Source organism: Gellertiella hungarica (assembly GCF_014197145.1).
Classification (GTDB): domain Bacteria; phylum Pseudomonadota; class Alphaproteobacteria; order Rhizobiales; family Rhizobiaceae; genus Gellertiella; species Gellertiella hungarica.
Window position 1 is genome coordinate 1 of record NZ_JACIEZ010000016.1, and the last position, 56,251, is coordinate 56,251.

Annotated in this window: 52 protein-coding genes and 2 pseudogenes (1 of these 54 cut by a window edge); 25 read left to right on the forward strand and 29 right to left on the reverse strand. The window is 62.7% G+C overall.

The features are described from left to right. Both GGR23_RS23090 and GGR23_RS21645 read right to left on the reverse strand, forming a co-directional pair. A partial coding sequence (locus tag GGR23_RS23090; protein WP_210297054.1) for a hypothetical protein occupies positions 1-353 on the reverse strand: 353 nt, incomplete at its 3' end. Then, entirely contained in the window at positions 350-658 is a 309-nt protein-coding gene (locus GGR23_RS21645) for a hypothetical protein (protein WP_183368418.1), read from the reverse strand. The genes GGR23_RS21645 and GGR23_RS23090, both read right to left, overlap by 4 nt. Before the next feature lie 154 nt (positions 659-812). On the opposite strand from GGR23_RS21645, the gene GGR23_RS21650 reads away from it, so the two are divergent. From GGR23_RS21650 to GGR23_RS21660, 3 genes are all read left to right on the forward strand, one after another. Continuing rightward, positions 813-1,304 (forward strand): helix-turn-helix domain-containing protein, encoded by a 492-nt coding sequence (locus tag GGR23_RS21650; RefSeq protein WP_183368419.1) that lies wholly within the window; start codon positions 813-815, stop codon positions 1,302-1,304. 474 nt (positions 1,305-1,778) lie between these two features. Next, positions 1,779-1,988: a hypothetical protein gene (locus tag GGR23_RS21655; protein ID WP_183368420.1), complete on the forward strand. Its 210-nt coding sequence runs from the start codon at positions 1,779-1,781 to the stop codon at positions 1,986-1,988. A 380-nt stretch (positions 1,989-2,368) separates the two neighbouring features. Further along, positions 2,369-3,388: a GlxA family transcriptional regulator gene (locus GGR23_RS21660; protein ID WP_183368421.1), complete on the forward strand. Its 1,020-nt coding sequence runs from the start codon at positions 2,369-2,371 to the stop codon at positions 3,386-3,388. A 64-nt stretch (positions 3,389-3,452) separates the two neighbouring features. Here GGR23_RS21660 and GGR23_RS21665 read toward each other — a convergent pair whose 3' ends face one another. The 7 genes from GGR23_RS21665 to GGR23_RS21695 form a co-directional block, all read right to left on the reverse strand. After that, positions 3,453-4,778, reverse strand: coding sequence for a diguanylate cyclase (locus GGR23_RS21665; RefSeq protein WP_183368422.1), 1,326 nt, complete (start codon positions 4,776-4,778; stop codon positions 3,453-3,455). A gap of 250 nt (positions 4,779-5,028) precedes the next feature. Continuing rightward, entirely contained in the window at positions 5,029-5,847 is an 819-nt protein-coding gene (locus GGR23_RS21670) for a response regulator (protein WP_183368423.1), read from the reverse strand. Between the two features lie 140 nt (positions 5,848-5,987). Further along, on the reverse strand, positions 5,988-6,251 hold the full coding sequence (locus tag GGR23_RS21675; RefSeq protein ID WP_183368424.1) for a hypothetical protein: 264 nt from the start codon (positions 6,249-6,251) through the stop codon (positions 5,988-5,990). A gap of 113 nt (positions 6,252-6,364) precedes the next feature. Further along, on the reverse strand, positions 6,365-8,959 hold the full coding sequence (locus GGR23_RS21680; RefSeq protein ID WP_183368425.1) for a mechanosensitive ion channel family protein: 2,595 nt from the start codon (positions 8,957-8,959) through the stop codon (positions 6,365-6,367). A gap of 103 nt (positions 8,960-9,062) precedes the next feature. Then, entirely contained in the window at positions 9,063-9,602 is a 540-nt protein-coding gene (locus GGR23_RS21685) for a DUF924 family protein (protein ID WP_246365996.1), read from the reverse strand. Between the two features lie 81 nt (positions 9,603-9,683). After that, complete coding sequence (locus GGR23_RS21690; protein ID WP_183368427.1) at positions 9,684-12,470, reverse strand: EAL domain-containing protein; 2,787 nt, start codon at positions 12,468-12,470, stop codon at positions 9,684-9,686. Positions 12,471-12,488: 18 nt separating this feature from the next. Next, positions 12,489-13,634 (reverse strand): FecR domain-containing protein, encoded by a 1,146-nt coding sequence (locus GGR23_RS21695; protein ID WP_183368428.1) that lies wholly within the window; start codon positions 13,632-13,634, stop codon positions 12,489-12,491. A 215-nt stretch (positions 13,635-13,849) separates the two neighbouring features. On the opposite strand from GGR23_RS21695, the gene ku (GGR23_RS21700) reads away from it, so the two are divergent. Further along, positions 13,850-14,707: a non-homologous end joining protein Ku gene (gene ku / locus GGR23_RS21700; protein WP_183368429.1), complete on the forward strand. Its 858-nt coding sequence runs from the start codon at positions 13,850-13,852 to the stop codon at positions 14,705-14,707. Positions 14,708-14,710: 3 nt separating this feature from the next. Further along, positions 14,711-17,260 carry a DNA ligase D gene (ligD, locus tag GGR23_RS21705; RefSeq protein WP_183368430.1) on the forward strand — a complete coding sequence of 850 codons (2,550 nt, stop codon included), beginning with the start codon at positions 14,711-14,713 and terminating at the stop codon, positions 17,258-17,260. A gap of 13 nt (positions 17,261-17,273) precedes the next feature. Here the strand turns inward: ligD and ku (GGR23_RS21710) are convergent, their stop codons facing one another. Further along, positions 17,274-18,089, reverse strand: coding sequence for a non-homologous end joining protein Ku (ku, locus tag GGR23_RS21710; protein ID WP_183368431.1), 816 nt, complete (start codon positions 18,087-18,089; stop codon positions 17,274-17,276). Positions 18,090-18,381: 292 nt separating this feature from the next. On the opposite strand from ku (GGR23_RS21710), the gene GGR23_RS21715 reads away from it, so the two are divergent. Further along, positions 18,382-18,765, forward strand: a complete 384-nt coding sequence (locus GGR23_RS21715; RefSeq protein ID WP_183368432.1) for a CD34/podocalyxin family protein — start codon at positions 18,382-18,384, stop codon at positions 18,763-18,765. An 87-nt stretch (positions 18,766-18,852) separates the two neighbouring features. Here the strand turns inward: GGR23_RS21715 and GGR23_RS21720 are convergent, their stop codons facing one another. Next, positions 18,853-19,113: a hypothetical protein gene (locus GGR23_RS21720; RefSeq protein ID WP_183368433.1), complete on the reverse strand. Its 261-nt coding sequence runs from the start codon at positions 19,111-19,113 to the stop codon at positions 18,853-18,855. Positions 19,114-19,278: 165 nt separating this feature from the next. Here GGR23_RS21720 and GGR23_RS21725 point away from each other — a divergent pair, with 165 nt between their 5' ends. Beyond that, complete coding sequence (locus GGR23_RS21725) at positions 19,279-20,094, forward strand: SDR family oxidoreductase (RefSeq protein ID WP_183368434.1); 816 nt, start codon at positions 19,279-19,281, stop codon at positions 20,092-20,094. A gap of 43 nt (positions 20,095-20,137) precedes the next feature. Beyond that, positions 20,138-20,635, forward strand: coding sequence for a DUF2934 domain-containing protein (locus tag GGR23_RS21730; RefSeq protein WP_246365997.1), 498 nt, complete (start codon positions 20,138-20,140; stop codon positions 20,633-20,635). A 63-nt stretch (positions 20,636-20,698) separates the two neighbouring features. Here the strand turns inward: GGR23_RS21730 and glgX are convergent, their stop codons facing one another. Together glgX and GGR23_RS21740 are read right to left on the reverse strand one after the other, a co-directional pair. After that, a complete protein-coding gene (gene glgX / locus GGR23_RS21735) occupies positions 20,699-22,798 on the reverse strand; it encodes a glycogen debranching protein GlgX (protein ID WP_183368435.1) in 2,100 nt (699 codons plus the stop codon). Positions 22,799-22,809: 11 nt separating this feature from the next. Continuing rightward, a complete protein-coding gene (locus tag GGR23_RS21740; RefSeq protein WP_210297055.1) occupies positions 22,810-24,129 on the reverse strand; it encodes a sugar phosphate nucleotidyltransferase in 1,320 nt (439 codons plus the stop codon). Positions 24,130-24,333: 204 nt separating this feature from the next. Here GGR23_RS21740 and treZ point away from each other — a divergent pair, with 204 nt between their 5' ends. Together treZ and GGR23_RS21750 are read left to right on the forward strand one after the other, a co-directional pair. Further along, positions 24,334-26,154: a malto-oligosyltrehalose trehalohydrolase gene (treZ, locus tag GGR23_RS21745; RefSeq protein WP_246366002.1), complete on the forward strand. Its 1,821-nt coding sequence runs from the start codon at positions 24,334-24,336 to the stop codon at positions 26,152-26,154. An 82-nt stretch (positions 26,155-26,236) separates the two neighbouring features. Continuing rightward, positions 26,237-26,908 carry a UdgX family uracil-DNA binding protein gene (locus GGR23_RS21750; protein WP_183368437.1) on the forward strand — a complete coding sequence of 224 codons (672 nt, stop codon included), beginning with the start codon at positions 26,237-26,239 and terminating at the stop codon, positions 26,906-26,908. Positions 26,909-26,918: 10 nt separating this feature from the next. Here GGR23_RS21750 and GGR23_RS21755 read toward each other — a convergent pair. The 3 genes and pseudogenes from GGR23_RS21755 to GGR23_RS23565 all read right to left on the reverse strand — a co-directional run. Beyond that, positions 26,919-28,961: pseudogene (locus tag GGR23_RS21755) on the reverse strand (response regulator); the annotation flags it as partial. A 24-nt stretch (positions 28,962-28,985) separates the two neighbouring features. After that, positions 28,986-30,704 (reverse strand): annotated as a pseudogene (locus GGR23_RS23325) (PAS domain-containing protein); the annotation flags it as partial. Between the two features lie 155 nt (positions 30,705-30,859). Further along, on the reverse strand, positions 30,860-32,407 hold the full coding sequence (locus GGR23_RS23565; RefSeq protein WP_183368438.1) for a histidine kinase dimerization/phosphoacceptor domain -containing protein: 1,548 nt from the start codon (positions 32,405-32,407) through the stop codon (positions 30,860-30,862). A gap of 393 nt (positions 32,408-32,800) precedes the next feature. Between GGR23_RS23565 and GGR23_RS21775 the strand changes: the two genes are divergently transcribed. Further along, positions 32,801-33,301, forward strand: coding sequence for a YciE/YciF ferroxidase family protein (locus GGR23_RS21775; RefSeq protein ID WP_183368439.1), 501 nt, complete (start codon positions 32,801-32,803; stop codon positions 33,299-33,301). Positions 33,302-33,373: 72 nt separating this feature from the next. Here the strand turns inward: GGR23_RS21775 and GGR23_RS21780 are convergent, their stop codons facing one another. Further along, positions 33,374-33,601, reverse strand: coding sequence for a hypothetical protein (locus GGR23_RS21780; protein ID WP_183368440.1), 228 nt, complete (start codon positions 33,599-33,601; stop codon positions 33,374-33,376). Between the two features lie 271 nt (positions 33,602-33,872). Here GGR23_RS21780 and GGR23_RS21785 point away from each other — a divergent pair, with 271 nt between their 5' ends. From GGR23_RS21785 to GGR23_RS21795, 3 genes are read left to right on the forward strand one after another with little or no spacing between them, the layout of a single operon-like run. Next, positions 33,873-34,049 (forward strand): hypothetical protein, encoded by a 177-nt coding sequence (locus tag GGR23_RS21785; RefSeq protein ID WP_183368441.1) that lies wholly within the window; start codon positions 33,873-33,875, stop codon positions 34,047-34,049. Next, on the forward strand, positions 34,049-34,327 hold the full coding sequence (locus GGR23_RS21790) for a hypothetical protein (protein ID WP_183368442.1): 279 nt from the start codon (positions 34,049-34,051) through the stop codon (positions 34,325-34,327). The genes GGR23_RS21785 and GGR23_RS21790 overlap by 1 nt, the downstream gene beginning before the upstream one ends. A gap of 59 nt (positions 34,328-34,386) precedes the next feature. Next, positions 34,387-34,557, forward strand: coding sequence for a hypothetical protein (locus GGR23_RS21795; protein ID WP_183368443.1), 171 nt, complete (start codon positions 34,387-34,389; stop codon positions 34,555-34,557). Between the two features lie 184 nt (positions 34,558-34,741). Here GGR23_RS21795 and GGR23_RS21800 read toward each other — a convergent pair whose 3' ends face one another. Further along, on the reverse strand, positions 34,742-35,014 hold the full coding sequence (locus GGR23_RS21800) for a hypothetical protein (RefSeq protein ID WP_183368444.1): 273 nt from the start codon (positions 35,012-35,014) through the stop codon (positions 34,742-34,744). 224 nt (positions 35,015-35,238) lie between these two features. On the opposite strand from GGR23_RS21800, the gene GGR23_RS21805 reads away from it, so the two are divergent. After that, a complete protein-coding gene (locus GGR23_RS21805; RefSeq protein ID WP_183368445.1) occupies positions 35,239-36,858 on the forward strand; it encodes an ATP-binding protein in 1,620 nt (539 codons plus the stop codon). A gap of 60 nt (positions 36,859-36,918) precedes the next feature. On the opposite strand, the gene GGR23_RS21810 is transcribed toward GGR23_RS21805, so the two are convergent. After that, positions 36,919-37,176, reverse strand: coding sequence for a DUF2171 domain-containing protein (locus GGR23_RS21810; RefSeq protein ID WP_183368446.1), 258 nt, complete (start codon positions 37,174-37,176; stop codon positions 36,919-36,921). A 306-nt stretch (positions 37,177-37,482) separates the two neighbouring features. Here GGR23_RS21810 and GGR23_RS21815 point away from each other — a divergent pair, with 306 nt between their 5' ends. Together GGR23_RS21815 and GGR23_RS21820 are read left to right on the forward strand one after the other, a co-directional pair. After that, positions 37,483-38,382 (forward strand): hypothetical protein, encoded by a 900-nt coding sequence (locus GGR23_RS21815; RefSeq protein WP_183368447.1) that lies wholly within the window; start codon positions 37,483-37,485, stop codon positions 38,380-38,382. 87 nt (positions 38,383-38,469) lie between these two features. Beyond that, complete coding sequence (locus GGR23_RS21820; protein ID WP_183368448.1) at positions 38,470-38,745, forward strand: hypothetical protein; 276 nt, start codon at positions 38,470-38,472, stop codon at positions 38,743-38,745. 139 nt (positions 38,746-38,884) lie between these two features. On the opposite strand, the gene GGR23_RS21825 is transcribed toward GGR23_RS21820, so the two are convergent. The 3 genes from GGR23_RS21825 to GGR23_RS21835 form a co-directional block, all read right to left on the reverse strand. Next, on the reverse strand, positions 38,885-39,268 hold the full coding sequence (locus GGR23_RS21825; RefSeq protein WP_183368449.1) for a hypothetical protein: 384 nt from the start codon (positions 39,266-39,268) through the stop codon (positions 38,885-38,887). Positions 39,269-39,403: 135 nt separating this feature from the next. Next, positions 39,404-39,886, reverse strand: a complete 483-nt coding sequence (locus GGR23_RS21830; protein ID WP_183368450.1) for a pyridoxamine 5'-phosphate oxidase family protein — start codon at positions 39,884-39,886, stop codon at positions 39,404-39,406. Between the two features lie 69 nt (positions 39,887-39,955). Next, on the reverse strand, positions 39,956-40,501 hold the full coding sequence (locus GGR23_RS21835) for a DUF4142 domain-containing protein (RefSeq protein ID WP_183368451.1): 546 nt from the start codon (positions 40,499-40,501) through the stop codon (positions 39,956-39,958). A gap of 143 nt (positions 40,502-40,644) precedes the next feature. Here GGR23_RS21835 and GGR23_RS21840 point away from each other — a divergent pair, with 143 nt between their 5' ends. Then, on the forward strand, positions 40,645-41,259 hold the full coding sequence (locus GGR23_RS21840) for a cysteine hydrolase family protein (protein ID WP_183368452.1): 615 nt from the start codon (positions 40,645-40,647) through the stop codon (positions 41,257-41,259). Here GGR23_RS21840 and GGR23_RS21845 read toward each other — a convergent pair. Further along, entirely contained in the window at positions 41,237-41,617 is a 381-nt protein-coding gene (locus tag GGR23_RS21845) for a DUF2147 domain-containing protein (RefSeq protein ID WP_382341259.1), read from the reverse strand. The genes GGR23_RS21840 and GGR23_RS21845 overlap by 23 nt on opposite strands. 212 nt (positions 41,618-41,829) lie before the next feature. On the opposite strand from GGR23_RS21845, the gene GGR23_RS21850 reads away from it, so the two are divergent. Genes GGR23_RS21850 through GGR23_RS21860 form a run of 3 tightly spaced genes read left to right on the forward strand, consistent with a single transcriptional unit; the run spans position 41,830 to position 44,222 of the window. After that, positions 41,830-42,642: a DUF1295 domain-containing protein gene (locus tag GGR23_RS21850; RefSeq protein ID WP_183368453.1), complete on the forward strand. Its 813-nt coding sequence runs from the start codon at positions 41,830-41,832 to the stop codon at positions 42,640-42,642. 4 nt (positions 42,643-42,646) lie between these two features. Beyond that, positions 42,647-43,696, forward strand: a complete 1,050-nt coding sequence (locus GGR23_RS21855) for an SAM-dependent methyltransferase (RefSeq protein WP_183368454.1) — start codon at positions 42,647-42,649, stop codon at positions 43,694-43,696. Continuing rightward, entirely contained in the window at positions 43,689-44,222 is a 534-nt protein-coding gene (locus tag GGR23_RS21860) for a hypothetical protein (RefSeq protein WP_343066716.1), read from the forward strand. The genes GGR23_RS21855 and GGR23_RS21860 overlap by 8 nt, the downstream gene beginning before the upstream one ends. 122 nt (positions 44,223-44,344) lie before the next feature. Here GGR23_RS21860 and araD read toward each other — a convergent pair whose 3' ends face one another. The 5 genes from araD to chvE form a co-directional block, all read right to left on the reverse strand. Continuing rightward, on the reverse strand, positions 44,345-46,087 hold the full coding sequence (gene araD, locus GGR23_RS21865; RefSeq protein WP_183368455.1) for an L-arabinonate dehydratase: 1,743 nt from the start codon (positions 46,085-46,087) through the stop codon (positions 44,345-44,347). Between the two features lie 105 nt (positions 46,088-46,192). Beyond that, positions 46,193-47,188, reverse strand: a complete 996-nt coding sequence (araD1, locus tag GGR23_RS21870; protein WP_183368456.1) for an AraD1 family protein — start codon at positions 47,186-47,188, stop codon at positions 46,193-46,195. Between the two features lie 13 nt (positions 47,189-47,201). Beyond that, positions 47,202-48,404, reverse strand: a complete 1,203-nt coding sequence (mmsB, locus tag GGR23_RS21875; RefSeq protein WP_183368457.1) for a multiple monosaccharide ABC transporter permease — start codon at positions 48,402-48,404, stop codon at positions 47,202-47,204. Between the two features lie 10 nt (positions 48,405-48,414). After that, entirely contained in the window at positions 48,415-49,929 is a 1,515-nt protein-coding gene (mmsA, locus tag GGR23_RS21880) for a multiple monosaccharide ABC transporter ATP-binding protein (protein WP_183368458.1), read from the reverse strand. Positions 49,930-49,998: 69 nt separating this feature from the next. Beyond that, a complete protein-coding gene (gene chvE / locus GGR23_RS21885; protein ID WP_183368459.1) occupies positions 49,999-51,066 on the reverse strand; it encodes a multiple monosaccharide ABC transporter substrate-binding protein in 1,068 nt (355 codons plus the stop codon). 148 nt (positions 51,067-51,214) lie between these two features. On the opposite strand from chvE, the gene GGR23_RS21890 reads away from it, so the two are divergent. From GGR23_RS21890 to GGR23_RS21905, 4 genes are all read left to right on the forward strand, one after another. Beyond that, positions 51,215-51,427, forward strand: coding sequence for a helix-turn-helix domain-containing protein (locus GGR23_RS21890; RefSeq protein ID WP_183368460.1), 213 nt, complete (start codon positions 51,215-51,217; stop codon positions 51,425-51,427). Further along, complete coding sequence (locus GGR23_RS21895; protein ID WP_183368461.1) at positions 51,418-52,155, forward strand: LysR substrate-binding domain-containing protein; 738 nt, start codon at positions 51,418-51,420, stop codon at positions 52,153-52,155. Before GGR23_RS21890 ends, GGR23_RS21895 begins: the two co-directional genes overlap by 10 nt. Positions 52,156-52,352: 197 nt before the next feature. Further along, complete coding sequence (locus tag GGR23_RS23495; protein ID WP_183368462.1) at positions 52,353-54,536, forward strand: beta strand repeat-containing protein; 2,184 nt, start codon at positions 52,353-52,355, stop codon at positions 54,534-54,536. Positions 54,537-54,826: 290 nt separating this feature from the next. Continuing rightward, the gene (locus GGR23_RS21905; RefSeq protein WP_183368463.1) at positions 54,827-55,129 is read left to right on the forward strand and encodes a hypothetical protein; all 303 of its coding nucleotides are present in this window, start codon (positions 54,827-54,829) and stop codon (positions 55,127-55,129) included. Positions 55,130-55,185: 56 nt separating this feature from the next. On the opposite strand, the gene GGR23_RS21910 is transcribed toward GGR23_RS21905, so the two are convergent. Beyond that, positions 55,186-56,251, reverse strand: the 3' portion of a protein-coding gene (locus GGR23_RS21910; RefSeq protein WP_183368464.1) for a CRTAC1 family protein. 563 nt of this gene lie beyond the right edge of the window; the window shows 1,066 of its 1,629 coding nt (coding positions 564-1,629); its start codon lies off the right edge, out of view — the gene reads right to left on this strand; its stop codon occupies positions 55,186-55,188.

The window sequence follows — 56,251 nt, forward strand, 5'->3', positions numbered from 1 at the left end:
TACAATGCCACGATAAAAGGCCGGACACATGACTGAACCTGACCGATCCCATCGATACAGAGTCTTGCATTCCACGGGCCGTCCACACATGGGGGAACTGTCGCGAGAACAATAAAGCTGCGCTGTGACAACACGCGCAAATTCTGCCGCAGAAATCTCACCACGGAGCAATACGCTATAAAGTGGCGGGGGCCGCCAACATCAAGCATTCTGAGGGCCTGGCTGCTGTTCAGAGATTGTGTGGAATGCGACCACACCGTCCATGACGAATTATTGGCCGCAATTTTCAGTTTTCTTTGTGGTGTTGGCGCTGGAGGCGAGAAATCATAATTTTCAGCGGCCGCATCAGTCATTTCTTGAATTCCTTTGCGCCACCGAGCCGATACCAGCGGCTGAGCGTTCTCGCGACACGCCGCTCATGATCGAGATAGAAAAGCTCACTGGTGAAGCCCGGGCTGCCGTTATCGATTTCAGGATGTCCGAACATATGCCCCGCCAAACACGGCACAGCCCTCTGGCATAGGAAAAAATCTTCAAGCAACACGGCACTACCGGTCATGCGATGGTTCTTACGCGCAATGTCTTCAAGGTCGCGCGTCAGTCGCTCAAGGCGAGGAATAAGGATTTCAGGTTCAGTACCAAGCCAGGGATTAGGCATGAGACACCCTCCGATTCGTGTTGGCAACAGGAATTACAAACGACCGAGTCGCATCAAAATGTCAATTTACGAAATCAAATAACGCAATTAATAGATCATAATTACCCAATGTTGACATTGCTAAGCCTACCGCTCAACTCGGTGTATGGATTTAATGGCTGACAGTCTCAGGGCAGCCCGCTCCGTCTTGAGCAAAAGCCAAGAGCAGGTCGCGGGAGAATCCGGCATAAATTTCCGCACTCTCAGACGACTTGAGGAGGGCAGCTATATCCGTTTGCCGTACGATATCGTGGTGTTGAAGAAATACTACGAGCGGGAGGGAATTGAATTTCTTGCAGCAGACGATAGCCAGGGTCCAGGCCTAAGTTGGCCGTCGCCAAAGGAGTTTGACCCTTCGCACCGAGACAAGATCAGGGTGGGCCGGAACTTGGCGAATCTTTCGCAACGCGAATTCGCCGCGCTTTCAGGGATCGGGCAGAGCGTCATTTCGCGCATAGAAAGCGGGCAGAACATCCTCGTACCTGTAAAGTCCGTGTCTACCATGCTGTCGACCCTGGAAAAGCTCGGGGTTCTCCTCTCGGACGCTCCAAACGGTACGCGGTCAATTGCAAGACTCGCGACAAAAATCCGTCACGACATCGGCTGAGAACATACTTTTGCATCTCCGCCAGCCCTAGCAGCTAGCAGAGTTAGCGGTGCAGGCGAAATCCTGCTTGCTTGCCGCAACATTTGACCAGACACTGTTCTCAGCCTTTTTGCAGCCGTTTAGCTAAAGTCTCAAAAATTTGAGAGGGGGCTGCACGACCGCACCTTTCAGGCCTCGATAGAGGGAGTGAACATGCGATGCGTAACTACCTGAAATCGCTGGGGCTTCCTCCGTTTTCGCGATTCTTAAAGTCGCGCTTTTTGGTGCCAAGTCGACTTTGGCTTGGCTTGAAGTCGCAAATTTTTAGTTTTGACAAAGGAGACTTGTCCCTGAGACAAGTTTCCGTGATCGGAAGCGACAACATTTTTTGATGGATACCATAAGAAACATTCGTTGGATTGATGCATAAAGCGCACGCATAGTGATGATGTCGAACGCCCCTTCCGAGACGTTCCGCCCAGAAAGGACATCGCCATGACCTATGTATCGCCCGCCCCGAGGCGGCGTGCGGCTGCACCCGCATACCTTCTCGATACCTCTTTCGCCCTGCTGACGCTGGTTCTGAAGCCCGCATCCGCTGCCGCAAAGGCCTGGCGTCAGCAGCGCTCGCTTCACCAGCTCGAGAACCTTCCGGAAGGTCTTCTGAAGGATATCGGCTGGCCTGGCGCCGACACGCGCCGGTGAACCGATGCGCCCATTTGCGACAGGAATACCCGAGAGCGGGCCGTTTCAAGCAGAAACGGCCCGCTTCGTAACCGGAAAGGTAATTTCCGGTATAAATCACTGCTATTACGGGGGTTTCACCTCCTACCCAAAAGTGTAGTCTTACCCCACTTGCAAAGAATTTCACGTCTCATGTCGCAAATATTTTGCGAATGTCGCGTTTGATCCCCCCTTCCGCCTCGAACTCATTCAGTGTAGATGTCGTTTTTAAGCAATGCCGCATTCTCGCGACACGGTCGCGATGCGTCAGCGCTCGAAAGCCACCGTCACGCGGCAGCCGCTGGCCCCAGCACGGCCGTCAGGAACGGATAGCGCCACATCTCTCCGCGGGAGTTTCGGTCATGAACAAGGGCCAGACCAAGAAGCGTTCGATAGTCTTCTTCCTCGTGCCGCATTTCTCCATGCTGCCCTTCTCGGCTGCCATCGAGACCCTGCGCATTGCAAACCGCATGCTGGGCTATCCTGCCTATGTGTGGCGTCTGGCATCCGTGGATGGCCAGAAGGTTGCCTCCTCCTCGGGCATCAGCATCGAGGTGAACACCTCGCTGGCCGACGAGCGGCGCCACCTTTCGGGCGAAGGCCGCCCCAACATGGCGATCGTCTGTTCGGGCATCTATGTGGAGGAATTCCACAACAAGTCCGTCTCGGCCTGGCTGCGCGAGGTCTACAATCGCGGCGTGGCCGTGGGCAGCCTCTGCACGGGCGCCCATGTGCTCGCGCAGGCCGGCCTGCTCAATGGCAAGCGCTGCGCCATCCACTGGGAGAACCTGCCGGGCTTTGCCGAGACCTTCCCCCAGGCGGAAGTCTATGCCGACCTCTACGAGATCGACAGCAACATCTACACCTGCGCCGGCGGCACCGCATCGCTGGACATGATGCTGAACCTCATCAGCCAGGATTTCGGCGAAAACCTCGTCAACCGGGTCTGCGAGCAGGCCCTGACCGACCGGGTTCGCAGCGCCCACGACCGGCAGCGGCTGCCGCTGCGCGCACGCCTCGGCGTGCAGAACTCCAAGGTGCTCTCGATCATCGAACTCATGGAAAGCAATCTGGCCGAGCCGCTCTCGCTGCTGGAGATCGCCGACCATGCCGGACTTTCGCGTCGCCAGATCGAGCGCCTCTTCCGCCAGGAAATGGGCCGCTCCCCTGCCCGCTACTATCTGGAGATCCGCCTGGACCGCGCACGGCACCTGCTCGTCCAGTCGTCGATGCCCGTCGTGGAAGTGGCAGTCGCCTGCGGCTTCGTGTCGGCATCCCACTTCTCCAAGTGCTACCGCGAGCTTTACAACCGCTCGCCCCAGCAGGAGCGCGCCGAGCGGAAGATCAACATGAACACCAACCGGACCGGGGTCGTCGTCTGATCCCTTCACCGGAACAAATGAAAAAAGCCGCCCGAGGGCGGCTTTTTGTTGAGCGGCTTGCGGATCAGCCGGCGGCGCGCCGGGCACGGGCGCTTTCCTCGGCCATGAGATAGTCGGAATAGACCTGGTTGCGGCCGCGATGCTTGGCCATGTAGAGGAACTGGTCGGCCGCGTTGATGTAGTTGTCGAAGGTCTCGAAACCGGACACTTCGGCGACTCCGATGGACACCGAAATCGACAGCTCCTCCTCATCCGCAACCACCTTGACCGTCGCCAGGCGGCGGCGAAGCTCGTCGAAATAGGCCGTCGCCTCTGCCGCATCCAGATCGACCACCAGAAGGCCGAACTCTTCGCCACCCAGGCGGCAGAGCAGATGGCCCTTGCCTTCCACCTCGTTCTTCAGCCGGTTGGCGACGGCAACCAGCACGAGATCGCCGATCTCATGGCCGTAGGTATCGTTGAGCCGCTTGAAATGGTCGATGTCGAGCACGCCGATCGAAAGATGCCGCCCCATCTTCAGCCCGCGGCTGATGAGCTTCGGCCCCTCGGCATAGAAATAGCGACGGTTGTAGAGCCCTGTCAGGTAGTCGGATGCGGCCGTGGCGCGAAGCGCCTGCACCTGCCCCAGCATATCCACGTGATAGGCAACGCGGCACTGGAATTCCTCCGGCACGATGGGCGTGCGCACCGCATCGCTGGCACCCGCCCTCAGGAACAGAAGCCCGTTGAAGGCATCCTCCGGGGGGTAGAGGCCGATGAAGCCGAGCTGGTTGTTGCTGTGCTGCTTGCGGACGCGACGACAGAACTCCGCTCCGCTCATGTCGCTCAGATGCTCGCCCGCAACGACGAGGTGATAGGCGGCCTTTTCGAGCATCGCCACGGCATCCCAGCCGCTTCGCGCCTCGTCGACCTCGAAGAGCATCCGCCGCAATGCCTGACCGACCTCTGCCAGGTTCGCTTCGCTGCGGTCTGCCACAAGGACCCGCCGCCTGCGGTTCTCCATGGCCTGCCTGACCGCGCAGAAGGCCTTCTCCAGCGCAAGATCGTTATCTTTCATCACATAGTCGACGACGTGACGCTGCATGATCTCGGCACGGGTTTCCGGGCTGAAGGTCGCAGTGAAGACGATCGTCGGAATTTCGTTCTCGAGCGTGAGGTTGAGCACCTCCCCCCGCGGCGAGCCCGGCAGATTGAGATCCACCATCGCCAGCGTGTACCGCGTATCCGCCTGCTGCAAGGCCTGCTGGACCGCCGCGAGCGATCCGCAATGCTGAACGCAAAGGCCGAGCTCGTTCTGGAAGCGGAACGTCAGCACCGAGGTGAACAGCCGGGAATCTTCCACCAGGAGCAGGGTCGGCTTTGCAGCGGTTATCGGATTGCCGTCGGTCATTGTCTGATCCGTTATCCCCTCACATCTTCAACCGGCATCACACGGGCCTCTTATCCCTATGCGCCGGTGTCACGTGAAGGACGGCTGCCTGTCCGTCTCCATGCCGTGATGATCCCAATCTAGCGCAGACTGATTAATCAAGGATCGAAAAGCCGTGATAAAAGTAAATTGTAATCCATTAAAAATGACATAATTTACCTTACTCGGATGCAATATCTGAACCGCGCGTATCGGTTGCAGAAAGGCCCTTTCAGGCCTTTCTGGCGTTCCGGATCTGGACCAGGGTGTCGAGATTCTGGTTAACGCGGCAATAGAACTCTTCATCGATGAAAGGCCGCAGCATGAAATCGTTGCCGCCTGCCTTCAGGAACCGTGCCGAGAGGAGACGGTTGGATGACGAGGAAACACCGATGATCCGGAGCTGATGCGAGCCGGTGTTGGCGCGGATGCGCCGGGTCAGCTCGAAGCCGTCGATATCGGGCATGTTGTAATCGGTCACCATGAGGCCGATGTCAGGGTTCGCCTTGAGGATCTCCAGCGCCTTTGTGCCATTTTCGGCCAGACTGACACGGAAGTTGTATCGTTTCAGGCGGCTGGACAGCAGAGCCCTGGCCGTGGCGCTGTCGTCAACGATCAGCACGTGATGGCGATGGTTCGTCAGGAAGCGGCAGACCGACTCCGCAAGCATCTCCACCGCGAAGATATTGTCCTTCAGCACGTAGTCCACGATGTCCTTGGCGAGGATCTGCTCGCGCGTGCTTTCCTGGAAGGTACCGGTGAAGACGATGGTCGGCACGCTGAGATCGATGAGATAGTCCAGCGCCTCGCCATTTTCTGCCCCAGGCAGGTTGATGTTCGAGATGGCGAGCGAAATCGGTTCTTCCGACTTGTCGTAGACCAGCTGCAACTCCTCGAAATTGCGGCACACGAGCACGTCGATATCGAAAAGTTCCTTGAGGCGCTTGCTGATCATCGAGGTGAAGACGTTCGAATCCTCCGCAAGCAGGATCCGGGCATTGCTCAACGTCTCGCCGGAATATTGCATTCCCGATATGCCCAGAAATCCCATTGTTTTTCCTTGTCAGCGCGCATTTGTTCTCTTCGACGAACGTTACTGAGAACAATTTTCTTAAATGTTAATGCTTATGCGCCACTAGGAAAAATGGGAATGCGCCCCGCAACCCAGAAGGAAGCAGGGCGAGAAACGGGCTACTTGACGTGGGCAGAACCGTTTTCGATCTCCACGGTTTCGCTGCCCGCCAGCCCCACGCGATCACCATTGGGAAGCGTCAGGAAACAACCGTCGGGGCACACCGTCTCGCTTGCACCGGGATCGAGGGAGAGATCCATCCGCCCCGCTGCCTCGGAAACCTGAACGACGACGGTATCGGATCCAATATTGACGAGCGTTGCCGCTTCGGCGGCACCAGCCGTCAGGACGATTGCCGAAAGGATGCTTGCAGTCCTCATCATCAGCGCTACCGGCGCCAGACCGGCGCCGCCCCCTCTTGCAGGTGGCTTCGACAGGAAGCCCTACCCTGTGCAAGATGTAGCATAGCGCGGTGAATGCCCCATGAATACCGCGTTCATGCCTTATTGCGGTCACGGTCTGCGCCCTCAGGCGAGGGGTTTTCATGCCCTGCATCGCCATCGGCATCGGCCTTTGCAGCCGCAGCCCGTCCACGTCCGGCGATCCTGTCGCGCCCGTGGACTTCTTCGCCGCCCTTGGCCTCGGCGGCGAGAACCTTCTCGATCAGACCGCCCTCACCCTCGAGCGTGACGTTGAGATTGCGCTGCGGCATGGGGATGACGATACCCTTCTCCTTGAACTTCTCGAGAATCCCGATGCGGATGTCATTGCGCACCTGCGTGCCATTGAAGAGATCGGCGAGATAGAGACGCAGCTCGAAATCGAGCGAGAAAGGCCCGAACGCCATGAAGGCCACCGAAGGCTCCGGATTGTGCAGCACCAAGGGGTGGCTGTTGGCGAGATCGAGCAGGATCTGCATCACTTCGTGCGGCTCGCTGTCGTAGGATACCGAAACCGGGATTTCCACGCGGCCCAGCCGGTTGCGGTGGGTCCAGTTGCCCACGGAGGCGTTGATCAGCTCCGAGTTCGGCACGATGATCGACTGGTGCTGGAACGTCTCGATCTCGGTCGCGCGCACCGAGATGCGCCGCACGAAGCCTTCGGTGGTGCCCGTAACCACCCAGTCGCCCACCTTGAAGGGCCGCTCCACCAGAAGGATCAGACCGGAGACGAAATTGGACACGATGTTCTGCAGGCCGAAACCGATGCCGAGGGACAGAGCACCTGCGACGAGCGCCAGGCTGGAGAGATCGATGCCCGCGGCCGAGATGCCGATAAGGCCCGCCAGGGCCACCCCCAGATAGCCGACCCCCGTCTTGACCGAATTGCGCACGCCGGCATCCACATGGCTGCGCGCCATGATGCTGCCGTCGAGCCAGCGCTGGAACCAGCGGGTACCGAAAAGGCCTGCCACGAACAGCAGGACGCCGCTGAGGATGCCGACCAGGGAAATGGAGATATTGCCGATGGTGATTTCGGTGAAGAGACGATAGGCCCAGAGCTGCAGGTCGCGCACCTGAAAGCCCCAGGACAGCAGAATGAGCGGAATGCCCGTCAGGAGCGCCAGAAGATAGATGCCGAAGCCGGCGGCAAGGCCAAGCTGGTCGAGACCGATGGGATCGAGCTTGAAGCGGCGGCGGAAATACTGGCCGACGAGCGTGCCGCCGAAGCTGTTCTGGCGCGAGACGGCCTTGCCCGAGAGAATGCCGATATACATCGTCACCAGCACCGCCCCGGTGAGAGTGATCTGGGTGGAGACGAACCGCGCCAGCCCCACATAGCCGACAAGGGCCGCGAGAATCAGCCCGCAGCCGGCAAAGCGGAGCAGACCCGCCGCAAGCCGCGGCCACGGCTTGCCGGGCGCGTCGGGATCGCCGTCGTCGGCCAGCAGCGGGCGGGAGAAGGTCATCGCAACAAGAATAAAACCGATGACGACCGAGGCGATCAGGCTTTTGGCCACCGTGAGCACCACCGGCGAACCCAGCGCGACGCTGATGGCGCTCAGGAGGTAATCGAACCCGTTGACGACGGTCATGGCGACGATGGCGGCAACCAGCCCGCGCGCACCGCTGTTCGATACCCGCACCAGCCGCCAGTTGGGCGCAAAGGGCGAGAAGACGGCATGGCTGAGCCGCCAGACGAAATAGACGAGGCCGATGACGCTGAGTGCCGCCGAAAGGATGGGCGCTATGTCCGGCCGCAGCACGTTGAAGGTGTCGAGGAAGAAATAGCAGGCGCCCAGGAAAGAGCCGAGCACCAGGGCCGAAAGCAGGGTTGACCAGAAGGCAACCGAGAGGCGGCTGATATAGGGCGGATCCGGCTCCGTCGGTTGCCGCCGGATCATGAAGCCGACCATGCGATATCCGCCCGAGAGCAGAACCAGCGCCGCAACCAGCGACAGCGCCACCGCGAAGAAGAGCTGGAGCTGCTTCACCCGCCAGACGAAATTGATCCAGCTGGTTGTCGCGCGGCTGAGATTGTCGATCTCGTCGAAGAGGGCGGCACTGGCTTCATCGAGCATGTCGGGGGTGAAGACGGATCGGCGCGTGAGCGTGTCGGTGAACAGCTTGCGGCGCATTTCCGTGATTCGGTTGGCGAGCGCCGAGGCATCGACGGAGAGGTTTTCCGCATCGCCCGTGATGGCGTTGATCCGGCCGCGCTCATCCGTCAGGCGGTTGCGCTCTTCGGTCACCTCCCTGGCTTCCGGAGGCTGCCCCTCCTTCGGCGGATCGCCGAGTTCGGTGAGCCGCTGCGAGATCTCCTCGAGCCGCGGCCGCAGGCTGACCGTGCTCTTCAGGACGGTCCGTCCGAGATCGTCGACCTTGGCCTTGAGATCGACGAGCCGGCCGTCATCGGTTGCAGCCTTGCCCGCGAGATCGGCAAAGGAGTTCAGCTGCCGCCTTGCCTTGTCGATGGTCTGGTTCAGGGTTGCGAGCGGATCGGCGGCATCGGGTGCCGGCGCGGCGGCGGTCGCGGGGGCGGGCTGCGCCTCCTGCGCCAGCGTTGCCTTTGACGGCAGCAGGCCGGCCGCCAGCCAGGACACGAGGAGCAGGCGGAAAAGTACCGCCGGAACGAAGCGAGGAATGCGCATGTCTCAGAACCCTTGTGCCGGCGCGCGCCGGCGCCGGTTCCCATCAGGGTTCCTGCTCTAACATAAAGAACGGCATTAGGAAGGCAGGGCGTCTCGCCGGCGGCTAAAAACCTGCACCGGGCGTCGCAAGATAGGCCTTTTCCTCCTCGGTGGAGGTCCGCATCAGGATGGGGTTGCGATGGGGAAACCGCCCGAAACGGCGGATGACGTCCCGATGCCGCTCGGCATAATCGAGATAGACAGGATCGCCGAGCGCTTCGAAGAGAGACACCGAACGATCCTGGTTGCGGAGATCCTCGCTGTGCTCGAAAGGCAGATAGAAAAATGCCCGATGCTCCCGCGGGACCGCATGGTCCAGCTGCCGTTCGACCGCTTCCTCCGCCAGCGCCAGGGCGAGGCAATCCGTGGCAAAGGCCAGCGGCGTGCCGCGGTAGATGTTGCGGGGAAACTGGTCAAAAACGATGACCGCCGCGAGCATCGCCGCGGCCTCCTCCCTCCACCGTCCGTCACAGCGTCGGGCCAGCGAAAGGTGAAGGTCGCGAAACCGGGCGGCGATCTCCATGTCCATGTCCGGCGTGGAGCGGAACCATTGCTCGAAGCTCAGCCTTCCGAACCAGTAATCCAGCACATCTTCCGGTCTCATGATCGTTTCGCCTCCGATGGTGATGCTCCCCCTATCTAGGGCGTCTCGCTGCGGATTGCACGCCCGCATTCCGCTCCGGGATCAGAGCCGGCCGGAACCGATCATGTCACGGATCGCGTCATTGTCCTGCGGCCGACCGAAGAGATAGCCCTGCCCCTGCTCGCAGCCGATCTCGGCCAGGAAGGCGCGCTGCGCCTCCGTCTCCACCCCCTCGCAGATCATGGTGATCGACAAGCCCTCGCAAAGGGAACGCACGGAGCGGATGATGGCCTGGCTGGAGGCGCTGTCCGTGAGGTTCCTGACGAACATCTGGTCGAGCTTCAGCTTGTCGAGGGGGAACTTGGCGAGGTAGCCGAACGAAGAGTAACCGGTGCCGAAATCGTCCAGCGCCAGGGTGACCCCCAGCGCCTTGAGGTCGTTGAGCTTGCGCACCAGATCTCCGGACTGATCGAGGAACGTGGACTCCGTGATCTCGAGCTGAAGCCTGTCCGGCGGCAGGTTGGATTGGGCAAGCGCCTGCGCGACATCGCTGACGACGTCGCCGCGGGTGAACTGCAGCGGCGAGACGTTTACCGCCACGGTAATCGGTTCCGCCCAGGACATCGCGTCGTCGCAAGCCCGCCACAGCACCCACTGGCCGAGCTTCTCCACGAAGCCGTTGGCTTCGGCGATCTGGACGAAATCGCCCGGCGAGATCTGCCCGAGCTGCGGGTGGTTCCAGCGCACGAGCGCCTCGACGCCGATCAGCCTCCGGTCCTTCAGCGCCACCTGCGGCTGGTACGTGACCGAGATTTCGTTGCGCTCGAGCGCCCGCCAGAGCTCTCGCTCCATTTCCCGCCAGCGGGTGATCCTGTCCGAGGCGGCCGGATCGAAGCGTGTCCAGCCCGAGCCGTTGATGGCGCGGGCCTCGTCCAGCGCGAACTCCGCATTGTCGAGAAGCGTTGCGGCATCGGTCCCGCTTGTGGGCTCCCACAGCGCAAAGCCGATGTGAACGCCGATCTTGGCGCGATGCTCCCCGATCAGGAAGGGAATTCCGAGAGTGCGGATCAGGCTTTCGGCGAACTTCGCGGGATCGTCGAAGTCGCGGGAGCCGCGGCGCGCGAGGCAGAAGGAATCGCCGCCCGTTCTCCCCACCAGAAGGACACCGGGATCGTAGGTTTCGAGTGTCCGCGCGACCAGCGTCAGCAGACTGTCGCCCACATCGCGGCCGAGGGTCGTGTTGATGGTCTTGAAGCGGTGCAGGTTGAGCGAATAGACCGTGATGACGGGCGCCGAAGCGCTTTCTGCCGGCTGCTCCGCAAGCAGCTTGTCGAGGCGCGTGACAAACTCCGTTTCACGCAGCGCGCCGGTCAGCTGATCGAACCGGGACAACCGGTCGAGGGCCTCCTGCTGGCGCCGTCGCTCGGTGATGTCGCGGGCAGCGACACAGATGACGAAAGCCACGCCCTCGGGCCGCTCGAGCCTTGAAGGGGTAATCGAGTACTCGATGCAACGGCTGCCGCCGTCCCCCGGCAGCACGATTTCGCGCACGGCAGGCATCACGACCTCCCCGGACCGCACGCGCTCGAATATGGATTGTGCCTCCGCTTGCAGCCTTTCGGGCAGAACCTGCGCCATGGGAGCCCCCAGGCCCACCTGGCGGCCCGGCCTGAACACGCTGTAAACCCGCTCGCTGATTTCGATGAGGAGGCCGTCTTCGTCCGCCACCAGAATGGCATCCGAATTGTCGTTGATCACCTGCTCGAGGATCTGCCGGGTGTTGCGGGTCTCGATCGCCGCCATCTTCAGAAGCCAGCCCCGGATATCGAGCTCTATGACGGTGCGGGAGAAGGCGATCCCGACCAGCGCAAGATGAATGAGCGCGGTGTGCAGAGCAATGGCATGATCCCGGTACAGGTAGAAGGCGACGCCTTCGAAGACGAGACCGGTGGCCGCCAGGAACAGGAATTGCCCGGTCAGGCGGCGCGGCTTGAAAAAGAAGAACCCGGCGAGCGCAACGGACAGGGCAAGCCCCGCAAGCCACGGATTGGCAGGCACCGCCACCCGGTTCTGCAGGAGCGTCTCGGCGGCCAGGATCTGCACCATAGGCCCCGGGATGTTCCCGTGAACGGGAACCGTGAAATAGTCCTTCAGCTCCACCGCGTGGGCACCCACCAGCACCGATTTTCCGTCGAGAGCACCCTTGCTCAGCTTTCCGGCAAGTAGTGTCGAGACCGAATAGACCGGAACGGTCGCGGGATTGATGGAGAAGTCGATGGGGAAGTGCTCGAGCCTGTTCCCTTCGTTGCCCGCAAGCAGCGTCGGGATGGAGGCGAGCGGGCCATCCGGTGCCGGCACGGCATAGGGCATGTCCCGGACGACCCCATCCATGCCGGGAATGACGTTGACGGCGCCCAGCCACGCATTGTCGGCGAGCTCGGGAATGGGAGAGGTCAGGGAAAGCTGCTGGCGGCTTCGCTCGGCGGCGCTGCTTTGCAGGAAGGCCGGAAGGATGACTGCGCCGCCCGCCCTCTTCAGCGCCGCGGCGAAGGCCTCGTCCTGCGCGGGATCGGAGCGGGCGGAGAAATCGATGTCGAAGGCAATGTCCCGAACACCGGACTTCATCAGTTCATCGACGATCTGCCCGTGGATGGAGCGCGGCCAGGGCCATACGCCGATGGTATCGAGGCTCTTCTTGTCGATGGCCAGAAAGGCGATCCCGCCCGAAGCCCGCCGGGGCGAGAACGCCATGCGGTTCTCCGTCAGAAAGGCATCGACGGAGCGGACATAGTTCATGCCATGGAAGAGATAGCCAGCGAGCAGAAAGGCCGCCAGGCTGGCCATGAGGATGAAGGTACGGCGCGGCGAGCCGGCAAACCGGAGCTTCACGGGAGCTGCCTGCCCGTGTCAGTTCTTGCCCTTGTACCTGTTGCCGCCTTCGCCCTTGCCCTTGCTCTCACTTTTCCCATCGCCGGTATCCCTCCCACCGGCATTATCATGACCTGAATTGCTGTCGGAAGCGTTACCTTTTCCCTCGCTTTCCCTGTCGGAACGATCCTTGCCCTCGGAGCCGCTCCCGGCACTGTCCCTGCCGCTGCCGTCGGCGCCCGAGCTGCCCTTTCCGCCACTGGAACCGGAGCCGGAAGTCCCGCCGGGTGCGCCGCTGCCCGTGCTGCCGGACTTGCCCGCGTCGGATCCCGACGACGAGGCACCGCCACCCGAAGCCGAACCACCTGCCGGACTGCCCCCGGATGCGGAGCCGCCACCGGTTCCCTTGCCCGACGTGCCGGAAGACGACCCCGACGACCCGGTGTCCGTGCCCTTGGAGGATTTGGTCTCGTTATCGGGGGATGCGGTTCCGGAGGCTTCATCGGTGCCGGGAGCACCGGTTGCCGCGGCCGCCGTGCTTTTTGCCGTCTTTGAGGGAACGGCTGCCTGCGGAGCGGGAACCATGGGCGAGAAGGGCGAGACCTTCACGATGGGCTCGAAATGCTTGTTGGTGCCGGTGACCGCCATGGCGGTCCGGGGATTGTTGTCGACAGCCGCCTTCTGGCCGGCCCGCACGCCCGTGCGCTCCCCGGAAAGTGCATCGGTCACCTCCACACGTCCTCGGTCCACGCCGACGGTGGCCCCCTTCCCGGAGACGGTCACGCTGAAGACGGTGCCTTTGACGACGGCGGCAAGATAGGGCGTCTGTACGGCCAGATGCGGCTTGACCTTGGGATCGATCTCCAGACGGATCGTCCCCGCCTGCTGCGCGAAATCCGTGTGAACGGCAAAGCCGGGGCGCTCGTAGACGCCTGCAAGCGTGTTGGGCTGGAAGGTCACCCGATCCTTGGCCCGCTGCAGGACCACCCGGCCGCGCGGGCCCGTGCTGATCCAGCTCTGGTTCTTCACCGTCATCCCGGGCTTCAGGGGAAACCACGTCTTCCGGTCTTCCGTGTAGCTCGAAGGCTGGCTGACCTTGGCAACCACCCAGTCGGCGGCCAGAGCGGCCACGGGCTGAGCAAGGGAAAGAAGTGCGAGTGCGGGAACGAGGAGGAACTTCTTCATGACGCATCCATGTACAGATTTGATTATGAGCTAAAATCATATTGCTGAATCGCTTCTTAAACCCTGCGAGATATCGCGGGAAATGCAGCGCTAAATTGCATCACTGTTAATGATTGGTTGCGAAATTGCGCACAAGCGAAACGAGCCATTCCGGAACCGGATGGCACTGCCTCGCGTTGGTTTCGCTGACGATCCACGGATGGCGGGGGAGCAGGATGACGGCGCGCGCAAGCTGGAAAGGCGAGATTTCCATCGGGGACCTGTCGCTGATGCTGACCCTTCACGCTGCGGCTTCAACCTCGGAGCGCATCGTCTTCCACATGCTGAACCGCCGCACAGGCAACCGCCTGCACCGCGAGTTTGTCGACAGCGAAAGCGGCAAGGCGGTCGACGATGCGGACGAGATGAAGGGCTACGAGGTCGCGGACGACGATTATCTGGTCATCGATCCCGAGGAGATATCCGGTGCCGTGCCCAGGAACGATCACCGGCTGCATGTGGAAGCGGTGATCGACCGCGAGGATTTCGACCGCCTGTTTCTGGACCGGCCCTATTTCCTCCTTCCGGCACGGGAGGAGGACAGGGAGGATTACGTCCGCCTGCGGGATGCGCTGGCCGCCAAAAACCGCGCGATCATTGCCAGCGCGGTTCTGTTCCGCAGGGTGCGCCATCTGATCATCCGCGCCGAGAGCGGAGGCCTCGTGGCCGCCACGCTGCACTTCAGGCAGGAGGTGCGCTCTTCCGACGAAGTCTTTGACCAGATTCCCGAAATATCCGTGAAAGGCGAGATGCTGGAGCTTGCGACCCACATCATCCAAACCCGTGCCGGCGCGTTCGATCCCGAAGCCTTCGACGATCGTTACGAGGCAGCCCTCGTCGAGGTGGTCAAGGCGAAGCTGGCCGGCCGCAAGATCCGCAAGCCGCCGGAGCCCGAGCGGGGCAAGGTGATCGACCTCATGCAGGCGCTGCGCGAGAGCGCGGATCTTGCCGGGTCCGACGGCAGGAAGCCGGCCGGCAAGGCAGGCGGCCGCAAACCGGCAAAACAGGCGCCGCGCAAGCGAAAGGCAGGTTGAGCCATGGCAGGATCACTCGAAACCTATCATGCGAAACGCAACTTTCGCTCGACGCGGGAGCCGCGCGGCCGGAAGGGAAAGTCCGCCGGCAACAGCTTCTGCATCCAGAAGCACGATGCCACGCGGCTGCATTATGATTTCCGCCTCGAAATGGACGGCGTTCTCAAGAGCTGGGCCGTCACGCGCGGCCCGAGCCTCGATCCCGAGGACAAGCGGCTTGCGGTGCATGTGGAAGATCATCCGCTGGACTACGGAGACTTCGAGGGCACCATCCCGAAGGGAGAATATGGAGGCGGAACGGTGCTCCTCTGGGACCGGGGCACCTGGACACCGGACGGCGATCCGCACCGCGGCTATGCCAAGGGCCACATGGAGTTCACGCTCGACGGCGAAAAGCTGAAGGGACGCTGGCATCTGGTGCGGATGCACGGGCGGGGCCGTGAAAAACGCGAAAACTGGCTGCTGATCAAGGGGGATGACGAGTTTGCCCGTCCGGGCGACGACGGCGCCTATCTGAAGGAGGCGCCCCTGTCGGTGAAGACGGGCCGCGAGCTCGGCGAGATCGCCGGAGAGAAGCCCGGCTGGTCGTCGAAGGCAGGCGGTGCGATCAAGGCGAAGGATGGGAAGGGCACCGGCAAGAAGCCTTCCCGGGAGAAGGCGAAGGCCATGCCCGCAGCGCCGCTGGCGCTTCCGGAAGAGGCCGCCGCAGCGCCCCTGCCGGATTTCGTCGAACCGCAGCTCGCCACACTCGTGGAGAAGCCACCCGAAGGCGACGACTACATCCACGAGATCAAGTTCGACGGCTACCGGCTGCTCGCGCGCCTGGAGAAAGGCAAGGTGACCTTCCTCACGCGAACCGGGCTCGACTGGACCGAACGTTTCGGCCCGGGCGTCGCAGCGGCCATCGCCGATCTTCCGGCGAAAAGCCTGCTTCTGGACGGCGAACTCGTCGTGGAGCGGGAGGGAGGCATCTCCGATTTCTCCGCTTTGCAGGCCGATCTTTCGGAAGATCGTCACGATCGCTTCCGCTTCTATGCCTTCGATATCCTCCATCTGGACGGTCATGATCTTCGGGAGCTGCCGCTTGCGGAGCGCAAGAGCGTGCTGGAGAGGCTGATACCGCCCTCAGATGTCACTCTTCGCTTCAGCGGCCATTTCGCCGATACCGGAGCGGATGTGCTTGCCCATGCGTGCCGGCTCGGGCTCGAGGGCATCGTGTCGAAGCGGGCAGACCTCCCCTACCGGTCGGGCCGCTCGCGAAGCTGGCTGAAGGCGAAGTGTTCGGCCCGTCAGGAATTCGTCATCGGCGGCTACGTCCCCTCCTCCGTCTCCAACCGCGCCATCGGGGCTCTTGTGCTCGGGGTCTTCGAGGGTGACAATCTGGTGCACGTGGGCAAGGTGGGGACGGGCTTCAGCCGCGCCGTGGCGGAAAGCCTGTTCCGGCAGCTCCAGCCGCTCCGGACCGACCGTTCGCCCTTTGCGGCCAGGCTGACGTCGGCCGAGGCGAAGGGCGTGCGCTTCCTCAAGCCCGAGAAGGTTGCGGAGATCGAGTTTCGAGCCTGGACGGGGGACGGGCATCTGCGCCACGCCTCCTTCCGCGGCTTGCGGGAAGACAAGGACGCCAGCGCCATCCGCCGGGAAGCAAAGCCGGCATCGGGAGAAAAAGCCATGCCCACCGGGGAGCAGGAAAAGCCCGCCGCCCTCTTCAAGGGGCTGACCCATCCGGACCGCATCTACTGGCCGGAAGAGGGCGTCACCAAGCTTGGTCTGGCCGAGTATTATGCGGAAATGTGGGACTATCTCGCCCCCTTCGTGACAGGCCGGGCGCTCGCCCTCCTCCGCTGCCCGGAAGGCATCAACGGCGAACGCTTCTTCCAGAAACACAAGTGGCGCGGGATGAACGCCGCGATCCAGTCTGTGAAGGACCCCGGCGAACCGGACGAGGAGCCGCTGCTTTCGATCCGCGACGTCAAGGGCATCGTGGCGCTTGCGCAGTCGGCGGCCCTGGAGATCCACCCCTGGGGCTCGACGCTGAAGGCCGTCGAAAGGCCGGACATGCTCATCCTCGACCTTGATCCCGGCGAAGGCGTGGCCTGGACGGAGGTGATCGAAGGGGCGACTTTCGCACGCCGCCTTCTGGAGGAGGCGGGGCTCGCCGCCTATGTCAAGACTTCCGGCGGCAAGGGGTTGCACGTCGTGGCTCCGCTGAAACCAAAGGCCGACTGGGACGCAGTGAAGGCCTATACGAAGTCCGTTGCGGACCGCATGGCCGACGAGCAGCCCGACCGCTATGTCTCCACCATCACCAAGGCAAAGCGTGTCGGCAAGATATTCGTGGATTATCTGCGCAATCAGCGCGGCATGACGGCAGTGGCCCCCTACTCGCCCAGGGCGAGACCCGGTGCCCCCGTCTCCATGCCGGTCTTCTGGGAGGAGCTGAGCCCGGCAGTCGGGCCTCAGCACTTCACGCTCATGAATGCCGTTGCGCGGATGGACGCTCTTTCGGAGGATCCCTGGAAGGATTTCTGGGAAAAGGCCCGCCCCCTGCCCTGAGTTGAGGCTTTCCCTATTTCCGACCGGCCTTGCGATCCTTGTCGAGGCTCTGCCTGAGCGCGTCCATGATGTTGACCACATTGCCCTTCTCGGGCTCGGCACGCCGGGGCGCGGATTTCTTGCTGGCCGTCTTCTTCCGTGCCTTCTTGTGCTCGGCAATGATCTCCCGAAGCCGCTCGTTGACGGGATCGTCGATCTCCCCGGGCTCCCACCCCTGCTTCTCCTGCGAGAGAAGCCGGACGACGGCAGTGCGTGCCTTTGTGCCGGCCTTCTCCTTTTCCAGTTCGCCGAAATACTCCTCGGGCGGTCGCACCTCGTCGCCGTAGCGCAGGGTCCAGACGACCATGCCGCGGCCGCGCGGTTCGATCATGACGGCGCGCTCGCGCCGATACAGAACCAGCCGGGCAATGCCCACGGTACCGGTCTCCTCCATGGCGGCGCGGATCACGGCAAAGGCCTCCTCGCCCACCTCGTCATCGGGAAAGAGATAATGCGGCCGGTCGAGAAAAAGCGCCGGAATCTCGTCGGCGCCGATAAAGAGGTCGATATCGATGGTGCGCGTGCTGTCCAGCGCCACCGCATCGATCTCGTCTTCCTCAAGCATCACATATTTCCCTTCGGCATGTTCATAGCCGCGGATCTGGTCGTCATCCTCGACCACCTTGCCCGTTACGGCGTCCACGTAGCGGCTCATGACGCGATTGCCGGTCTTGCGGTTGACCGTGGTGAAGCGCACCTTTTCCTCGTCGGTAAGCGCCGGCATCATGGCAACAGGGCAGGTCACCAGCGTCAGCTTCAGATAGCCTTTCCAGAAGGGTCTCGGGGCCATGATGCGGTCTCCTTCACAACACGCGCAGAACATAAAAAAAGCGCCCCTTGGGGTAAGGGGCGCAGTTGTCTCTAGGGTCGCTGGGGGCGAACATGCCGGGTGCCGACGCCGCGACGAAATGGAACATCTCCTCACATCCCAACCAGCATGCTCGCAGCTAGAACGCGCAGGCTGCGAAGGGGTTCCGGAGCCATCGCAGGATTTTTCGCCCGGAGCGCCGCACGCTCCGTTCGGAACCAATCGGCGCTCCCTTCGTTGAGTTTCCGGATACCCTCAAAAAGGAGTTATGCCGATGCGAACCAATATCCAGAACCCGTCGGACCCGCTGGTGGACCGCGACCCCGACGATCCCACCGATCTGAACGACCGCGACTTCCAGGCACGCGAGGCACGTCAGGGAAGGCTTGGCCGTCCGGTGCTGACCGTACTGATCGCCGGCCTTGCTCTCGCGTTCATCGGCTGGGCCGCCGTCGAATTCTGGGGCCAGACCATGCCCGACGACCAGTTGCCGAAGCAGGTGACGACCGACCAGAACACCGATCAGCCGGGCTCCGAAGTGCCGACGGTCGACAGCCCCAACGCAACGAACACCCACCAGACACCGCCACCGGACGTCAACCGCAGCCCGCAGGCTTCCTCGACAGGGAGCGCGCCGGCTCCGGCCAACAGCCCGTAACCGGGTTCGCCAATGGAAAAGGGACGGTCCTGCCGTCCCTTTTTTGCGTCCATGACCGGACTATCTCCCTGGCGTGAAGGCCTTCCCCTACTGGCGGAAGAGCCTCAGCCGGACATAGCCTGCACCGGCGATGTCCTCGGCTATGGTGCGGATCCGCGTGACGGAATCGTCGTCGGGGACAAGCCCCTCGATGATCACGTAGGACCCGAGTATGCGGATCGATACGCGGGACACATCCTCCTCGCACTCCGCGGCCAAAGCCGTCCGGATGGAGGCGAGCAACCCCGAAGCCGTCGCCCCGTCGGGGCAATAGGCCTCCGGCTGGGCTTCGGGCAATATCAGTACCATGGAACCCTCCTTTTTTAGCAGATGGATAACGCTGCACGCCCCGCTCCCGTTCCGGGTGAAGGACGGTTAATTCGCAGACGCAACGGCAGGCGGACACCCGCAGGGAACCGCGAGGGCCCGCAAGGAGTTGGTGGTAGCGACCATTCCACGCGCGAGGCCAACCGCATGCCCCCCAGAAAGAACGATCCGAAGTCTTCTCACCCGCTTCAGGGAAAGGTTGCGCTCGTCACGGGCGCCGGTTCCGGAATCGGCCGCGCCACTGCGCTTGCGCTGGCCGCGCGCGGGGCGACGGTCGGCGTCCTCTCTCATACGGAAGACGAGGTGATGGACGCCTGCAGGGAAATCAGCGAGAGGGGCGGCAAGGCCGTCGCGCTGGTCGCGGATGTCACGGAAAGCGGTGCCATGGCGGATGCGGCACGCTGGCTGCTTCACGAGAGCGGCAAGATCGACATCGTGGTGGCGAATGCGGGGATCAACGGCGTCTGGGCACCCATCGACGATCTGGCGCCGGAAGAATTCGACCGCACCATCGCGGTCAACCTGCGCGGAACCTACCTCACCCTGCATCACACCGTGCCCCATCTGAAGCGCGGCGGCGGCGGCTCCATCGCCATCGTTTCCTCCATCAATGGCGTGCGCACGTTCACGACACCCGGGGCCACCGCCTATGCGGCGACCAAGGCGGCACAGGTGGCCATGACCAAGCAGCTGGCGCTCGAGCTGGGCAAGCATCAGATCCGCGTCAATGCCTTCTGCCCCGGCGCGATCGCGACCGACATCGAGGACAGCACGGAAATCCGCGATCGCGAGGAAACCGAGATCCCCGTGGAATGGCCGGAAGGCGATATTCCCATCACTGCCGGCGCCAAGGGCCGTCCGCAGGACGTCGCGGACATGATTGCCGTTCTTGCGGGCGACGAGGCACGTCACGTAACGGGAAGCATCATCTTCGTCGACGGGGGCCAGAGCCTCTTGCGCTGAAGCGCAACCGACAATCCGGAAGCTGGAAACGGGAGGGAACAAAATGGCCCTGCTGCCCGTTCATATTGCGTTCATGTATCACCACCCGGGGTGGTGCGCCCCCATTTTCTGGCGCGAACCGGGACAGCCCGCAAACTTCATGGAAAAGCGGCCGAAACGGGTCCGAGAAGGGATGATTCTGATGAGCAATTCGCGAGACGAATGGATCAGCAACCGGGCTTATGCCCTTTGGGAGCAGAATGGCCGACAGCACGGCCAGCACGAGGAACATTGGCAGCAGGCCAACAGCGAATGGGAAGAGCTGCAGCGCAACGCCCTGCCGGGCCACGTCCAGGACGGGCAGCGCGACGAGGGCATGCCTCCCGAATATCTTCAGGCCGACACGCAGGAAGATCCGGCACCCCGCCTGGGACGTGCGCCTTCCGCGAAGAAGCAGAGCAAGAGCGACACCGTCATCCTCGGAAAGTCGCAGGAGACGAAATCGAAGCGCCGCTCCTCGCGCAATTCCGTCTACGAGGAAAAGGATTACCAGGCGCTCTGATGCCGCCTGCCGTGATGCAAGAAGGCCGGTTCGCCAGAACCGGCCTTTTTTCTGGAAAGATTTCTACCCTAAGCCGCAATCCCGGGGCGCGAAGATCGCAACGCTGGCCTCGTAGACCATGGCCTTCGGCTCGGCGGGATGGCGGGCAAACGCGTCTTCCGCACCCGTATCGGCGACCCGGTCCCATGTCTTGGTGCCATTGATGGAAGGCAGCGTGAAGGTGCAATCCGCACCGGCATTCAGAACCACCAGCAGGCAATCTCCGGGCTCCTGGTCACCGATCACCCGGCGCCGGCAGACGAAGACACCGAGGACCCGCAATTCCGGATCGTTCCAGTTTTCGTCCTGCATGCGCTTGCCGTTCGGTGCAAACCAGGCCAGCTCGAAATGGCCCTCCTCGTCCGGTTCGCCGATGAGGAAGGGGTCCTGGCGCAGGCATGGATGTGCCTTCCGGAAGGCAACGGCTTCCCGGCAGAAGTTCAGGAACGGGTCGTCGATGCCGCTCCAGTCGGTCCAGCCGATCTCGTTGTCCTGGCAGTAGGCGTTGTTGTTGCCGTCCTGGCTGTTCCCCAGTTCGTCCCCCCCGAGGATCATCGGAACGCCCTGGCTGGACAGCAGCGTGAGGATCATCGCGCGCCGCCGCCGGGCGCGGGCAGCCTTTATGCCCTCGTCATCGGTCCGGCCCTCGAAGCCCATGTTGTCCGAACAGTTGTTGGAGTGACCGTCATGGTTCTCCTCGCCATTCGCCTCGTTATGCTTGTCGTTGAAGCTTACCGTGTCCATGAGCGTAAAGCCGTCATGGGCGCTGAGGAGGTTCACCGATGTGGTGGCGTTGCGGTCCGAATGATTGAACTGGACGGGCGAGCCCACGAGCCGCTCCGACACATCGCTGAGCATGCCGGGGTCCTTGCGCCAGAACCGGCGGATATCGTCGCGGTACTTGTCGTTCCACTCGCGGAAGGGATAGGGGAAGCCGCCCACCTGATAGCCGCCATGGCCCACATCCCAGGGCTCCGCAATCAGCTTGACGCCTGCAAGGATCGGATCCTGCCGGATGGCGTCGAGAAAGCGTCCTTCCCGCTCGAAGCCGTCCTGCTCCCGGCCCAGCGTGCTGGCCAGATCGAAGCGGAAGCCGTCGACATGCATGGCATTCACCCAGTAGCGCAGGCTGTCGAGCACCATGCGCATGACCATGGGATGGGCCGTGTTGAGCGAATTGCCCGTCCCGGTCGTGTCGTAGGTATGGCGGGGGTCCTCGTCCGAGAGACGGTAGTAGCTGCGGTTGTCCAGCCCCCTGAAAGACAGGGTCGGACCGCGCTGGTTCCCCTCCGCCGTGTGATTGTAGACGACATCCATGATCACCTCGATGCCGGCGGCATGGAAGCGCTTCACCATGGTCTTGAATTCCTTGATCCGGTTGCCGGAAAGGAAGCGGGGCTGCGGCGCAAAGAAGCCGAGCGTCTGGTAACCCCAGTAATTGCGCAGGTTCTTCTCCACCAGATACCGGTCGTCGAGGAAGAACTGGATGGGCAGAAGCTCGACCGCCGAAATCCCGAGCTTCACGAGGTGATCCACGATGGGATCGCTCGCCATGCCCAGGAAGGTGCCCCTGAGTTCGTCCGGCACGTCAGGATGAAGCATCGTCATCCCGCGGACATGGGTTTCGTAGATGATCGTATCGGTCCAGGGGCGCCTGATCGCCTCGTCGCCATCCCAGTCGAAGGCCGGATCCTGAACGATGCCCTTCACCATGAAGGGCGCGCTGTCGCGCTCGTCGAAGCTCAGATCCTCCTCGGGTGCGCCGATCGTGTAGCCGTAGAGCGCGTCGTCCCAGACGATCTCGCCCGCGACCTGCTTGGCATAGGGATCCAGGAGGAGCTTGTTCGGATTGAACCGGTGCCCTTCCTCCGGCGCATAGGGACCATAGGCCCGGTAGCCATAGACCGTGCCCGGGCCGATACCCGCGATGTAACCCGACCAGATATCTCCTTCGCGCTTCGGCAAGGGAAGCCGGGCGATCTCCTTCTTCCCGTCTTCGGAAAAGAGACAGAGCTCCACCTTCTCGGCATGAGCCGAAAAGACAGCGAAATGCGTTCCCTCTCCGGTGTATTCGGCGCCGAGCTCCGGCTTCATGAACTCCAGTTCAGAAAATGCATAACTCATGTTTGTGCTGCTCATTGGGGTTTGGTGACGGTGAGTAGTTCATGGCTGCGCGGGTGCGCCGCCGGTGTGGCGGGGCGGGCGCTGGCCGGGACCCAGCCACGGCGCACGCGCCGCGCTTCCCGGTGCCAGCGGTCGACCATGGGCTGGTCGATGAGCAGGATGCCGCCGGAGCTGCGCCGGAACCAGGTTTCGTCCTCTTCCGGATCGAAACCGGCCATGAGCGGCCCGTCGATGCGTGTTCCGGGGGCAACGACCGCATCGCGGAGGCGCACGTCGCTTCCGATCGTCGCGCCGTTCATCAGGACCGCCCGTTCGAGCCGGGCCCCCGTGCCGATGTTGACGAGCGGTGCCAGCGCGCAGGCCTCCAGATGGGCGCCGATGGCCTCGGAACCGGGATAGATGAGCGAGGGGAACTGCGACCCGGCAACCTCTCCGCGGCTGCCGATCCAGCCGGCATGCAGAGGCCAGTGTTCGAGGTCGAGCCCCGCTTCGCCATGGATCAGATCCATGTGCGCCGCGTGCAGGGCATCGATGGTTCCGACATCGCGCCAGTAGGCCTTTGCCCCTTTCCGCGGGGCGGAAAGGCGGTGGACATAGGCATGGCCGCGCTCCGCGACGAGCGGCAGGATGTCCTTGCCGAAATCGTGGGAGGAGCCCGGATTGTTGGCATCGGCGATCAGCAGCCGGCGAAGGCGCGGCCAGTCGAAGACATAGATGCCCATGCTGGCCAGCGAACGTTCCTGGTCTTCGGGCAGCGTCGCGGGATGCGCGGGCTTCTCCTGAAAGCCGGTGATGACCCCCTTCTCGTTCGCCACGATGACGCCGAAGCCCCTGGCTTCCCGCCTGGAAACGATGTCCGCGGCAATCGTGATATCGGCACCCGTCGCCACGTGCTGCTCGATCATCGGGCCGTAATCCATCTGGTAGACGTGGTCGGCGGCGAGAACCAGCACGTGCCGGGGCCGCAGCTGATCGATCCGGGCGATGTTGCGATAGACCGCATCGGCCGTGCCGCGATAGCCCTCGGCCTCGATCTCCGTCCCGCTGCCAAGGCAGACCACCGAGCCTTCGTCCATGGCGAAGCGCGGTTCCCACCGGTTCCGGATGTGGTTGACCAGCCGCTTCGGCTGGTACTGGGTGGCGACATAGGCACGGCGAATGCCGGAATTCAGCGTGTTCGCAAGCACGAAATCGACAATCCGGGAGGAGCCGGCAAACGGGATGGCCGGTTTGCAGTCCCGGTCCGTCAGCTCATGGAGCCGGCTGCCGCGTCCACCCGCGAGAATGAAGGCAAGGCATGTGTCGGTCAGCATTGCTGGCTTCGAGGTCATATGTTCGTCTGTCCATGTCTAGAAGAGGGTGTCCGGCATAGCCGGGGGGATGTGTGCGGGGGAAACGCGCCCCGCAGGGGAAAGGTTCCCCGAATACAGAGGCTTGGTGCAATCAGCAGATGCAGTGAAATTGAGGTAAAGCCGGAACCTTTGATGCGCCTGTCCTGTTCCTTGCCCGATGAAGCAGAGGAACTGACGCTGGACATGGAACAGAGACTTGATGCGATGGGTGGAACGGGACTGGAGAGCTGGGGCCCGCAATGGCTTCCCGACGGCATGGTGGATTTCCGGATCTGGGCGCCGGACGCTCCGTCCATGAAGGTCGTCACCGGGTTTGCCGACCTGCCCATGACCCGGCAGGAAGACGGCTGGCCTCACGTCGCCATTTCCGGCCTGAAGCCCGGTGACAGCTACAGCTTTCGCCTGCCGGACGGGCGGACGGTTCCCGATCCGGCCTCGCGGGCACAGGCGGGCGATGTGCATGGCCCCTCGCTGCTGATCGATCACGACAGTTACGAATGGAAAAACAACGACTTTCGCGGACTTCCCTGGGAAGAAACCGTCATTCTCGAGATGCATGTGGGGACATTCACGCCGGAAGGCACGTTTCGGGCGGCGATCGAAAAGCTGCCGCAGTTGCGGGACGTAGGCATTACCGCCATCGAGATCATGCCCGTCGCCCAATTCCGCGGCGAGCGGGGATGGGGCTATGACGGCGTCCTGCATTATGCACCGCATTCCGCCTATGGTACGCCCGATGATTTCAAGGCGCTGGTGGACGCGGCCCACGGTCTCGGACTGATGGTCTTCCTCGACGTGGTCTACAATCACTTCGGCCCGGAGGGAAACTATCTCGGCGCCTATGCAAGCCCCTTCTTCAGGCAGGACGATCCCACGCCGTGGGGCGCATCAATAGATTTCAGCAACCCTGCGGTGCGGAAATACTTCGCCGACAATGCCATGATGTGGATCGGCGATTACCGCATAGACGGCCTTCGCTTCGATGCCACGGAGCAGATCCGGGACGAGGAGTCCGAGGAGCACTTTCTCGAGGAACTGACGCGAAGCCTCCGCACGCGCTTCGCCGACCGCCATCTGCACCTCATTGCGGAAGACCAGCGGGGGCGCCGGTCGCTCCTGCGGCGCGACGAACACAATCAGCCCGTCGTCTTCACGGGAACCTGGAGCGACAGCCTGCATCACTGCCTGCACGTGCTGGTAACCGGAGAGTCCAAGGGCCATTACAAGCGGTTCGAAGACAGTCTCTGGGACAACCTGCGCACCTCTGCGGCCGAGGGTTTTCTCTTCCCCGACGATCCCGCGCATGCGGATTGGCCCGTGCCGCCGAATGTCTACGTGAACTACATCCAGAACCACGACCAGATTGGCAATCGTGCCTTCGGCAACCGCCTAAACACGCTGATTTCTGCCGACATGATGGAAGTCCTGACGGCGATGATGATGCTGATCCCGCATACGCCGATGCTCTTCCAGGGCGAGGATTTCAATGACGACAGCCCCTTCTGCTTCTTTGCGGATTTCGAGGGCGAGCTGGGACAGGCCATGCGGGACGGTCGCCTCGGGGAGGCGGAGAATTTCGGCGGCATGCCGGAGGGCAAGACGCTGGCCGACCTGCCGGACCCGATGGATCCGGTGACGTTCCACGCATCGAAGATCGAATGGAGCAAGGCGGACAGCGAGGAGGGTCACAAGGCGCGGCTGCGGCTGAAGGCGCTGACGGACATCCGGCGCGAGCACATCGCGCCCCTGATGCGCCGCGGGCCGACCGTCCCCGGCACGATCCTGCCCGCGCCGGACGGGTTGCTCGCCATCGACTGGGCATTCCCGGACGGGACGCTTTCGCTGAGGGTGAACCTGACGGACCAGCCTGCGCGGTTGCCCGGCATCCTCGGCACGGTTCTCTACGCACAGACCGTCGCCGGAGCAGAACACGGCGCACGACTGGATGATCTTCCGGGCCCCGGCATCGTTGTCGGACTCAACCGCCTGGATGGCGCCCCCTGAAGCAGGAACCGGTGCGGCGGCGGCACCGGTTTTTTTCAGGCCAGGCCACGGACACAAGCAGTGAAACGGAAGGAGGATCCACATGTCCTCGAGTATTTTTCATCGCGGCCCCGCTCTGGCAGGTCCGCAGGCCGATGGCGAAACGCTGGAAAGCGTCCATCAGCTTGCCACGGCCTGCGAGCGCTGCGACCTCTATCGCAATGCCACGCAGGTCGTCTTCGGAGAGGGATCCCCGAATGCCTCCGTCATCCTGGTCGGCGAACAGCCCGGCGACAAGGAAGATCTTGCAGGACGGCCCTTCGTCGGGCCGGCGGGGCACAAGCTGGACATCTGCCTTGCCGAAGCCGGCATCGACCGTTCGCAGTGCTATCTCACCAATGCGGTCAAGCACTTCAAGTTCGAGGAACGCGGCAAGCGGCGGCTCCATGCCAAGCCCAATTCCGGCGAAATCCAGCGCTGCGCCTACTGGCTGGCGGCGGAGATCCGGATCGTGAAGCCACGCCTCGTGGTCGCCATGGGAGCCACCGCTCTCGCCTCCCTGCTGGGCCGCAACGTCCGGGTAACGCGGGACCGGGGCAAGCTGTTCGCGACCCCGCTGGGCTTTCCGGTGCTCGTCACGGTCCACCCCTCGTTCCTGCTGCGCCTGCCGGATCCGGAAGAAGCGGCACGGGAACAGGCACGGTTCGTCGACGACCTGCGCAAGGCCCTTCCCTTCTTCCCGGCAGGACCGGTTCTCGAGGGAACCGGCTCCTGAACCGGAGGGCTCAGCGGCCGAGCGCCTGCTCGATCGCGCGCCTTATGTCGTTCATGTCGAAGGGTTTCTGCAGAAGCACCGGCCTGAGCCGTCCCGGCACGTCCGGGAGGTCGTGATGGCCGGTGGCAAAGATCAGGCCGAGATCCGGCAAGCGCTCGCGGACGGTGCAGGCAAGCTCCGTTCCCGACATCCGCGGCAGCCCCATGTCTGTCAGAAGAACATCGAAGGTCTGCGTCTCGAGAAGCGCAAGCGCCTCCTCCGCGGAAGCCGCCTCGGCAATGTCGTGCCCCAGTTCTTCCAGCATGTCCATCGTGTTCAGGCGGATCAGGAAGTCGTCTTCCACGACCAGAACCCGCTTTTTCTCCGTGAAGGCATGCGAGGGGGGCGACACCTGGACCGGTACGTGTACCGGGACGTTGACGGCACTGTCCGTCTGCCGGGCCTGCTCCTCGATCACCTACGCGATCGGCTCCTGCCGGCGTGTGGCCAGAACCTGGCGTATGCGCCGTGCCAGCGCCTCGCGGCTGTAGGGCTTGGACAGGAGCTCGACGCCCGCATCGAGACGCCCGTCATGCACGATTGAGTTTTCCGTATAACCGGAGGTGAACAGGACCGCGAGGTTTGGCAGCCGCTCCTTGGCCATGCGGGCCAAATCCGCACTGCGCAGCGACCCCGGCATCACCACATCCGTGAACAGAAGATCGATCGGAATGCCGCTTTCGATCACGGTCCAGGCGCTTTCGGCGTCACGGGCCTTCAGGACCGTATAGCCGAGTTCGCCGAGCATCGCGACCACGGTCGCCCGGACCTCGTCATCGTCCTCGGCAACGAGAATGGTTTCGTTGCCGCCCGAAATGGGACCCATGTCCTGCTCTGCGAGGCGCTCTTCCGGTGCGCTCGATCGTGGCAGATAGATGCGTACCGTCGTTCCCTCGCCGAGCTCGCTGTAGATCTTCACGTGCCCGCCGGACTGCTTCACGAAGCCGTAAACCATGGAAAGCCCGAGACCGCTCCCCTTCCCTACGGGTTTGGTGGAGAAGAACGGTTCGAAGGCGCGGGCCATGATTTCAGGGGGCATGCCCGAACCGGTATCCGTGACCGCGATCACCACATACTGGCCCGGCGCCAGATCGGGATCGCGGGAAACATGGCTCGCATCGATGATGGAATTGGCGATTTCGCTGGTGAGCTTGCCCACGCCATTCATCGCGTCGCGGGCATTGATGGCCAGGTTGAGGATGGCGTTCTCGATCTGGGACGGGTCCACCAGCGTGTTCCAAAGATCGGCCGCCCGAATGGTGCGGATTTCGATCGCCTCGCCGATGGTGCGATGGAGCAGCTCCTCGATGCTGTCGATGAAGCGGCCGACATTGATGACCTTCGGCTCGAGTGCCTGCCTCCGACCGAAGGCCAGAAGCTGCGTCGCCAGCTTGGAGCCGCGCCCGACGCCGGCAAGCGCTCTTTCGATGTGCTGACTGGCCCGAGCGTTGCCGGCGACTTCGCGCGTGAGCAATTGCAGGCTTCCGGAGATGACCTGGAGAAGGTTGTTGAAGTCGTGGGCGATACCCCCGGTCAGCTGGCCGATGGCCTCCATCTTCTGCGCCTGGCGCAATTGCTGCTCGGCCTGCTCCAGCGCCGCCGCCTGTTCGTGCTCCGCCGTCACGTCGCGGCCATAGGCAAAGAGCAGATGGCCCTCCATGGTGATGCGCCAATCGATGGCGCGCACCGAGCCATCCTTGTGACGGAAGCGGATCACCTGATCGATGAAATAGGGTTTCAGCCCCTCGTCGTTCAGCGAAAACTGGACCGCACTCTCCTCCGGCTCGGAAAGGAAGCTGCGGAAGCTCTCGCCGAGCACTTCGCGGGGGCTGTAGCCCAGGGCTGCCGTCCAGGCCGGATTGACCGAACGGATAAGCCCGTCCTCGTTGAGGACGACCAGCAGGTCGCGCGAGTTGCGCCAGACGCGGTCCAGCTCTGCGGTGCGCTCCACCACCTGCTGCTCGAGCGACTGGGCAAACTGCTTCAGCTCCTGTTCCGCACGGCGCCGTTCCGACGCCGCGCGGGTACGCTCCGCCACGTCCCGGATGAAATCGATCTCGTCGGCGGTCCAGGCCCTGGCATCCTCGTGATTGAGGTAGAGAAGCGCGACCAGGCCCTCCCGTTCCGTGACTGGCATGTTGACGAAGGACTGCGCACTGATCGCCTTCAGCGCGTCGGCATTGGCGGCGGTCCGGGGATCCAGATAGGCATCGCCGACATAGACGGTCTCGCCCCGTTTCAAATCCTCGATGTAGCTGCCGTAATCCCGGAACTGGAGGGTGCCTGCGAGGCTCTTGATGCCAGGTGCATTCCAGTCCTTGTCGATGGTGATCGTCTCCTTCTCGGAGTCGATGGTGCCATAGCCGGCACGGCTGACATTCATCACGCGCGCCAGCATCTCCGCCGCCGCAAAGGCGATTTCGGCCGGGTCTTCAAGAAGGCGGAAGCGATCCGTCAGCTCGATCAGGGCCGCGCGGCGGATTTCCTGCGCGCGCACCTCGGTCACATCCACATTCACCCCGATGAGCCCGAGGAACTCGCCGTTGCTGTCATAGCGCGGCTGCGCGCGCGACTGCAGGATCCTGTATCGGCCCTGGCTGTCCCTGATCCGCCATTCGGAGAGCGTCGGCTCGAGATCGGGCACCTCCCGCACCCGCGCGCGTACACGGGCGAGATCATCCGGATGCATGTGCGATTCCCAGTCGAAGTCCGGCGGATCGTCCGGACCAAGGCCCCAGAACTTCCGGATCGCGGCATTCAGGAATGTCGGGCGTCCCGCCGGGTCCGTCATCCAGAGCATGACAGGCGCATCCTGCGCCACCAGACGGAAGCGCGTTTCGCTGTCGCGCAGGGCCTCTTCGGCCAGCCGCTGTTCGGTGACGTCATGCCCCTGTACAAAGATGCCGCTGGTAACGCCGTCATCGTCCACGACCGGCTGGTAGATGAAATCGAGGAAGCGTTCGTCCGGCGGGCCACCATCGCGCCGATTGAGAAGCACCCGGACACCGCGGCCGAGATAGGGCTGGCGCGAGGTGCGCACGCGGTCGAGGAGTTCTATGAAGCCCTGATCCACCACCTCCGGCAGCGCTTCGCGCAGCGGCTTGCCGATGACATCACGGTTGTCGATGAGGCTGCGATAGGCATTGTTGGCCATGTCGAAAACATGATCCGGCCCGAAAAGCGTGGCGACGAAGCCCGGCGCCTGCTCGAACATCTGCCTCAGCCGGTCCTTCTGCCCGCGCAAGAGCCGCTCCGCCCGCACCTTGGGTGTGGTCTCCACCACGATGGCGATGACGCCCACGGGCTTTCCATCCTCGTCGGGAATGGGCGAATAGTCGAGATCGAGCCAGACCTGCTCGGGCATTCCCTTGTTGCGGAACAGGATCATTTCCTGATCGCGGTAGGCAAGGGTTCCGCCGGCGAGGCAGGTCTTCATCACGTGCTCGTTGAAGTCGGCGACTTCCGGCCAGGCCTCGCGAACCTTCGCGCCGAGCACCTCCGGATGACGGCCGCCGCATATCGCGGCATAGCCGTCATTGTAGATCATGACGCCATCCTCGCCCCAGAGGGTGACCATGGGGACCGGCGAGCGCATCATGAGACCGACCGTGCTGCGCATGTGTCGCGGCCAGTTCTCGATGGGGCCGACCGACGTGCCGGACCAGTCGAACTCTGCGGTCAATCTTGCCGTTTCACCATCGCCTGCAAGAAATCCCGCCAAGGCCGCTGCTGCACGTCCGTCGACGCTGCTCGTCATCAAAAAAAGCTCCCCTCAGGGCACAGGCGAGGCCCCATTCCTGACGAAACGGGCCTGCCAGTTCCCGTTCGCCACACGTTCGGCTTGCAGATAGGGCACAACGCCCGCACCGCAAGTGAGCGCAGGCCGCAAGTTTCCGGCCCGCCCAGAAAAAGTCACTCCACCACGGGGATGGTCATGGTGAATACAGTACCCCCGTCCCGCTCGAAGGAATAGCGTCCTCCAAGCTGCGCTACGAAACCGGCGATCAGCTTGCTTCCCATGCCCTTCGCCGCTCCCTCGGGATCGAAGCCCGGCCCGTCGTCGACGATGGTGAGAACGGCATGCCCGCTCTCCTGGCGAAGGCGTACGTCGAGGATGCCGGTCTGGCCTTCGGTGAAAGCGTACTTGAACGCATTCGACACCACCTCGTTGACGATCAGCCCGATGGGCAGAGCCTGGTCCCGATCCACATGGATGGGTTCCAGATCGAACCGCACGTCGACGTCGCGATTGTAGGCCTTGGCAATTTCCGTCACCACTCTCGTGAGGTAAGGGGCGGCCTCCAGCCGATCGAACTGATCCGACTGGTAAATCTGCTCGTGTACCGCAATCATCGCCGAGATCCGGTGCACCATCTCCTTGCGCGCCTGATCGGGAAGAGGCTGCAGACGAACGAGGGCAGACACTGCCTGCAGATTGTTCTTCACCCGGTGATGGATTTCCCGGAACAGGAAGTTGTTTCGCTCCAGCGCCTTCTCCAGATCCCGGTTCCGGCTGACGTATGCGCGCAGGAGCGCAGCGATGGAAACCGCTTCGATCAAGAGGAGAGCGATCATCGGGAGGCCGAAAACGATCTCCTGCCTGAGCGTCTTCCAGAAGATATCGAGCGTCTCGGTGCGTTCGATCCCGGCAACCGCAATCAGCGGCCATTTGCTCAGGCGCCAGAAGCCGACAATGCGCGCCTTGTGGTCCACCGGCGAAATCTCGCTGTGGTAAAACCCGTTCGGCTGCCATTTGAGCGGCGCGTCGAAGAGCGGAAGCGTTTTCAGCTGGATGCTGTTCGGCACGGGCGGATAGCGTGCAACCAGCCAGCCGTCATCCCCGAGGACGCCGATGGACGAGAACTCCCCGAGCCCCATGCTGCTCCAGAACTCGACCAGCTTGTGCACTGGAATGGCAATCGTTGCGGCGCCGTGAAACGCGCCATCCCGCTTGATGCGACGAGCGATGATGAAGACCTGCTCCTTGCTGACCCGTTCCACGAGCTGCGGGGAGATGACGCTCTGTTCGGTGGTCTGAACCTTCTGGAAATAGCTGCGGTCTGCGATGTTGATGACCGGGGCGCGAGGGATGCTCGACAGGCGGAGCATGCCGGTTTCGTCATAAACCGCATACTGGAAGCCCACCGGCAGCCCGCTCACCGCACTCGCAATGTCGTCGGCGGCGCCCGAAGAAGAAACGATCGGCTGGTTGGAAAAGACGCTGTCGATGCGGCGAAGCGCTTGGTCGCTCGCCTCTATCATCCATTCGAGGTTGGCAGCCACCACATGCGCCGAGGAAACCGCCCGGGCCTCACCCGCGCTGATCGCTGCCCTGTAGTTCTGCCAGACCATCAACATGGTAAGGCCCAGGATCGCCAGGAAAAAGGCAATCCCCATTCCAATCGCCAGTGCGGGCATTCCCACACGGTCGCGAAGCGACACAGTGCCCTTGTCGTCCACCAAAGCCCCCTCGCCTCTCCGTCAGCCGATCAGCGGTCCCGGTCCATGCGCCAAGCAGTCCTTGGTCTTTTCGCCCTGGGGTTTCCCCGGCCGAAGTCCGGGATCGCCCTCTCGCTTTCAATTAACTCAGTTAGTATCAAAAACCATGTTCATGGGCACCAGATATTTTAGGAGGCTGAAAAAATATTCTATTGCCAGATATCGCATCTCATAATTGGCCGATGATTTATGAGAGTAATAACGCCACTCATTTGTACAATTGGCGCTTCGCTGCACCCGAACGAGCAATATTCTTTCGAATCACGACCAAAGACGACTTTTCCGGAACATTCGCGCCGTTCGGCGGTTCTTCCAGCCAGGGGACATGATTTCCAATCAGAGGAGTACGCACCTATGGCTCAGAAGATGCTGCAGGACCTGTTCTACGACACGCTGAAAGACATTTATTATGCCGAGCGCCAGATTCTGAAGGCTCTGCCGAAGATGGCGCGCGCCGCGCAGTCCGAAAAGCTGCGTCAGGCCTTCGAGCAGCACAAGGAAGAAACCCAGGGCCAGATCGAACGCCTTCAGCAGGTCTTCGAGATCATCGGCAAGCGCGCACAGGGCAAGACCTGTGAAGCCATCCAGGGTATCATCGCCGAGGGCGAGGAAATCATGGAAGAGTTCAAGGGTTCGCCCGCTCTCGATGCCGGTCTGATTTCGTCCGCTCAGGCTGTCGAGCATTACGAGATCACCCGCTACGGCACGCTGGCCGCCTGGGCAAAGCAGCTCGGCCACAAGGAAGCCGTGACGCTGCTCGAGCAGACCCTTCAGGAAGAATCCAAGACCGACAGCTCGCTGACCTCGCTTGCCGAAACGGCGCTGAATGCGGCCGCCGAACGCAAGGCAGCCTGATTTCAGGCCCGTTCAACCAAAAGGCCGGCGGAGCGATCCGCCGGCCTTTTCTTTTATTCGCATGGCCTTTGATCAATGCAGCCAGATCGCAAGATCGCTGGGCTTGGGAGCCGCGGAGGCTTCCTGACCGAGGCCAAGCTTCTCGAAGGCGAATTTCTGCGCAGCCACCTGCGCCGTCTCCTTGTTGGGATAGCGGTCCGGCAGGACATAGCCACGTCCGTTGACGGATAGCAGCGCCTTGCGGCTCAGGAAGTCGAAATGCAGCTGCAGTGTGGGGCGGGTGCTGTCGGTATGGGCCATCTTCTTCTCCTCCAGACGGTTTCCGCTGAAACAATTATGGCAGCCCGGTGGTTCCCGATCCTAGCACCCTTTCTCCGAACTTCCCCGCAACCGACTGAAATAGATGAATTATTTCTCTTGTCCGCCTCGCTTTCCAGGCACCTGACACAATCGGGTCACAAGTATGACGCGTGGGCAAACGCTGAGAGTGAAGAACAAGCTGTTCTTCAGGAACAAAAGAGCGGAGATCCGTGTTTATTCAGCAAATAGATCGAAGTTCAAAAGGTGGATCATGCACGACTTTCTCTGGCTTATCATCCTTGTGGACGGGCCGCTCTTCATCGGCTTGCTTATCGCGTCCTACCTGCTCAACCGGCTTCCGCCCATCGAGGCCGGCGCCGGTACGGGAAGGCAGGCCGGTAGCTCGACCTTCTCCGTCAATCGCAATGCGCGTCGGGGCATGATCTGATGGACCTTGCCGATCTCGAGGCGCGTCTCAACGCCCATCGAAAGCTTCTGGTTCAGATCATGACGATGCTGGCCGGCGACGAGCGCTTTGCAGTCTTGCTGCAGCGGTATCGGGACGAGACGGAAAACGTTCAGGATCACCAGGAGGATCCGGGCGTCGTCGAGCCTGATCCCGCCTTCGCGATCAAGGGCCGGTCAACGGAAGAGTTGCAGGCCATGCTGGCTGCCGCCCTCGTTCGCGCAGACGTCGAACCGCCCTCGGCGGCCGCCAGACGATAGCCGGAAATCGGAACCATTGCGGCTTCGGACCGTTTTTTCTCTAAATGAGGAGAAACACCATGAACCCGCAGAACACTCCCTACCAGCCCCCAGTTCGAGATGATCCACCGCCGATCTGGCCGGGCGACCTGCCCGTCCGGGAGCCCGACGAGGAGCGGCTCCCGGACGAGGTACCTCTTCCCAATCCTGACGAAAACCGCACGCCAGAGCACTATTGCCGTCTCCACTGACGGACAGGAATACTGCCCGTAAATCCGGAAACCCCGTGAAAACGGGAGACCCGCTTCTCTAGGCATCTAATTCCGGTCTCTCCCTGCTTCAGGTATTCCAGCACCATCTCGCACACGCCGGGCAGAGAGCCCGGCGAGCAGGTTCAAGGTTCTCTGCCCTTGTGGCAATAAACGTCGATGCGGATCACGACCCGCCGTCCCGCGAGATGAACTTGTTGAAACGGCTCTTTTCGCCTGCCGCGGTCTCGTCCTGATAGAGAAAGGCAAGCTTTCTCTCATCGAAGATCTGGAAGAATTCCTCCCAGCCGATCTTCTCGAGGTTCTCCTCGGGCTTTCCGAAATCGATGCGCAGGATGCCGCCCTCGCCTTCGGCGCGCACGCGGGACGGGTGTCCTCGCCGGGCTTCCACCCAGCTCTTGATGGTGTCGTGATCGGTCGTCGTTGCGGACGTGGTCATGAACAACTCCTGTCAAGTTAAGTCAGGGGATTAACTCTGTTGCACGCAGCGTTGTTCCTGTGAGGGCGAAGGAACTTCGGGGCGCGGACGAAGTTCCATTTCGAGCAATGCGCGTATCTCCGCTGACCGACGCAAGAAGTTGCACCTTGGCGGAGCTACGCCGCAGCGTTAACACTTGACATTCATCAATTCCGTACGCGCTGGACGCGGGAAGCAGGGACCAGATGGATCTACTGACGATTGCCGGATCTCGGCGTAATTCGGCGCTTGGCTATGTCTTCGCCCTCGGCTCGGTTGCCCTCGCCTTCCTCGTCCGCCTGACTGCGGGGGCCTACATGGCACCCTTCTCCTATCTGATCTTCATCCCGGCGGTGGTGATAGCGGCCTTTTTCGGCGGGACAGGTGCCGGGCTGCTGTCGGCGGCGCTCTCCATCCTGATGGTCCAGTACGTGCTGGAAAGCGGTGTCAGTGGCCCCTCACCCGATGGGACGACCGAGATCATCGGGATGGTGTGCTTTGCGCTGAATGCGATCCTGCTCATCTGCGTCGTGAACGCCCTGCTTTCCGCCTTGCGGAGCAAGGCGCAACGGGAAACGGAAATGATGGAGTTTCATGCCGGTCTCGACCGGGTGGTGGCGGAGCGCACCGATCTTCTGAAGCTGGAGATGACGGAGCATGTCGCTGCGCAGACCCAGATGCGCGAACTGCAGAAGATCGAGACGATAGGCCAGCTGACGGGCGGACTGGCCCATGATTTCAACAACATGCTGGCCGTCATCGTGGGAAGCCTTGACATAGCGGAACGCCGCCTGGAGCGCGGGCGGACGGAGGAGCTCGGCTCCCTCATCCGCAACGCGCGTGACGGCGCAAGGCGGGCGGCCAATCTGACGAACAGGCTGCTCGCCTTCTCCAGACGCCAGCCTCTGACGCCTGAGGTCATCGATCCGAACCTCCGGCTGCAATCGCTGCCGGACCTGCTCGGCCGATCTCTGGACAGCGATGTCCGGATCGAGCTGAAACTGGCCGATAATCTCTGGCCGATCTCGGTGGATGTGGGCCAGCTCGAGCAGGCCGTCCTCAATCTCGCACTGAATGCCCGAGATGCCATGCCGGCCGGCGGCACCGTCACTGTCACCGTGGACAATGCGGAGCTGGATCAGGCCTATCTGAAAGCCCATCCCGAGGTCCGGCCCGGCCAGTATCTGCGAATATCGGTAGCCGATACCGGGGTCGGCATGGCTCCTGAAGTCATGGAGCGCGCCTTCGACCCCTTCTACACCACCAAGGGCCCGGGTAACGGCACGGGTCTGGGACTCAGCCAGGTTTTCGGCTGGATCAAGCAAAGCGGCGGCCACATCAGGATCCTGTCCGAAGTGGGACAGGGAACGACGGTGTGCCTCTACCTCCCCCGCTACACCGGAAAGGAACGTCCCGCGCAAGAAGAGGCCTCGCGCACCCAGCGGCCGACCGAGCCACTGCGGGAAGAAGTGGTGATGGTGGTGGAGGACGAAGACAATGTCCGGCAGATGACTGTCGAGGCGCTCCGGGAGCTGGGCTACTCCGTCATCGAGGCATCGGGAGGCAGGGACGCCCTGCAACAGCTCTCCTTCAATCTCCGGATAGACATCCTGTTCACGGATATCGTCATGCCGGACATGAACGGCAAGCTGGTCGCGGATGCGGTGAAAGACCGTTTCCCCGCGGTAAAGGTCATCTTCACCACCGGCTATACGCGCAACGCCATCGTCCATAACGGCATCGTGGAGTCCGGCATCAACCTTCTCCTCAAGCCGTTCACCCTCGAACAGCTGTCTATGAAGATCTCCGAAGTCCTGCGGCGCTGAAAGCCGCCAACGAAAAAAGCCCGGCTCAAAGCCGGGCTTTTTCCTGTTCTTCGCCTGCCATCAGTTGACGGAACGGCCGCTCTGTTCCTGCTCGCTGGCAACCGCCTCGCGACCCGCCACGGAAAGCTGCACCCTGCCACCGTCGACAGACTGAACCAGGTTCATGTCGATGAAGTGGTGGTGTCCGGCATGCGCGCCGTGGCTGTCCGACTTGGTCAGCTTGATGCGGCCGCCTTCCACGCGGTCGACCGTGCCGACATGCTGGCCGTCAGAACCTACCACCTCGGCATGTTCGCGGATTTCAGAGGCGTTGATCATGGGGGTTCTCCTCTTTGGGGTTGAAGTCGACAGAGTAACGCCCGAGCGGACCGTTCGATCCGGCAAATACTGAAAATAATCGACGGGTTGAAACGCAGCGAACGGGAACTAAAGCCGCAATAATACGTTTTCATCGCGATCTGCAGACGGTCACGACCGAAGCGGACATTTCAATGAAGCAGCGGAACGTCAATCGATTGACAGGAGGTTACTATGGGATTCGGACGCGGTATTTTGCTTTGGCTGTTGGGAATTCCGATTCCTGTTATCATTCTCCTTGCTCTCTTCTGGCGATAGGGGGCCGCAATGACGCTCCCTGTCTCCCAATATGGCTCTGATCCGACGATCGAGTCATCCTCTTCGGCAGTCTACTGGGGTCCCGTCATCGCCGGGGCCCTCGCTGCCTCGGTGCTGACGGCACTGCTGATGCTTGTCGGCTCCGGCCTCGGGCTGACGATGGTCTCTCCCTTCTCCGGCGAGAGCGCCAGTCTGACCACCATCGGCATCAGCGCGGCGATCTGGTTCGTCGTCGTCCAGTGGCTTTCCTCCGGCGTCGGCGGCTACCTCACCGGACGTCTGCGGACCAAATGGTCCGGCATCCATACGGATGAAGTGTATTTCCGCGATACGGCACACGGCTTTCTGGCCTGGGCCGTCGCAACGCTGCTGATGCTGGCCATGGCCAGCTCCACCGCTTCCGGCCTGCTGCAGAAGGGCGCGACATTTGCCGGTGCCGCAGTCGGAACCGCTGCCGGCAGCGCCGCGGCCATCGGGGCAGATGCCGCCGATGACAGCAATGCAAACCCGGTGGATTACTTCACCGACATGCTGATGCGTCCGGCAGACCCGGCCCGGGCGGCTGCGACCGATACGGCCGCCAGCAACCGCGAGATCGGCCGCATCCTGATCCGCTCGGCTGCGGAAGGCGAAATGACGCCGGACGACCGCGCCTATCTGGATCGCGTGGTTGCGGCGCGCACGGGCCTTAGCGAAGCGGATGCCAAGGCGCGGATCGACACGGTGCTGAAGCAGGCGGAAGACGCCAAGGTGAAGGCACAGCAGACCGCGGACGAGGCCCGCAAGGGCGCGGCCACGGCCGCACTTCTCGGGGCTCTTGCCCTGTTCATCGGCGCCTTCATCGCCGGTGCGGCGGCCGCCGTCGGCGGACGCCAGCGTGACGAGGACGAAAGCCGATATGGATCATAGCCCCCGTCATCTCCCGATCTGATCTGCGATGCGGCTCCGCAGGGGGCCGCATCGCCTGTTTGCGTAGCATACCGAAAGGCATGAACAATGGATAAACCCGTCTCGAAAGATACCGAAGGGCGCCCTCTCGCCAACGAAGGTCTACTCCTCACCTTGGTCGAGCGCCTGACCGAGCGAGGAATTATCCGACCTGAAGAAGCGGATGACATGCTTGCCCTCCTGGCGGCTTTCTCCGAACAGCCATTGCCCTCACCCTCCCCTGTCCGCGCCGAAGAGGCACTGGGCAAGACCGCAATGAAGGCCGCAGCGCGACACCGCCAGTCGGTGACGGCGCGGCGGACACCCAGCAGGCGGAGCTTCTGATACGCCCGGCCGACGGGCGCGAGCGTACCGCGCTGCAAGGGCGCACACCCGCGTCTCACTCCGGAACTCAGGACGGCGGCATGAAAAAAGCGGCACTCCCAAGGGGAATGCCGCTTTTTGTTTAGGTCGCTTCGTTCCGTCAGCGTTTGCCTTCGGTGGACGTTGCAATGCTGGACTGCGTGATGGACACCGGATCGCTGGCGGGGAACGTATCTTCCAGACCCGTGTCCAGCTGCTCCTCGAGAGCATCGGTGTCGCCGGCCGAACGCGCGCTGCGCTGCACGGACAGCGAGTTGGACGTATCGCCGCCGCTGCCCTCGAAATTGTCGAGATCCAGCTCCTGACGAGCGATTTCTTCCATGATCTTCTGGGCTTGCGGGATGGCGTTCATGCGATTGATGGTTTGCGCCCGATCATTCTTGACCAGCACGGAGACCACCTCTCCGCCGTCGCCGACGAACTCGACCGTATAGCCGAGTTTTCCACCCTGTTCCGCCACGACCTGCATTCCTACGACTTGCATGGGAGTGTCTCCTTTATCGTCTTCGGTAGCACGCCGGATGTGGAATCCGGGCCGGGGCAGAGCTCCGGCCCGCACAACATCCTCGTGTCCGGGAATAAACGCTGCCCGTTTCGCTTTGTTCCCCTGAAACCAGGCTCAGAGGCTGACCTTCGCATTGTCGCCCATATCGGGACGGGTATCCGTCACGGCGGCCGCCATCATCTTGATGTAGCTTACCATGGTGCCGGGGCTGTCCCAGTATTCGGCGAATTTCGGTGTCACCCGTAGCACGCGGATCTCGGGATCGTCGGGGCTGTCCCACCAGGCCTTGGCCGGCGTGGACCAGAGTTCGCGGATGAGCTCGCGATCGTTGGAAACCTCCGCGGTCCCGCTCAGGGACACGTATTTCTGTCCGCTCGGATCGGAGAAGGCCAACCCGACATTGGGGCGGCTCTCGATCTCGTCATCCTTCGCGCTGCGGGCGTCGGTGAGAAAGTAGATGGCATTTTCCATCGGCTCCACGTGGGCGGACATGGGGCGTGCACGGATATCCTCTCCCGTACGGGTCGAGAGCATGCAGAAGCCGATGTCCTTCATGAGTGTCCAGGTGCGGTCGATGTCATGGGTGGTGCTTGCCATGGGGGCATTCCTTTCCTTTGCCAAAAGAAAGGCCGCCCGGCACGATCGGGCGGCCCTTGAGAGTGTCGGTTACTGCTGCGGCTTGAGCGTTTTCACGTGCTCGAGGTGCTTCTCCAGCGTCGGCAGCGTCTTCTTGGCGAAGGCGCCGAGCGCCTCGCTGTCCGGCTGGTCCGAATAGGCGCGGAAGATGGAGACGGCCTCGGTATGGGCTGCCGTCTGCAGGGCGATGTAGGCGCTGTCGAAGTCGGCATCGGATGCACCCTCAAGCTCCTGCACCATCGACTGGTGCTTCGGCATCAGGGCTTCCGGCGCCGAAAGGCCTTCCTGCTTCACTGCGGCGGCAAACTCTTCGCCGGCCTTCGTGTGGTCGTCGATCATCTGCTGCGCGAAGGACTTCACCTCGGAGGAGGAGGCCCGTTTCAGTGCCATCTGGCTGGTTACGATCTCCAGCTGGTTGGAGCTGGCAACGGCAGAGGCAAAGCTGTTCTTGTCCAGCTTCATCGCCTCCTCGGTCCCGTTTGCCGGCGCGGTCGTCTGCGCGCTCGCCGGAAGCGAAACCGCGGTGACGCCGGCCAGAACCGTCATTGCGGCAAGGGTAAGCAGTTTGTTCTTCATGGTCGGATTCCTTTCTGCTGAGACCCATGAGAACAGCCCCGGGGGAGAATGGTTCCGATTGCAGGGGCGGCGGCCTGCCGCACCCCTTGCGGGAACGGGCGGGGGCAGAATGGGGTTCTAGTCCGGTCAGGAAGGATCAGCACATGGACCGAGACATCAGGATCTGGCGTCATCTGTGTATCGACATGCAGAGACTTTTCGCGGAGGAAACGCCCTGGCACGTGGGCTGGGCACACCGCGTGCTGCCCGCCGTGGAGCGGCTATCGCGGGCGGCGCCCGAGAAAACGATCTTCACCCGTTTCCTGCCCCCGCGCTCGGCCTCGGCCGCGCCGGGCATGTGGCGCCAGTACTACGAGAAATGGTGGATGATGACGGGCGAGCATGTCGACCCCGCCCTGCTGGACCTCGTGGCGCCGCTGGAAAGCCTCACGCCGCCGGCCATTGTCTTCGACAAGACGGTCTATTCCCCGTGGCTGGACGGCCGGCTGCACCGGCATCTTGTGGAACAGGGTGTCGGGACGCTTGCCATCAGCGGCGGCGAGACGGACGTCTGCGTGCTCGCAACCGTGCTCGGCGCCGTCGACCTCGGCTATCGCATCATCCTGCTCAAGGATGGCGTCTGCAGCGGATCGGACCCGACCCATGATGCCAGCCTGGCTGTCATCGGAGGACGGTTTTCCGTGCAGGCCGAGGTGATGGAGACCGACGATTTCATCGATCGTTTCGCGCGCCCGCTTACTTCACTTTCGACCAGCTGACGCTCTTGCAGACGATTCCACCCAGAACGCAGCCGCGGGTGGTCATGGATTTGCCTTCCACGGTCAGCTTCAGCTTGAAGTTCATGTTGCGTTGCGGATCGAAGGCGGAGCCCTTGTAGGTGCCCTGCCCGTCCTTGCTGATGGTCATCACCAGCACATCGCCGGTCTTCTCGCTCTTCGTGCCGGGCTTGATCCAGGTGTTGGTCGCGCAGATATTCTCTCCGCAGGGCGCGATCCGGACCTTTGCAGCGCCATCGCCGCGCGCCCACTCGCCCATCGGGCTTTCGGCCTCCGCCAGCGCAGGCATGGCAAGGCCGAGCCCGATCGTGAAAGTCATGAGAAGGGGAAAGCGCTTCATCATTGTCATCAACTCCTCTCGTTATCCGTGGCTGCACCATCCGGTTTCATCCGGATCTCGGCGCGCCGCCCGACATTCATGGGCTGAGGACGCTTGAAGGGGCAGGAAAGTTTCATTTCGCGTCATCAACCGGTGATTTTTGGCCTCGCGACTGAAACTTTGAAGCGATCTGTCCCGTCTGGAATGACAACGACAGGAAAACGGGGAGAACCATGGATATCGTCGTGCTGGCGGCGCTCGCCGCCGCAATGTCCGTCATCATGACCGCCGCCTGGGGCATCCAGCGCCTCACGGGTGCGAGCGGCTGGGTGGATACCATCTGGTCCGTTGCCGTGAGCATCGGCGGGATTGCGGCTGCCTGGGCGGCGGAAGGCACGGATGAACGCCGGTGGCTCGTCGGTCTGCTGGTCGCCCTCTGGTCACTCCGTCTTGGCGGGCATATCGGCCTGCGCACTCGCGGTGCCGGCGAAGACCCGCGCTACGAGAAGCTGATTGCCGAATGGGGAGACCAGGCCGCATTTCGGCTCTGGACCTTCCTCCAGATCCAGGCCGTGGCCGCCTTCATCCTCGTTCTTGCCGCCTATCTGGCCGCGAGCGGCACCGGTCCCTTCCCGTCGGCGACGGATATGGCAGGCCTGATCGTCGGCGTTGCGGCACTTGGCGGGGAGGCGCTCGCCGACCATCAGCTCAATCTGTTCCGCAAGACACCCAAGGCAAAGACGGCGGTGATGGAAAGTGGCCTCTGGGCCTATTCCCGTCATCCCAACTACTTCTTCGAATGGCTTTTCTGGTGCGCCCTGGCGATCATCGCCCTCGGCGGAGGTTGGATCGGCCTGATCGCCTTGCTCGCTCCGGTCCAGATGTACTGGCTGCTGGTTCACGTCTCTGGTATTCCGCCGCTCGAGGAGCACATGCTGAAAACCCGCGGCGAGGCCTTCCGCGCCCTGCAGTCGCGCGTCAACGCCTTCTTTCCCGGGCCGCGCCGTACCGGCTTCACCACACAACCCTCATCCGTCAAGGAATGACGCCATGAACATGATTGCCTTCGCCATCCAGGCCGCCGAACGCACTCCGATCCCGGACACCATCACGCTCGCCGGCATCGATTTTCTCTGCGGGCGCACGCGCAGGCGGCTGGAAACGGTTCCGGAGCAGGCCGAGATCGATTTCGCGCGCTCGATGGGCAATTTCCCGGTTGCCGTTCATACGGATGCGGCCAACGACCAGCATTACGAACTGCCAGCAGAATTCTTCTCGCTCTTCCTGGGCGCCCAGCGCAAGTATTCGAGCTGCCTGTACCCGGCGGCCTCCACCACGCTGGATGAGGCCGAAACGATCGCACTCAAGGAAACCGCCGACCACGCCGAAATCCGCGATGGCCAGACCATTCTGGAACTCGGCTGCGGCTGGGGGTCGCTCTCCCTCTTCCTGGCCGCGAACTATCCGAATGCCCGCATCACGTCGGTGTCGAACTCCTCATCCCAGCGCGCCTATATCGAGGGTCTCGCGTCCGCGCGTGGCATCACCAACCTGACGGTGATCACCGCGGACATGAACGTGTTCCAGACGGAAAGCCGGTTCGACCGGATCGTCTCGGTGGAGATGTTCGAGCACATGTCCAACTGGGAGGCGCTGCTGCGCCGTGCCCACGGCTGGCTGAAGCCCGATGGACGCATGTTCCTCCATGTCTTTACCCACAAGAGCCGTTCCTATCGTTTCGATCACTCCGATCCCGCGGACTGGATCGCTCAGCACTTCTTCACCGGCGGCATCATGCCGGCACACGATCTGCCGAAGCGTTTTCCCTCGCTCTTCACCGTGGAAAAGGAATGGCGCTGGAACGGACGGCACTACCGCCGGACCGCACTGGACTGGCTGAAGAACTTTGATGCCAACCAGACGGAAATCGACCGTATCCTGAACTATGTCTACGGCAAGGACGCGGCTCTCTGGCGGCGGCGCTGGCGCATGTTCTTCCTCGCAACGGCGGGCCTGTTCGGGCACGCGGACGGCGAGGTATGGGGCGTGGGGCATTACCTTCTGAAGCCGGTGGCCGCAGGGGAGCAGGCCCGTGGCTGAGGCCGTCGCAACCATGCGCGAGACGGATGCCCTGACAGCCGCAAGCGTGACCGTGGCGTGGGTGGTGGCGCTCAACAAGCCCTTCTACCCGCTCTATGTCTGGTGGCTGACCGGCGAAGGCACGGCAGCTTCGCTGGTCGCGGTCGCCGCCGCTCCCTTCTTCGCCGCGGCAGCGCTGATGGCGAAGACCAATCCCCTCGCCGCCCGTCTCGGCGTGCCGCTCATCGGCATCGTCGATACGGTGCTGGCCGGCGTGTTTCTCGGGCAGGCCGGCGGAACGGAGCTCTATTTCGCCGCCTGCCTGATGCTGGTGGCTCTCAATTTCCACGCGGCGGAAAAGTGGCTTCAGCGTGGACTTGCCGTCTTCGGCTTTGTCGTCTTCTTCCTCTTCCACGGGCGGTTTTCGGCCCCCCTGCATGTCTGGGATGCGGCGGGCGTCCAGTCGCTCCTCACGCTGAACGCCTTTTCGGTTGCCAGCCTCATGACCTTCATCGCGCTTCGTTACGCGGGTGTTCCGCGCGGCTGAGGGGGACGCCCCTCAGCCGGCCTTTTTTGGAAGCAGCTTTTCGGAAAACATGAGGGCGGCCGGGGTAAACCCCGCCGCCCTCTTCTGTTTGTCGCAGCGCCACGCGTGGCGGCGCACCGCCCTCAGTGACTGTCCCTGCCCACGGGCGCACCGCGGCAGCCCTTGAGGAAGTCGAGATCGGCGCCGGTATCCGCACCCATCACATGCTTGTGGTGCAGCATGGCATAGCCGGATGCCGGCGGCTCCTCGCGCGGCTTCCATTCGGCAAGCCGTGCTGCCAGTTCCGCGTCGGAGATCTCCAGCGTCAGGCTGCGGTTCGGCACGTCGAGGCTGATCATGTCTCCATTGCGCACCACCGCCAGCGGGCCACCGGCGGCAGCTTCCGGGCTCGTGTGCAGGACAACGGTGCCATAGGCGGTGCCCGACATGCGGGCATCCGATATGCGCACCATGTCGGTGATGCCCTTGCGGAGCACCTTCGGAGGCAGGCCCATGTTGCCCACTTCCGCCATGCCGGGATAACCCTTGGGGCCGCAATTCTTCAGCACCATGACGCAGGTCTCGTCGATGTCGAGCGCCTCGTCGTTGATCTTGGCCTTGTAGTCGTCGATGTCCTCGAACACCACGGCACGGCCGCGATGCACCATCAGCGAGGGCGTCGCGGCAGAGGGCTTCAGCACGGCGCCGTTCGGGGCGAGGTTGCCGCGAAGGACGGCGATGCCACCCGATTTTGCCAGCGCCTTGTCCGCGGGCAGGATGACGTCCTCGTTGTGGTTCACGACGTCCTTCACCTGCTCCCAGGCCGTCTGGCCGGAAACGGTGAGTGCATCCTTGTGCAGCAGGCCGGCTTCGCCGAGCCGCTTGATGACGACAGGCAGGCCGCCCGCATAGAAGAACTCTTCCATGAGGTATTTGCCCGAAGGCATCAGGTTGACGATCGTCGGCACGTCACGGCCGCAACGGTCCCAGTCGTCAAGCGTCAGGTCGATGCCCACACGCCCGGCAATGGCCAGCATGTGGATGACGGCATTGGTGGACCCGCCGATGGCGGCGTTCGTGCGGATGGCATTCTCGAATGCCTGCTTGGTCAGCACGTCGGAGGGCTTCAGGTCGTCCTTGACCATCTGCACGATGCGGCGGCCGGTCAGCTGGGCCATCACGCGACGGCGGCTGTCGACGGCGGGGATCGCGGCATTGCCCGACAGAGCCATGCCCAGCGCCTCGGCCATGGAGGCCATGGTGGACGCCGTGCCCATGGTATTGCAGGAGCCGGGGCTGCGGCTCATCGAGGCTTCCGCTTCGGCAAACTCCTCGGGCGTCATCTGGCCGGCCTTCACGGCTTCGGAGAACTTCCAGAGATGGGTGCCCGAACCGACCCGCTCGTTCTTGTAGTAGCCGTTGAGCATCGGTCCGCCCGTGACGATGATCGACGGAATGTCGGTCGAGGCTGCCGCCATCAGCAGCGAGGGCGTGGTCTTGTCGCAGCCCACCATCAGCACGCAGCCATCCATCGGCTGGCCGCGCATGGCCTCCTCCACCGCCATGGCGGCAAGGTTGCGGAACATCATGGCCGTGGGACGGAAGGCGCTCTCCGATGCGGAAAAGACCGGCACTTCCACCGGAAATCCGCCTGCCTCATAGATCCCGTGCTTCACCCGCTCGGCCAGATCGCGCAGATGGGCATTGCAGGGGGTGAGCTCCGACCAGGTGTTGAGGATGCCGATGACAGGCCGCCCGTCGAACAGGTCGTGCGGGAACCCCTGGTTCTTCATCCACCCCCGGTGATAGATCGCGTCGCGGGACGAGCCGCCGAACCATTCCTGCGAGCGCAGCTTGCGCGGCCAAGGTGCGGGTTTGAAAGTCATGGCATTCTCCTAGATCGTTTCCTCAACCGGCGGGCCGATGGCTCGGCCCGACCGCATATGACGGATATACCTAAATATAAACGTTTAACCAGCGCCTGAGTACCCTCAAAGCGCCGAAACGGCAACTGCACCCTGCTCTGCGGCTTCCTTCTCCAGCGGGTTCACCAACGGCAGGCCGAAGGGCCCAGCCTCGATTTCGAACACATCGCCCCCTTCGGTGCGGATGCCGTCTGCGAAGGAAAGCGTAGCCGTGCCGAACATGTGGACATGCAGATCGCCCGGCTGGCGGAACAGCGCGTACTTGAAGTGATGGTGCTCGAGGTTGGCAAAGGTATGGGACATGTTGGCCTCGCCCGAAAGGAACGGCTTCTCCCACAGAACCTGCCCGCCCCGGCGAATGCGCGTTACGCCGCGGATGTCCGCCGGCAGTTCGCCAAGCAGGATTTCCGGACCGAAGCTCGCCTGCCTCAGCTTGGAATGGGCGAGGTAGAGATAGTTGACGCGCTCCGTGACGTGGTCCGAGAACTCGTTGGCCAGGGCCCAGCCGATGCGGTACGGACGCCCATCCGGCGCGATGATGTAGATACCGGCGATTTCGGGTTCCTCGCCGCCATCCTCGGCAAAACCGGGCGAAACCAGCGGCTGGCCGGACGGGACTGCGGTGTGGCCGTTGCCCTTGTAGAACCACTCGGGCTGAACGCCCACCTCGCCTGCGGCGGGCTTGCCACCTTCGAGGCCCATGCGGAACATCTTCATGCTGTCGGTCAGCGTTTCCTGAGCCGCCTCCAGCTTGGCATGCATGGCATCGCGGGCGGCAGCGGAGCCCAGGTGGGTCAGACCCGTGCCCGTGAGGTGCATGTGGGCCGGATCGGGATGATCCACCGGCAGCAGCAGCCGGCCTTCGGCCGCCGCAGCCGCCAGATCGACCGCTTCACCCAGCCCGTGGGAGGCAACTTCCTCCGCCAGGCTGCGGCCGGCGGCAATGGCCGAAAGTGCGAGATCGTAGACGCTGGTCGCCCCACGAACGACGGCCGCCTCCGAGCCGTCCCGGGCGACGACGGCACGGCCACCGCCGGGAAGGCTGATCTGGGAGAGCAACATGGAGGGCTCCTTCTTACTTGGACTTGTTGTAGACGTCGAAGATGACGGCGGCGAGCAGCACGAGGCCCTTGATGACCTGCTGGTAGTCGATGCCGATCCCGAGGATCGACATGCCGTTGTTCATCACGCCCATGATGAAGGCGCCGATGATGACGCCGACGATCTTGCCGACGCCGCCGGACATGGATGCGCCACCGATGAAGACGGCCGCGATGACGTCAAGCTCGAAGCCGACGCCGGCCTTCGGGGTCGCGGAGTTGAGGCGCGCCGTCACGATCATGCCGGCCAGCGCCGCCAGGACGCCCATGTTCACGAAGGTGAGAAACACGAGCTTTTCCGTGTTGATCCCCGAGAGCTTGGCCGCCTTCAGGTTGCCGCCGATCGCATAGATGCGCCGGCCGGGGGTCGTCTGCTCGGTGAAGAACGCATAGAGGATGGTCAGCACCGTCATCACGATCAGCACGTTGGGCAGGCCGCGGAAGGAAGCGAGCTTCCAGCCGACGAAGACCAGGGCGGCAGCCATGATGGCATTGCGGATGTAGAAGATGGCCGACGGCTCCTGCTGGATGCCATAGGCCGCATCGCGCTTGCGGGCGCGCCAGCCGAGCCAGACCATCAGCGCAGCCGCGATGACCACGACGACGACAGCCGTAAGGTTCGGGCGGTTGACCGCGAAGAGATCCGGAATGAAGCCGGTCGAGAGCGACTGGAAGCCCTTCGAGAAGGGGCCGATGTTCTGCCCGCCGAGAAGCCACAGCGTCAGCCCGCGGAACACCAGCATCCCCGCCAGCGTGACGATGAAGGAGGGAATGCGCCAGTAGGCGATCCAATAACCCTGCGCCGCGCCGATGACGGCGCCGCAGAGCAGACCCGCGGGAACCACGACATAGACCGGCAAGCCCATGTTGACGCTCATCACCGCGGCAATCGCCCCCACGAAGGCCGCGACCGATCCCACCGACAGGTCGATATGCCCGGCCACGATGACCAGCAGCATGCCGAGCGCCATGATGATGACGTAGGAGTTCTGGAGGAACAGGTTGGTGATGTTCTGGGCAGAAAGGAAATCCACATCCAGCTGCGCCCGCACGACCACGAGGAAGAACAGCACGATGGCAATCAGCGCCATCAGCATGCCGTATTCGCGGAAGTTTTCCTTGAGATAGTCCAGGCCCGGCTTGGCCCCTGCGTTTTCGTCTTTTGTCACGACAGCCATTGCACGTCCCTCACTTGCTCACGATCAGCGCCATGATGCGTTCCTGGCTGGCCTCTTCCCGAGCCAGCTCGCCGACAAAGGCACCTTCGTTCATCACGTAGATGCGGTCGCACATGCCGAGAAGCTCCGGCATTTCGGACGAGATCATCACGACGCCGCGGCCTTCGTCGGCCATGCGGTTCATCAAACCATAGATTTCGAATTTCGCGCCGACATCGATGCCGCGCGTGGGTTCATCGAGGATCAGCACCTCGGGATCGGTGAAGAGCCACTTGGACAGCACGACCTTCTGCTGGTTGCCGCCCGAGAGGTTCACCACCTTCTGGTGGACCGACGGGGTCCGGATCGCCATGGCCTTCCGGTAACCCTCGGCGACGGTCGCCTCCTGCGCCTTGTTCAGCACGCCGCGCATGGCCACGCCTGCAAGGTTTGCAAGCGAGATGTTCCGGAGGATCGGCTCTTCCAGAACAAGACCGAGACCCTTGCGATCCTCCGTCACATAGGCAATGCCCGCATCGATGGCGCGGGTGACGGTGGAGGTATCGACCGGCTTGCCGTGCATGCGGACCTCGCCGGTGATGTCCCGCCCGTAGCTTCCGCCGAAGATCGACATGGCAAGCTCCGTACGCCCTGCCCCCATCAGGCCGGCAATGCCCACGATCTCCCCCTTGCGGACATGGAAGCTGACATCCCGGATCATCTGGCGGGCGTGCTGTTCCGGATGCCAGACCGACCAGTTCTTCACTTCCATGAGCACGTCGCCCACATGGGGCGTGCGCTCCGGATAGCGATGGGCCATGTCGCGGCCGACCATGTCGCGGATGATCCGGTCCTCGGAAATCTCCTCCCGGCGCAGCGTCGAGACCGTCGCGCCGTCGCGCAGGATGGTGATCCGGTCGGCCACGCGGGAGATCTCGTTGAGCTTGTGCGAGATGAGGATCGAGGTGATGCCCTGCGCCTTCAGCTCCAGCAGCAGGTCGAGCAGCTTCTGGCTGTCGTTTTCCTGCAGCGCCGCGGTGGGCTCGTCGAGGATCAGCAGCCGCACGTTCTTGGCAAGCGCCTTGGCAATCTCGACCAGCTGCTGCTTGCCGACGCCGAGCTTTTCCACGAGCGTTGCGGGCGGATCGAAAAGACCGACCTTCTTCAGGAGCGCTTCCGTGCGCTGGAACGTCTCGGGCCAGTTGATGACCCCGCCGGCGGCAACCTCGTTTCCGAGGAAGACGTTTTCCGCGATGGACAGCAGCGGCACGAGCGCCAGCTCCTGGTGGATGATGATGATCCCCTTGGTTTCGGAATCCGCGATGGACCGGTTGGCGAGGGGTGCGCCGTCATAGGTGATTTCGCCTTCATAGGTGCCGTGGGGATAAACCCCGGAGAGCACCTTCATCAGTGTCGACTTGCCGGCACCGTTTTCCCCGCAGATGGCGTGGATCTCGCCGGCCTCGACGCTGAGGTTCACATGATCGAGGGCCCGAACACCGGGGAACACCTTGCTGATGCCCCGCATTTCCAAGAGCGCTGCCATGTTTCCTCCCTTGCTGGATAAAAGGCCCGCCGCGCCAGGGGGCGGCGGGCCAATGGCATGAGCCGGAGCTTACTTCAGCTGGTCGGCGGTGTAGTAGCCGGACTTGACCAGAACTTCTTCATAGTTCTTGGCATCGACCGGCAGCGGCTCGAGCAGGTAGGACGGAACGACCTTCACACCGTTGTTGTAGGTCTTGGTGTCGTTGATTTCCGGCTCCTTGCCCTGCAGGATCGCGTCGACCATCTTCACGGTGACACCGGCAAGGGTGCGGGTATCCTTGAAGATCGACGAATACTGTTCGCCGGCGATCATGGACTTGACGGAGGGCACTTCAGCGTCCTGGCCGGTCACGATCGGCATCTTCAGGTCGCCCGAGCCGTAGCCCACGCCCTTGAGCGAGGACAGGATGCCGATGGACAGGCCGTCATAGGGAGACAGCACGCCATGCACCTGCTTGTCGCCGTAATTGGCCGACAGGATGTTGTCCATGCGGGACTGGGCAACCGCACCGTCCCAGCGCAGCGTGCCGACCTTGTCCATGCCGGTCTGGCCGGAACCGATCACGATCTCGCCGCTGTCGATCATCGGCTGCAGGACGCTCATGGCGCCGTCGTAGAAGAAGAAGGCGTTGTTGTCGTCCGGCGAACCGCCGAAGAGTTCGACGTTCCACGGCTTCACGTCCGGGAAGCGCTCCTTGAGGCCGTTGACCAGCGAGGTGGCCTGCAGCACGCCGACCTTGAAGTTGTCGAAGGTGGCATAATAGTCCACATTGGCGCTGTCACGGATGAGACGGTCATAGGCGATGACCTTGATGCCTGCGGCGGCGGCGTTTTCCAGCGCGTTCGACAGCGTGGTGCCGTCGATGGCGGCGATCACGAGGACCTTGTGGCCCTTGGTGATCATGTTTTCGACCTGCGCAAGCTGGTTCGGGATATCGTCTTCAGCGTACTGAAGGTCGGTGTCGTAGCCGGCAGCCTTGAACTGCTCGACCATCGAATTGCCGTCCGAAATCCAGCGTGCCGACGACTTCGTCGGCATGGCGATGCCGACGGTCCCCTTGTCGCCGGCGAAAGCAGTGCCGGAAAACAGCACAGCCGTAACTGCGAGCGCGGAAAGCGCCTTCTTGAAAAGATTCATTGTGTCCTCCTCGGGGCCGCATTACCTCCTGCGGCACGTGTCCGGTCCTTCTGTCATCCCGCGGGGATGCTGACCGTGGCGGAACGATTGCAATTGCTCGCCATGTCAGTCAAATAATGTTTGGTGATTTCGATATGGCCAAAATGTTATGTCTTCTTTCGACAATGCTGATGCCCTGCTGCAAAGGGGCCTGAAACTCTCCCATCTGCGGCTTCTGGAGGCCCTCTCCGAAAGCAGCCAGATCAGCGATGCCGCAAGAAGGCTGGGGATAGCGCAGCCAGCAGCCTCGCGGCTGCTGGGGGAAATCGAACGAATCGTCGGCCGCCCCGTCCACGAGCGCACGGGGCGGGCGTGCTGCTGACACCCGTCGGCGAGGCTCTGGCGCTTCGGGCGCGCCGCATCCACATGGAGCTTCGCGACGCAGCCCGGGACGTCAATGAAATCGACATGGGCAATGTCGGCCACGTCCGGATCGGCTCGGTGACCGGGCCTGCACTCGAGCGGGTGCTGCCCGTGCTGCGCACCGCCCGGGTGGTGCAGCCAAAAGTAACCTACGAGGTGATCGTCGCGACTTCGGATATCCTGTGCCAGCATGTTCTCTCGGGCAGGATCGACTTCGCCATCGGCCGGTTGCCGGTCGGCCCCGAGCGGCAGATGCTGTCTGCCCGGATGATCGCCACCGAACCGGTCTCGCTGATGGTGCGCAAGGGGCACCCGCTGGAACGGCTGACCCCGATCGAGCCCGCGCAGCTGATGCTTTACGACTGGGTGATGCCGGGGCCGGAGTCGCTGCTCTGCCAGACCGTGGTCGCCCGGCTAAGGGCACTGAAAATGCCCGAGCCGACGCAACGCTTCTCCACCGCATCCTTCCTGCTGACACTGGCGCTCTTGCAACAATCGAATGCGATCGCGCCGCTCGCCCATGCGGTCTGCGCCGCCTTCTCCCAGGGGCCGGAAGCGCCCTACACGATTCTCCCCGTGGAGCTCGGCATCGAGGTGGAACCCTACGGGTTCATCACCCGCGCCGACACGATCCTCACGCCTGCCGCGTCGCGCATGGCGCAAATGCTGCTCGGCGAAGGTATTTGATCTGTATTTTACGGATCCATCGAAGCTTGCGCGAAGCTTGCCGCACCTGCGCGCAAGAACTTCCGGCACCTCGACAATAAGTAATTTCTTATTTAGCATCGATTCAATCAAATGTTGAGTACCATCCGGGAAGGGTCTACATCCAGCCCAGGTCAGCGATTTCGAGACAATCATTTCATCACGAGCGGAGCTCCATTATGCCTAAAGGTTCTACACTCAACTGGAGGATGGCCCACGGCCGCGTTTACGAGGCCGGCGCAGTCGGCGACGACACCTTTAACGTGACGGGATACACCGCCACGGACAACGTCGACGGCGGTGCAGGCAACGACACGGTGCAGCTCACCGCTGCCGGCACGATGGACATCACGGTGCCGGCCACCTTCCTGAACATCGAAAACCTGCGCGGCTCCAGCGGCGACGACACCTTCATCGTCAGCAATGCGCGCCTTGTGGGGATAACGTCCATCGATGGCGGCAACGGCAACAACACCATCCAGATGAAGACGGGCGAAGCCGAAGTGAGCTTCGCCAACATCACGCTGACGAACATCCAGAAGATCGCGGGCAACGCTGCAGCAAACATCATCACCGGCTCCTCTTCGGGCGACACGATCGACGGCGGCGAGGGTGACGACACCATCAACGGTCGTGACGGCAACGACAACCTCACGGGCGGCCTTGGCGACGATACCCTGATGGGCGGCGCAGGCGACGACCGGCTGACCGGCAGCGACAACACCGACGGCGAGGATACCCTGGTCGGCGGAACCGGGAACGACACTTACGTGGTCGATGGTCTGGACGATGTCATCGACGAGCTCGCCGACAACGGCTCCGGCACGGATACAGTCGTCGCCAACGAGGTGACCTACGACCTGAGAAGCGACCGCATCCGCGGCGAGGTCGAGAACCTCACCCTCACCGGCTCGCGCAATGTCAACGGTTTCGGGACGCGCGGCGACAATGTCATCACCGGCAATGACGGGAACAACAAGCTCTACGGCCTGGAAGGCAACGACACCCTGATCGGCGGCCAGGGAACCGACCGCCTCGAAGGCGGGGCCGGCAATGACCGTCTGGACGGCGGCACCGGCATCGATACCCTGCTGGGTGGCATCGGCAACGACACCTACGTCGTCGACGACGCCCGCGACATCGTGGACGAACGGGCCACCATGCTCCCCAAGAACGCGCCGAACAACGACACCGTCGAAGCCAGCATCACCTACTCGCTCACTGGAAACGCTTCCATCTTCGGGGTGATCGAGAACCTGACGCTGACCGGCAACACCGCCATCGACGGCACCGGCAACGAGCTGGACAACCTCATCACCGGGAACGGCGCGGTGAACCGGCTTTACGGAAACGAGGGCAATGACAAGCTCGTGGGCGGTGCCGGCGCGGACATCCTCGAAGGCGGCGACGGCAACGATACGCTCGATGGCGGCACCGGTGCCGACACCATGTCCGGTGGCGACGGCGATGACATCTATATCGTCGACGATGCCAACGACGTGGTGGATGAGAGCTCGGGAACCGGCGTGGATACGATCATGTCCTCGGTGACCTACAGCATGGTTCGCCAGAACGGCGCCCTGCCGCAGGGCAGCATCGAGAAACTGGTGCTGACGGGAGCGGCAAACATCAACGCCACCGGCAATGCGCTCGCCAACGACATCAAGGGCAATGACGGCAACAACACGCTCGATGGCGGCGCCGGCAACGACCGCCTCGAGGGCGGTGCAGGCACGGACACGCTGAAGGGTGGCAAGGGCAACGATACCTATGTGATCGACAGCTACACCGACACCCTCGATGAAACGAGCGGCAGGGGCTCGGACATCGACACCGTCGAGGGGGCGATGAACATCTCCTTTGCCAACGGATCGACCGAAACGCCCACGATCCGCGGCGATATCGAAGGCATCCGCCTGATGGGAACGGGGAACTTCAACGCCACCGGCAACGGCCTGAACAACGAACTCACCGGAAACTCCGGCAACAACAGGCTCGACGGCGGACTCGGAAACGACACCCTCACGGGCGGCAAGGGAGCGGATTCCTTCCTGTTCTCCACTGCGCTCAACGGGACGAACAACGTCGACCGGATCACCGATTTCAACGCTCCGGAAGACACGATCCTGCTCGATCATGCGATTTTCACCGCGGCAGGCGCCGTCGGCATGATCGCGTTGAACGCCTTTGTTTCAAACCTGACCGGATCAGCGACGACTGCCGATCAGCGCATCATCTACGAAATGGATACCGGAAAGCTGTTCTACGACGCCGACGGCAGCGGTGCGGGCGCGGCCATCCAGTTCGCACTGCTTTCGGCGAACCTTCGCGGCCTGAGCAACAAGGACTTCGTGATTTTCTGAGAACCGCAGGCGGGGTGGGCGTCTGTCCCTCCCCGCCGGCCTTTTTTCGTGCAAGCCGGCCCCCACCTGCCCCTCTGCCGTCCCGGCCCGCCTTGAAGGCTGGGGGCGGCAGGCAAGCTCCGTCGAGCGTCAGGGTTATCGCCGGCAATCCCAACAGTTCGCCTCGCCAATCCGTCGGACTCCGCCTATGATCCCGCCGCCGCCACGGGAGGCGGTGACCCATGATCGGCGTCGCGCGGGACAGGACAAACAGGCTCCACCCGGCCGGCGCCCACTGGCCAGGAGGGCCCATGAAACGCCAGATCCTTTCGCTTTCCATTCTCCTCATCGCCCTGCCCGCCGAGGCCGCGGTCTCCGGTTTCTACGACAGCGCCGAGCAGATCGGCCTCATCCTGTCGAGCGAAGCCGTCGCCGACGCGGTTCACCAGGCGCCGATCGGATCCATTTCCAACACAGGCACGCGGAAAGACGGCGCGAACGAATGGACGGTCCGCGTTCAGGAATGCGACCTCAAGGTCTATCTGAAACCCGTCCTGCCGAATGGCCCGGGGAAAACCACCTACGAACTGGAAGCCCCTGGCGCCTGCGAATGATGCAGGCGCTGTTGCCTTCGTGCGCGCCGCAGGACTGACGGCGCGCACCACGCCAATCAGCGGCCCGGCTGCCAGGGCCGCGCGGATTCTCCGGGTGCGACCGTGTAGAAGCCGTTCGCCGCTACGGTCTGCCATGCACCCGGTTGCCCGTCCGGCCAGATGACACGGAATGCGACACTCTCGTCCTTCCCGACCCCGAAGTGGGTGAAGCCCAGCTGCCCGCCCGCATGGCCACCACCAATGGTGATTTCCCGGCGCATGACGTGATCCGCGTGCTTCACCTCTATCCAGGATCCAATGGCATCCCGGTTGGCGCCGGGCTGCTGAAGCCGCAAGGCGACGAAGTTGCCGGCATCCGCCGTCTGGTTCCGCCAAATTTCCGGATCGGTCCACCGATTGGTCACCACCAGATCGATCTTGCCGTCGAGATTGAAGTCGGCAAGGGCGGCGCCGCGCGCCACCTTCATGCTCGCGACGCCGGCTTCAAGGCCCATCTCGACGAAATTGCCCTTCTCGTTCTGAACGAGCAGGTTGTTGGGGTCCTTGGCCGCGAAATCGGGCATCTCGGCCACATTGCCCTTGGCAATGAAGAGATCGGCCAGACCGTCATTGTTCACGTCCTGAAACTCCGTGTGCCAGGCGGTCGAAGGGTGCCAGTCGCCGCCGGTATAGGGACGATGGGCGGTCGCGCCCTTTGCAAAGGCGACGTCCTTGTAGGCGGCGGGACCCTTGCCGTCCTTCGGGGTTTCGACAAGCGTCTGCAGCTTGTTGTCGGCCATGCTGGTCAGGAAATATTCGGGATAGCCATCGAAATCGAGGTCGTAGCTGGCAATGCCCATGCCCCAGATGCGGAGGTATTTCCAGCCCTCCTCCTCGGTATAGAGCGCCGGCGGCTTGCCCGGTTCCATGTGCCACATCTGCTCGCGGCCGCCCTTGTAGTATTCGCGGTCGTTCGAAACGCGCAGCGACGGCGTGCCGGAACGGTTCCAGTCGGTGAAGAGAAGCGAGAGGGCGCAGTAGCTCGGCTTGAGCGGCAGCGGATCGGCGAAGCGGCGGCTCGGCTCGCCGGGCCTCTTCTCCGGCCGGTGCAGCCAGTTGTCCGTGCAGGAGCCCCAGGGCATC

What these genes read in the sequence shown, in the direction of transcription:
- GGR23_RS21645 (WP_183368418.1), bottom strand. Translation starts at nt 658, where the DNA reads ATGCCTAATCCCTGGCTTGGTACTGAACCTGAAATCCTTATTCCTCGC.
- GGR23_RS21650 (WP_183368419.1), top strand. Translation starts at nt 813, where the DNA reads ATGGCTGACAGTCTCAGGGCAGCCCGCTCCGTCTTGAGCAAAAGCCAA.
- GGR23_RS21655 (WP_183368420.1), top strand. Translation starts at nt 1,779, where the DNA reads ATGACCTATGTATCGCCCGCCCCGAGGCGGCGTGCGGCTGCACCCGCA.
- GGR23_RS21660 (WP_183368421.1), top strand. Translation starts at nt 2,369, where the DNA reads ATGAACAAGGGCCAGACCAAGAAGCGTTCGATAGTCTTCTTCCTCGTG.
- GGR23_RS21665 (WP_183368422.1), bottom strand. Translation starts at nt 4,778, where the DNA reads ATGACCGACGGCAATCCGATAACCGCTGCAAAGCCGACCCTGCTCCTG.
- GGR23_RS21670 (WP_183368423.1), bottom strand. Translation starts at nt 5,847, where the DNA reads ATGGGATTTCTGGGCATATCGGGAATGCAATATTCCGGCGAGACGTTG.
- GGR23_RS21675 (WP_183368424.1), bottom strand. Translation starts at nt 6,251, where the DNA reads ATGATGAGGACTGCAAGCATCCTTTCGGCAATCGTCCTGACGGCTGGT.
- GGR23_RS21680 (WP_183368425.1), bottom strand. Translation starts at nt 8,959, where the DNA reads ATGCGCATTCCTCGCTTCGTTCCGGCGGTACTTTTCCGCCTGCTCCTC.
- GGR23_RS21685 (WP_246365996.1), bottom strand. Translation starts at nt 9,602, where the DNA reads ATGAGACCGGAAGATGTGCTGGATTACTGGTTCGGAAGGCTGAGCTTC.
- GGR23_RS21695 (WP_183368428.1), bottom strand. Translation starts at nt 13,634, where the DNA reads ATGAAGAAGTTCCTCCTCGTTCCCGCACTCGCACTTCTTTCCCTTGCT.
- ku (WP_183368429.1), top strand. Translation starts at nt 13,850, where the DNA reads ATGACGGCGCGCGCAAGCTGGAAAGGCGAGATTTCCATCGGGGACCTG.
- ligD (WP_183368430.1), top strand. Translation starts at nt 14,711, where the DNA reads ATGGCAGGATCACTCGAAACCTATCATGCGAAACGCAACTTTCGCTCG.
- ku (WP_183368431.1), bottom strand. Translation starts at nt 18,089, where the DNA reads ATGGCCCCGAGACCCTTCTGGAAAGGCTATCTGAAGCTGACGCTGGTG.
- GGR23_RS21715 (WP_183368432.1), top strand. Translation starts at nt 18,382, where the DNA reads ATGCGAACCAATATCCAGAACCCGTCGGACCCGCTGGTGGACCGCGAC.
- GGR23_RS21720 (WP_183368433.1), bottom strand. Translation starts at nt 19,113, where the DNA reads ATGGTACTGATATTGCCCGAAGCCCAGCCGGAGGCCTATTGCCCCGAC.
- GGR23_RS21725 (WP_183368434.1), top strand. Translation starts at nt 19,279, where the DNA reads ATGCCCCCCAGAAAGAACGATCCGAAGTCTTCTCACCCGCTTCAGGGA.
- GGR23_RS21730 (WP_246365997.1), top strand. Translation starts at nt 20,138, where the DNA reads ATGGCCCTGCTGCCCGTTCATATTGCGTTCATGTATCACCACCCGGGG.
- glgX (WP_183368435.1), bottom strand. Translation starts at nt 22,798, where the DNA reads ATGAGTTATGCATTTTCTGAACTGGAGTTCATGAAGCCGGAGCTCGGC.
- GGR23_RS21740 (WP_210297055.1), bottom strand. Translation starts at nt 24,129, where the DNA reads ATGACCTCGAAGCCAGCAATGCTGACCGACACATGCCTTGCCTTCATT.
- treZ (WP_246366002.1), top strand. Translation starts at nt 24,334, where the DNA reads ATGGAACAGAGACTTGATGCGATGGGTGGAACGGGACTGGAGAGCTGG.
- GGR23_RS21750 (WP_183368437.1), top strand. Translation starts at nt 26,237, where the DNA reads ATGTCCTCGAGTATTTTTCATCGCGGCCCCGCTCTGGCAGGTCCGCAG.
- GGR23_RS21775 (WP_183368439.1), top strand. Translation starts at nt 32,801, where the DNA reads ATGGCTCAGAAGATGCTGCAGGACCTGTTCTACGACACGCTGAAAGAC.
- GGR23_RS21780 (WP_183368440.1), bottom strand. Translation starts at nt 33,601, where the DNA reads ATGGCCCATACCGACAGCACCCGCCCCACACTGCAGCTGCATTTCGAC.
- GGR23_RS21785 (WP_183368441.1), top strand. Translation starts at nt 33,873, where the DNA reads ATGCACGACTTTCTCTGGCTTATCATCCTTGTGGACGGGCCGCTCTTC.
- GGR23_RS21790 (WP_183368442.1), top strand. Translation starts at nt 34,049, where the DNA reads ATGGACCTTGCCGATCTCGAGGCGCGTCTCAACGCCCATCGAAAGCTT.
- GGR23_RS21795 (WP_183368443.1), top strand. Translation starts at nt 34,387, where the DNA reads ATGAACCCGCAGAACACTCCCTACCAGCCCCCAGTTCGAGATGATCCA.
- GGR23_RS21800 (WP_183368444.1), bottom strand. Translation starts at nt 35,014, where the DNA reads ATGACCACGTCCGCAACGACGACCGATCACGACACCATCAAGAGCTGG.
- GGR23_RS21805 (WP_183368445.1), top strand. Translation starts at nt 35,239, where the DNA reads ATGGATCTACTGACGATTGCCGGATCTCGGCGTAATTCGGCGCTTGGC.
- GGR23_RS21810 (WP_183368446.1), bottom strand. Translation starts at nt 37,176, where the DNA reads ATGATCAACGCCTCTGAAATCCGCGAACATGCCGAGGTGGTAGGTTCT.
- GGR23_RS21815 (WP_183368447.1), top strand. Translation starts at nt 37,483, where the DNA reads ATGACGCTCCCTGTCTCCCAATATGGCTCTGATCCGACGATCGAGTCA.
- GGR23_RS21820 (WP_183368448.1), top strand. Translation starts at nt 38,470, where the DNA reads ATGGATAAACCCGTCTCGAAAGATACCGAAGGGCGCCCTCTCGCCAAC.
- GGR23_RS21825 (WP_183368449.1), bottom strand. Translation starts at nt 39,268, where the DNA reads ATGCAAGTCGTAGGAATGCAGGTCGTGGCGGAACAGGGTGGAAAACTC.
- GGR23_RS21830 (WP_183368450.1), bottom strand. Translation starts at nt 39,886, where the DNA reads ATGGCAAGCACCACCCATGACATCGACCGCACCTGGACACTCATGAAG.
- GGR23_RS21835 (WP_183368451.1), bottom strand. Translation starts at nt 40,501, where the DNA reads ATGAAGAACAAACTGCTTACCCTTGCCGCAATGACGGTTCTGGCCGGC.
- GGR23_RS21840 (WP_183368452.1), top strand. Translation starts at nt 40,645, where the DNA reads ATGGACCGAGACATCAGGATCTGGCGTCATCTGTGTATCGACATGCAG.
- GGR23_RS21845 (WP_382341259.1), bottom strand. Translation starts at nt 41,617, where the DNA reads ATGAAGCGCTTTCCCCTTCTCATGACTTTCACGATCGGGCTCGGCCTT.
- GGR23_RS21850 (WP_183368453.1), top strand. Translation starts at nt 41,830, where the DNA reads ATGGATATCGTCGTGCTGGCGGCGCTCGCCGCCGCAATGTCCGTCATC.
- GGR23_RS21855 (WP_183368454.1), top strand. Translation starts at nt 42,647, where the DNA reads ATGAACATGATTGCCTTCGCCATCCAGGCCGCCGAACGCACTCCGATC.
- araD (WP_183368455.1), bottom strand. Translation starts at nt 46,087, where the DNA reads ATGACTTTCAAACCCGCACCTTGGCCGCGCAAGCTGCGCTCGCAGGAA.
- araD1 (WP_183368456.1), bottom strand. Translation starts at nt 47,188, where the DNA reads ATGTTGCTCTCCCAGATCAGCCTTCCCGGCGGTGGCCGTGCCGTCGTC.
- mmsB (WP_183368457.1), bottom strand. Translation starts at nt 48,404, where the DNA reads ATGGCTGTCGTGACAAAAGACGAAAACGCAGGGGCCAAGCCGGGCCTG.
- mmsA (WP_183368458.1), bottom strand. Translation starts at nt 49,929, where the DNA reads ATGGCAGCGCTCTTGGAAATGCGGGGCATCAGCAAGGTGTTCCCCGGT.
- chvE (WP_183368459.1), bottom strand. Translation starts at nt 51,066, where the DNA reads ATGAATCTTTTCAAGAAGGCGCTTTCCGCGCTCGCAGTTACGGCTGTG.
- GGR23_RS21890 (WP_183368460.1), top strand. Translation starts at nt 51,215, where the DNA reads ATGTCTTCTTTCGACAATGCTGATGCCCTGCTGCAAAGGGGCCTGAAA.
- GGR23_RS23495 (WP_183368462.1), top strand. Translation starts at nt 52,353, where the DNA reads ATGCCTAAAGGTTCTACACTCAACTGGAGGATGGCCCACGGCCGCGTT.
- GGR23_RS21905 (WP_183368463.1), top strand. Translation starts at nt 54,827, where the DNA reads ATGAAACGCCAGATCCTTTCGCTTTCCATTCTCCTCATCGCCCTGCCC.